This window comes from Thermomonospora cellulosilytica (genome assembly GCF_014138835.1).
GTDB classification, from domain to species: Bacteria; Actinomycetota; Actinomycetes; order Streptosporangiales; family Streptosporangiaceae; genus Thermomonospora; species Thermomonospora amylolytica.
The window spans coordinates 7,297,727-7,353,769 of record NZ_JACJII010000001.1 but is presented as its reverse complement, the minus strand read 5'-3'; the positions used below and the strand labels follow the sequence as shown (position 1 = coordinate 7,353,769).

Genomic DNA, 56,043 nt, shown 5'->3' with positions numbered 1-56,043 from the left:
ATCTACGAGCTGAACAAGGGCCGGATGCAGCCCGACGGTTCCAGGCTGACGATCGCCAGCCTGATCCGCCCCGGCTGGATCCTGGAGATGCCCGACGACGCGGTCGGCGCCGAGGTCGTCCCGGTCCAGGACCTGGACGAGTACTACCGCTACGGCGAACCCCGCCCCGACCCCGAGCCGCCCGCCGAACGCCCCGCCCCGCCCGAGACCGAACCCCCGGCGTCCTCCGCCCCGGAGCCCCCGTCGACGCAGGCCCCCGCCCCACCCCGGGAGGCCCCGCCCGGCACCCAGGCGCCCGCCCCGCCGCACGGCGAGACCCCGCCGGGAACGCAGGCGCCCGTTCCGCCGCGCGAGGAGGCTCCGCCGAGCACGCAGGCTCCCGCGCCTCCGCAGGACGAGGCTCCGTCCGGTACGCAGGCGCCCGTCCCACCGGACGCGCAGGCCCCCGCGCCGCCGCAGGACGAGGCCCCGCCGAGCACGCAGGCTCCCGCGTCGCCGCGTGAGGAGGCTCCGCCGCGGGCGCAGGAACCCGAGCGTTCCGAGCGGGCTCCCGAGTCCCCGCGTTCGCAGGAGCCCGGGGACCGGCCCGCCGCCGGGACGGAACGGCAGGAGCAGGGGGACGACGGCGGGGTCGCGCTGCCGGAGCTCGGCTGGCCGCAGGGGCTGGCGGTGGCGTCGCTGCTGGCCGCCGGGGTGCTGGCGGCGCTGGGCCGGCGGCGGCGCGAGCAGATGTGGCACCGCGGCTTCGGGACCATGATCGCCCGGCCGGAGGGGGCGGCGGCGCGCGCCGAGGAGGCGCTGCGGGTGGCCCGCGACGAGGAGGGCGCGCGGCTGCTCGACCTGGGCCTGCGGCACCTGTCCCGGTCGCTGGCCGCCGACGGCCGCACCCTGCCCACCGTGTACGGCGTCCACCTGGGGCCGGAGAGCCTGGACCTGTGGATCGCGCCCGCCGACCCCGACCCGCCCGAGCCGTGGCTGGCGTTCGACGACGGCCAGGTGTGGCGGCTGCCCGCGGGCGCGCCGGCGGGGCTGGACGCCGGGGAGCTGGGCGACGTGCTGGCCCCGTACCCGGGGCTGGTGTCGCTGGGCACCAACCGGACCGGCCGCATCCTGGTGGACCTGGAGGCCGCGCACGGGCTGATCGCGGTGCGCGGACCGGCGGAGACCCGGCGCGCCGTGCTCGCCGCCATCGCGCTGGAGCTGGCCACCAACCGCTGGTCCGACCACATGCGGATCACGCTGGTCGGGTTCGGCTCCGAGCTGGGCCGCAGCCTGGCCGAGATCGCCCCCGACCGGGTCCGGGCGGTGTCCACCCTGCACGACGCGCTGCCCGAGCTGGAGGCCCGCGGCGAGGAGGTGCGGCAGGCGCTGGCGGCCTCCGGCGTGGACTCGGTGCTGACCGGCCGGTGCCGCGGGGTGTTCGGCGAGGCCTGGATGCCGCACTACCTGATCATGGCCGACCAGCCCACCGCCGCCGAGGCCGACCGGCTGGTGGCGCTGGCCCGCACCGGACGGCGGACGGCGGCCGGCTACCTGGTCGCCGGGGAGGTCCAGGGCGCCGCCTGGACCTGGGACGTCGACGCCGAAGGCCGGCTGCACGCCGGGGTCCTCGGCTTCGACGTGGCGGCGCAGCTCATCGGCGAGGAGCAGTACGCCGCCGTGGCCGACCTGTTCCGCACCGCGGCCCGCCGGGACGGCGCCCCGCTGCCCGGTCCCGCCGCCGGGGAGGAGCCCCCGCACGCCGAGCACCGCTGCGAGGTGGACATCCGCCTGCTCGGCCCCATCGAGATCGACGCGCCCGGCCCGATGGACGACAGCCGCCGCGACCTGTGCACCGAGATCCTGGTGTACCTGGCCACCCATCCCGGCGGCGTGCACCCGACCGTGCTGGGCGGGGCGATCTGGCCGCGCGGGGTCAGCGCCGCCGTCCGCGACGCCTGCATCGCCCGGGTCTCCGACTGGCTCGGCCGGGACTCGCGCGGCCGGCCGAACCTGTACTACGACGACCGCGGCCGGATCAGGCTGGGCTCGGAGGTCCGCGTCGACTGGTCGGTGTTCCGCTGGCTGATCTGGCGTTCGGCCGCCGAGCCCGCCTCCGAGACCGCCTACATGTCGTACGCCCTGGACCTGGTCCGCGGCCCGCTGCTGGCCGGCCGCCCGCGCGGCCGGTACGGCTGGCTGGCCGCCGACCCGCTGGAGTACGAGGCCACCGCCCGGGTCATCGACGTGGCCCACCGCCTGGTGCTGGTCCGCCTGGAGGACCACGACCCCGAGGGCGCCGTCAAGGCCGCCCGCGCCGGCCTGCGGCTGGCCCCCGACGACGAGGGGCTGTGGCGAGACCTGCTGCGCGCCACGCACGCCACCGGAGACCAGACCCAGGTGCGGATGGCCATTGACGAACTCCGCGACCAGCTCGGCCGCAACCCCCTGATCGACCAGCTGCAACCGGAGACCGAGGCCCTGGTCGAGGAGCTGATGCCGCACTGGCGCCAGCCCGCCCACCGCTGACGCGGGTCAGACGACCGCCGCGGGGCTCCGCCGAGCGAGGACCGTCCGACCCGCACTCGCGGGGCTCGGGGAGCCGCCCCCGGACGAACCGGTCAGTGGCCGGACTCGTGGGCCAGGAGCCACTGCTTGCGTTCGGCGCCGTAGTAGTAGCCGCCGTACCGCTTGAGGCCCGTGCCGCCCGCGGCCGGGAGGACACGGTGGCAGGGGACGACGGGCGCGACCAGGTTCTGCGCGCAGGCCTGGCCCGCGGCCCGGGCGGCGGTGCGTTCCAGCCCGGCACGGGCCGCCAGTTCCGCGTAGGTGACGGTCTCGCCGGGGCGGACCTGGCGGAGGGCGGCGAGCAGGCGTTCCCGGCGGGGAGTGCCGGGCTGGTGGACGGCGATCGTGTCGAGGGCGGTCAGGTCGCCGTCGAAGTAGGCGATGTGCGCCTTGGTGATGTCGCCCAGATCGTCGACCTCGGTCAGGTCGTGGGCGCGCAGCGCCGGGTGCAGGCGGACGTGCAGCTCGCGGGGGTCGGCGGTGAAGCCGCCGCCGACCAGGGCCCCGTCGTGCTCCAGCAGGGCCAGGGGGCCGATGGGGGTGTCGAGGACCGTTGCGTTGATCATGAAGCCTTCTCCAGGGTCCGGGTGGACGCAGACGTCCACAGATGCATCACCGCGTACGCGCGCCACGGACGCCACGACTCGGCGCGTTCGGTCAGCTCGCGGGCGGCCGGGACAGAGCCGGTCAGCGCGTGGACGGCGTTGCGCAGGCCGAGGTCGGCGGCCGGGAACGCGTCGGGGTCGCCGAGCGCCCGCATGGACAGGTACGCCGCAGTCCACGGGCCGACGCCCGGCAGGGCCAGCAGCCTGCCGGTGGTCTCGGCCGGATCCGCGCCGCCGTCCAGGTCGAGGTCGCCGGACGCGACGGCGGCGGCCAGGGCGCGCAGGGTGCGTTCTCGGGCGCCGGTCAGGCCCAGGCCGGACAGGTCCGCGTCCGCGACCGCCGCCGCCGAGGGGAACCGGTGCGTCACCGTCCCCACCGGCTGCGGCAGCGGCTCCCCGCACCGTTCGACCAGCCGTCCCGCCAGCGTGCGGGCCGCCGCGACCGAGACCTGCTGGCCCAGCACCGCCCGCACCGCCATCTCGAACCCGTCGAACGAGCCCGGCACCCGCAGCCCCGGCCGCCGCGCCACCAGCGGGGCCAGCAGCGGGTCGCGGTCCAGCACCTCGCGCACCGCGTACGGGTCCGCGTCCAGGTCCAGCAGCCGCCGGCAGCGGGTCACCAGCCGGGCGACGTCCCGCAGGTCGGGGGCGCCGGCCCGGAGCAGCACGTGCGTGTCCCGGGGCAGCAGCTCGATCACGTACGGCCCCGGCCCCGACCGAGCGTACCGCCCCGCCGTGACCTCCTCGACCCCCGGGATCGCCCGCGCCGCCAGGAACTCCAGCAGCCTCGCCGCGTCGAACGGCGGCCGCACCGCCAGCCGCAGCTCCAGCACCGAGCCCTGCGACGGGCGCGGCCCCCGCAGCTGTGACGGCGTCTGCCCGTACACCTGCCGCATCGTCGCGTTGAACTGCCGCACGCTGCCGAACCCGGCGGCGAACGCCACGTCCGTCACCGGCATCGACGTCTCCCGCAGCAGCCGCCGCGCCAGCCGCAGCCGCCGGCTGCGCGCCACCGCCTTCGGGGACGCCCCGATCTCGGCCACGAACAGCCGGTGCAGATGCCGTTCGGTCACCGCCAGCCGCGCCGCCAGACCCCGCACGCCGTGTTCGTCGACCACGCCGTCCTCGATCAGCCGCAGCGCCCGGCGCACCAGGTCGCCCCGGAAGTCCCAGCGGGCCGACCCGGGGCACGCCTCGGGCCGGCACCGCTTGCACGGCCGGAACCCGGCCGCCTCCGCCGCCGCGGCGTCCGCGTAGAACCGCACGTTCCGCCGCGCCGGCGTCCGCGCCGGGCACACCGGCCGGCAGTAGATCCCCGTCGAGGTCACCGCCGTGAAGAACCGCCCGTCGAACCGGACGTCCCGGGCCGCGACGGCCCGATAACACGAGTCGAAGTCCAGCACGTCTCCGAGTTAACCCGAAGACCCCGGCCCGGCACCGGCGGGAATCGGACGCGACTACAGGGCTTGGGAGATGCGGGGGTCGGTGGAGGGGGTGGGGGTGCCGGTGCGGACCCAGGGGGTGCCGCCGAAGTGCTTGGTGAGGATCTTCTCGGCGGTCCGGGTGGCCAGGGCCTGGGTGGTGAGGGTGGGGTTGGGGCCGCCGAGGGCGTTGGGGAGGGCGGAGTTGTCGGCGACGTAGAGGTTCCCGACCCAGCGGCTCTCGGCGTCGGCGTTCAGGACGGAGTCGTCGGGGGAGTGGCCCATCCGCATGGACGAGTGGACGTGCAGGAGGAGCGGGGCCCAGTCGTAGCGGTAGACGCGGCGGGCGCCGGCCTTGCGGAGCAGTTCGGTGGCCTTGCGGGCGAGGAACTCGCGGTTGTCCACGGTGCGGCGGGTGCGGGCCCGGCCGTTCATGATCACCTTGGCGACGGCCCCGTGCTCGTCGGGCGGGAAGGCCGACAGCACGACGCGGTTGCGCGCCTGCACGTCGTCGCCGGTCAGGATGAGGATGTTGACCAGGTTGTCGATGCCGTTCCGCATCGCGTCCTTCAGCTCCGGGCCGAGGACGCGGCCGGCGCGGCCGTCCCAGGGGCCCTGCATGCCGCGGCCGTTGGTGTACCGGCCGCGGATGCCGCTGTCGGACAGGGCCATGGTGAACGCCTGCATGGCGGGCGGCAGGCCGAGCTGCTCGAGCGCGCCGCGGCCGGGGAAGTCGCAGCGGGCGGCCGAGGACGGTCCCTTCGACGAGCCGGTCTCCTCGTCGAACAGGCCGGTGACGCCGTCCAGGAAGTGGTCGGTGTAGCCGCGGCCGACCCAGCCGTTCGGGTTGGGCAGCCCGCTGCCCAGCCACAGCCGGGGCGTCTCGGTCGCGCCGCCGGCCAGCACGACCACCTCGGCGTCCTCGCGGTGCCGCTCACCGGTGCGGGTGTCGCGCCAGGTGACGCCGGTGGCGACGGTCCGGCTGCCGCGCCGCTCGGTGTGCACCTTGAGCACGAACGCGTCGGGGATCAGCGTCACGTCCCTGCCCTCGCGCGACCAGGCGGAGGCGGTCAGCGCCATCGGCACGTAGCTGTTGTCGGTGGACCGCTTGGCGAACTGGTTGCGCGGTGCCTTGATCGGCTCCATGCACCCCTCCAGGCAGAACCCGCAGTACGTGCATCCGGTGGCCTGCGGATAGCGCAGCCTGGCCGGGTCGGTGGTGAGCCCCGCCGTGCCGCCCGGCTGGAGGATGGCGTTCTCCTGCGGACGGTAGGAGTCCCGCAGCGTGTCCTTGGTGGTCTGGACGGGGATGCCGAGCTGCTCGGCGCCCCGGAAGAACACCGTCTCCTTGGTCCCCATGGCGGCGGTCTGCACCGGCAGCGTCGCCTCCACCCACTCGTAGTACGGCACCAGCTCCTCGTACGGGAAGGGGAACGCGTGCTCGGTGTCGTAGGCGTCCTTGTCCGGCCCGTCGTACCCGGCGAACAGCCCCCGGTAGGCGCGCGGCGAGTTGCCGTAGTAGTGCTGGGTGGTGCCGCCGACACCGGCGAGCTGCAGCACGTACGAGTTCTGCGGCTCCTCCCGCAGCCAGGCCGGCTTGTCACGGTCGGACGGCCCGAACCGCAGGAACCCGGTCAGCGGGTTGTTGGCGTCGTTCTCGTAGTGCGTCCACGAGGCCCGCGGATCGGTGTAGTGCGGCCCCGCCTCCAGCAACAGCACGTCCAGCCCGAACGCCGCCAGCTCCTTGGCCACCACGGGACCGCCGCCGCCGGCCCCGACCACGATCACGTCGCGCATCAGCCCGTCACCTGCTTCCGACCCTGGTAGTAGCCCTTGTGCTCGTCCCATCCGTCGATCGACGGCGTGTAACCGGAGACCTGCCAGCCCACCGGACGCCCGCGCAGCCGCCTGGTGTCGGGGTCGAACACCGCCCACTCCGAGTACGCCCCCAGCGCCGTCAGCTCCAGCAGCGCCCCGGCCAGGAACTTCAGCAGCCCCGACACCGACCCCTTGAACGGCTCCGGCAGATGCCGGTCGAAGAGCGACACCAGCGTGGGGTCCGGCCCTTCCAGCAGCTCGAACACCCGCGCCTTGCGCGCGTACCGCAGCCGGGCGAACGGCGACAGGAACGGCCCCGCGACCGCCGGCGGATCGACCCGTACCGCCTCCAGGTTGAGCAGCAGCGCCACCACCGGGGCCAGCGGCACCGTCGCGTCGTTCTCCAGCAGCCGCCGCAGCCCCGCGTCGACCCGCCCGAGCACCCCGCCGGGCGCGTCGTCCCGCGGCGACGGCAGCGCCAGCCCCCCGGCCCCCTGCATCAGCGCCCGCATGATCGGCACCGCGAGCCGGTCGGGGAACGGCAGGTACCGGTTGAGATGCTCGACCAGGAACTGCGGCGTCCTGGCCTCGATGCCCCCCGGCTCCGGCCGCGGCGTCCCCTGCACCCGCGAGTACAGGTCCGGCCCCGGCATCACGAACACCGCCAGCCCGCTGAACGTGTCCACCGCCAGCCGCGACAGCGCCTGCCGCACCAGCCCCGCATCATCCGGCTCGGCGGCCCCCGCCACCCCGGGCACGGCCAGCGCCGCCCCCGCCAACCCGCTCGAGACCAGGAACGCCCGACGTTCCATCGGCATCACCTCTCAACGTCCACCAGACGACGATTAGAGGTGATGTCCAATAAAGCTCACTTCAAGTGATCGGAGCGTGGCCACAAGTGTCCACCCCGGCGGGGTTTGACGCGCCGGGTCCGGGTGATGACGACCGGTTACGCCCTGATCCCGAACTCGCGGTACACCCGGTCCCAGAAGCCGTCGCGGAGCCAGGTGCGGGCCTCCTGGTAGGGGCGCAGCGAGCGGCCCAGCTCCTTCTCGGCCTCGATCAGCAGTTCCTTGTCGATGACCGGGGGGAGGATGGGTCCGGGCAGCAGGTCGCGGATGTTGTCGCGGCCCCGTTCGAACAGCCACTTCTGGGCGACGTGCTCGCCGATCTCCAGCATCTGGTGGCGGTCCGGGCCGAGCTTGCCGTCGGTGTGCGGGATCGCCAGCGGGCTCCCGGTGGGCCGGCCGCCCGCGGTGGGAACGGGCCTGGTCGCCGGGACCCGGCCGGCGAACACCTGGGACGGCGAGGGCACCGGGGCGGCCTTGACCGGGGCCGGCTCGCGCGGCGCCGGGGCCGGCGGCACCGGCAGGACCTTGGCCTTGGTGAAGTAGGGGCGCAGGAAGTCCGCCGTGAGCACCTCCACGGTGTCGGACTCCCACACCAGCCATTCGGCCTGGTTGGAGCCGTGCGTGGGCTCCACCCCCCACAGATGAACCCGCACCCCGTACGACTGGGCGGCCTCCACGGCGGGCAGCATGTCCTCGTCCCCGGCCAGCAGCACCGCGTCGGTGATGGCGCGGTGCCGGGCCAGCGACTCCAGGTCGGCGCGGAGCTGGGCGTCCACGCCCTTCTGCTGGCCCTGGGCGTTCAGGTTGCCCAGCCGCAGCTTCACCAGCGGCAGGTTGGCGATCACCCGCTGGTCCACGGTCGGCTGGCGGCGCGGCGCGGCGTCGAACCAGTACACCCGCAGCAGCTCGCCCCGCAGCCCCTCGGCGGCATGGCTGGTCAGCGCCAGGATCAGCTTCTCGGCAGCCACCCGGTACTCGCGGCGCGAGGTGGCGTCCAGGAGCAGCGCCCCCGAGGCAGCGTAGAGGTATCCCGCGTCCACGAAGACGGCGTAGCGGGCGGGCTGGGGAACGAGCTCCGAGGTAGCCATGGGCTTTCTACCTTATTCGCGGACGGGTCCCGGCGGAGGGGAACCGCCCGGCGCACCGCGTGGCACGCCCGGAGACATGCCCGGCGACCAGGGGCGAACACCCCGTTCCCGGGCGCCCGGGAACGGGGTGCGAGGTCGTCAGCGCGGCAGCATCGACGCCCGCCAGGCGCCCGGCCCGTGCGGCAGCGGCCGGCGCACCATCGCCGACCGGTCCGCCCACGCCGACACCGGCCGCGGTCCGTCGTCGCCGCCTGTCGCGGCGGCCGCGGCGGCCGCCCGCGCGGTCAGCACCGCCACCAGCGCGGCGATCTCCTCGGGTGTGGCGTCCCCTCGGACGACCTGCAGGAACGGCCTGTCCTGAGCGCTCACCGGGGCCTCCTCACAGCGGACGGGTCACAGCGGGATGTTGCCGTGCTTCTTGGGCGGCAGCGCGGCCCGCTTGTCGCGCAGCGCCCGCAGCGCCCGGATCACCTGGGCGCGGGTCTCCGACGGCTTGATCACCGCGTCGACGTAGCCGCGCTCGGCCGCGATGTACGGGTTGGCCAGCGTGTCCTCGTACTCGGTGATCAGCTCGGCGCGCCGGGCGTCGGGGTCCTCGGCGGCGGCCAGCTCCCGCCGGTACAGGATGTTCACCGCGCCCTGCGCCCCCATCACCGCGATCTGCGCGGTCGGCCAGGCCAGGTTGATGTCGGCGCCCAGGTGCTTGGAGCCCATGACGTCGTACGCGCCGCCGTACGCCTTGCGGGTGATCACGGTGACCAGCGGCACGGTGGCCTCGGCGTAGGCGTACAGCAGCTTGGCGCCGCGCCGGATGATCCCGCCGTACTCCTGGTCGGTGCCGGGCAGGAAGCCGGGCACGTCCACGAAGGTCAGCACCGGGACGTTGAACGCGTCGCAGGTCCGCACGAACCGGGCGGCCTTCTCCGAGGCGTCGATGTCCAGCGTCCCGGCGAGCTGCATCGGCTGGTTGGCCACCACGCCCACCGAGCGGCCCTCGACCCGCCCGAACCCGCAGATGATGTTGGGCGCGAACATCGGGTGGACCTCGAGGAACTCCCCGTCGTCCAGCACGTGCTCGATCACCGTGTGCATGTCGTACGGCTGGTTCGGCGAGTCGGGGATCAGGGCGTCCAGCGCCGCGCACTCGGCGACCGCCTCGTCCAGGTCCACCGGCACGTCGAAGGCCGGCGGGTCGGACAGGTTGTTGGACGGCAGGTACGACAGCAGCGCCTTGACGTACTCGAACGCGTCGTTCTCGTCGGACGCCTGGTAGTGCGCCACCCCCGACCTGGTGTTGTGCGTGTGCGCGCCGCCCAGCTCCTCCATCGTCACCGTCTCGCCGGTGACCGTCTTGATCACGTCCGGCCCGGTGATGAACATGTGCGAGGTCCGGTCGACCATCACGATGAAGTCGGTGATCGCCGGCGAGTACACCGCGCCGCCCGCGCACGGCCCCATGACCAGCGAGATCTGCGGGATCACCCCGGAGGCGTGCACGTTGCGCTTGAAGATCTCCGCGTACAGGCCGAGCGCCACCACGCCCTCCTGGATGCGGGCGCCGCCGGAGTCGTTGATCCCGATGACCGGGCAGCCGGTCTTGAGGGCGTGGTCCATGACCTTGCAGATCTTCTCGCCGAAGACCTCGCCCAGGGAGCCGCCCATCACGGTGGCGTCCTGGCTGAACACCGCCACGTGCCGGCCGTCGATGGTGCCGTACCCGGTGACCACCCCGTCGCCGTAGGGACGGTTCTTGTCCATCCCGAAGTTGGTCGACCGGTGCCGGGCCAGCTCGTCGAACTCCACGAACGAGCCGGGGTCCAGCAGGGCGTCGATCCGCTCCCGGGCGGTCATCTTGCCCTTGGCATGCTGCTTCTCGACGGCCTTGGCCGAGCCCGCGTGGACCGCTTCGTACCTGCGGCGCTCCAGCTCGGCGATCTTGCCGGCGGTGGTGTGGATGTCGATATCGCCCGTGGGCTCGGGAGCATGCATCGCCATAGGCAGCACTGTAACCAGGCGCTTGCGGTGCTCGGCGGGCAGGTCCCCGATGACGGCGGACCGCCCGATTTCCGCTGGAGGCGGCTGGCTAGGCTGGGGCCGTGGCCACTGAAACGGACGCACCCACCGAGACCGCTCCCGAGCGCCGCAGGGCGCTGCGCGAGGAGATGCCCGAGCCGCTGCGCCGGGACGTCCGGCTGCTCGGCGCCATGCTGGGCGACAGCCTGGTCGAGTACGGCGGCCGGGAACTGCTGGACGACGTGGAACGGCTCCGCCGGGCGGTGATCGACGCCCGCCGCGGCCTGGTCCCCGTCGACGAGGTCGCCGCCATCGTGAACGGCTGGTCGCTGGAACGGGCCGAGCAGGTGGCGCGGGCGTTCACCGTCTACTTCCACCTGACCAACCTGGCCGAGGAGCACCACCGCATCCGCACCCTGCGCGAACGGGACACCGACCCGGCCGTCCCGGTCAAGGGCTCGCTGGCGGCGGCGGTGCAGCGGGTCCGCGAGATGGGCGAGCACCGGCTGGCCGAGGTGCTGGAGGGGCTGGAGTTCCGGCCGGTGTTCACCGCGCACCCGACCGAGGCCCGCCGCCGCGCCGTGGTCACCGCGATCATGCGGATCAGCGGTCTGCTGGAGGCGTTCAACGACCCCCGGCTGGGCGCGGCCGAACGGGTGGAGCTGGAACGCCGGCTGCGCGAGGAGGTCGACCGGCTGTGGCGGACCGCGCTGCGCCGGCGCACCCAGATGGACCCGCTCGACGAGGTCCGCACCGCGATGGCGGCGTTCGACGAGACGATCTTCCGGGTGCTGCCGCAGGTCTACCGCACCCTGGACGCGGCGCTGGACGTGCCCGGCGAGCCCGGCCCGGCCACCGGCGCGCGGCCCCCGCGCGCCCGCGCCTACGTGCGGTTCGGCAGCTGGATCGGCGGCGACCGGGACGGCAACCCGTACGTGACCGCGCAGGTCACCCGGGAGGCGATGCTGATCCAGGCCGAGCACGTGCTGCGCGCCCTGGAGAACGCCTGCACCCGGATCGGCCGGGAGCTGACCGTCGCCGAGGACACCACCCCGGCGTCGGCGGAGCTGCGCAACGCGCTGGCCGCCGCGCGCACCGCCCAGCCGAGGCGGATCGCCGAGATCGCCCAGCGCTCCCCGGGCGAGCCGCACCGGCAGTACCTGCTGTTCACCGCCGAGCGGATCGCCGCGACCCGGCTGCGGGACGCCGACCTGGCCTACGGCTCCCCCGACGAGCTGCTGGAGGACCTGCGGCTGGTGCAGCGGTCGCTGGCCGCCGCCGGGGCGGCCCGGCAGGCGTACGGGGAGCTGCAGCACCTGATCTGGCAGACCGAGACGTTCGGCTTCCACCTGGCCGAGCTGGAGATCCGCCAGCACTCGGAGATCCACGAGAAGGCGCTGGCCGAGGTCCGCGCGGGCGGGCCGTACTCGGAGATGACCGAGGAGGTGCTGGAGACCCTCCGGGTGGTCGCCTGGATCCAGCGGCGGTTCGGGGTCCGCGCCTGCCGCCGGTACGTGGTGTCGTTCACCCGTTCCGCCGACGACATCGCCGCCGTCCACGAGCTGGCCGCCTCGCTCGGCGACCGCGCCCCGGTCCTGGACGTGGTGCCGCTGTTCGAGACCGGCGAGGACCTGGAGCGCGCCCCGTCCGTGCTGGAGGGGATGCTGAAGATCCCCGCCGTGCAGAGGCGGCTGGAGGAGACCGGCCGCCGGCTGGAGGTCATGCTCGGCTACTCCGACTCGGCCAAGCAGCTCGGCCCCACCAGCGCCACCCTGCGGCTGTACGACACGCAGGAGGCGCTGGCGGCGTGGGCGGCCCGCAACGACGTCAAGCTGACCCTGTTCCACGGGCGCGGCGGCTCGCTGGGCCGCGGCGGCGGCCCGGCCAACCGGGCGATCCTGGCGCAGGCCCCCGGCTCGGTGGCGGGCCGGTTCAAGGTCACCGAGCAGGGCGAGGTGATCTTCGCCCGGTACGGCCAGCAGCAGATCGCCAAGCGGCACGTCGAGCAGGTCACCAACGCGGTCATGCTGGCCTCCACCCCCGACGTGGAGGCGCGTGCCCGCCAGGCCGCCGACCGGTTCCGCCCGCTGGCCGACCGGATCGGCGCGGCCGCCAAGGACGCGTTCCGCTCGCTGATCGAGACCGAGGGCTTCGCCGAGTGGTTCGCCCGGATCAGCCCGCTGGAGGAGATCTCCGAGCTGCGGATCGGGTCCCGCCCGTCCCGCCGCAAGGCCGCCAAGGGACTGGAGGACCTGCGCGCCATCCCGTGGGTGTTCGCCTGGACGCAGACCCGGATCAACCTGCCCGGCTGGTACGGGCTCGGCTCGGGCCTGGCGGCCGTCTCCCAGGAGGGGCTTGCGGAGCTGAAGGAGGCGTACGCGGCCTGGCCGCTGTTCGCCGCCATGCTCGACAACGCCGAGATGAGCCTGGCCAAGACCGACCGGGCCATCGCCGAGCGCTACCTGGCCCTCGGCGGCCGTCCCGAGATGACCGAGACGGTGCTCGCCGAGTACGACCGGACCCGTTCCCTGGTGCTCGCGGTCACCGGCCACGAACGGCTGCTGGAGAACCGCCGTGTGCTGTCCCGCGCCGTCGAGCTGCGCAACCCGTACGTGGACGCGCTGTCGCACCTGCAACTGCGGGCGCTGACCGCGCTGCGGGCGGGCGTCACCGACGACGCCGAACGCGAACGGCTGCAGGAACTGCTGCTGCTGTCGGTCAACGGCGTCGCCGCCGGGCTGCAGAACACCGGCTGACCAGGTTGTATGGAAAGGTGAACAGCTCACCTTTCACCGACCTGGAACGGCCGCCGCTCAGCGAGCGGGCGCTGGAGCGGATGCTGGTCCGGCCCGAGGGGCTGTGGCGGCGGATCCAGGTGGTGACCGAGACCGGATCCACCAACGCCGACCTGGCCGAGGCGGTCAGGGCGGGCGCGGACGAGGGGCGGGTGCTGGTCGCCGAGTCCCAGACCGCGGGACGCGGGCGGCTCGGCCGGTCCTGGACGGCGCCGCCGCGGTCGGGGCTGATGTTCTCGGTGCTGCTGCGGCCGGCCGTGGGGGCGCAGGCGCTGGGCTGGCTGCCGCTGCTGACCGGGCTGTCGGTCGCCACCGCGGTGCGCCGGATCACCGGCCGCGCCACCCGCGGCGACTTCGGGCAGGCCACCGGCACCCGGGCGGTGGACGTCCGGCTCAAGTGGCCCAACGACCTGCTAGTCGGGGACCGCAAGCTGGCCGGGATCCTGGCCGAGCGGGTCGCCGACGCCGTGGTCGTCGGGGTGGGGCTGAACGTGAGCCTGCGCGCCGACGAGCTGCCGGTGCCCACCGCGACCTCGCTGGCCTGCGAGAACGCTGCGTTCCAGGACCGGGAGGCGCTGCTGCGGGCGGTGCTGCGGGAGCTGGAGACCTGGTACCGGGAGTGGACCGCGCTGGGCGGCGACCCGGAGACCAGCGGCCTGCGCACCGCCTACAAGGAGTTGTGCGCCACCCTCGACCGGCGGGTGCGGGTGATGCTGCCGGGGGACCGCGAGCTGACCGGCGTCGCGGTGGACGTGGACCCGGCGGGCGGCCTGGTGGTCCGCGGCGACGACGGCGCGGGCCACGTGGTCCATGCCGGCGACGTGGTCCACGTGCGATGACCGGAACCGGGTTGTTTGCCCGCCGGAACACCCATCCGGCCCGGTTTCTGTCACGATAATCTGCGATGGGCCCGCCCAAGCGCGAACGGGGGCTGCTGGTGCTGAACGACGGACCGTACCCGCTGATCGAGGATGGCCGGCATGGCGCCCTCGGCTGAGCCGCCGGGCGACCCCGTGGGCGACTCCGTGGGCGACGGCGTTCCCGATCCCAGGCAGATCGAGGAGCTGCTGCTCGGCGGGGAGCTGAAGTACACCCGGGTGGACGCCGTGCGGCTCGGCGGCGTGACCAAGGACTTCTCCCAGCGGCTGTGGCGGGCGTTCGGCTATCCGCACCTCAGCGACGACGCGGTGGCCTTCACCGAACGCGACATCGAGACGCTGTGCCGACTGCGCCGCCTGATGGACGACGGGATCCTCGACGAGGACGGCGTGATCCGGCTGGTGCGGGCGTTCGGGCAGACCATGACCCGGCTCGCCGAGTGGCAGGTGGACCTGCTGACCAGCATGCTCGGCCAGGAGCGCGACCCGGCCGAGCCGCCCAGCCCGGAGTCCATGCGGCTGCTGGCCGAGCTGGCCGAAAAGCACATCGAGGACTTCGAGCCGCTGGTGGTGCACGCCTGGCGGCGCCAGCTCGCCGCCGCCGGCACCCGCGCGATGGCGAGCGCCGCCACCACCGACGAGGCGCCCGCCCCGGCCCGCGCCACCGTGGGCTTCGCGGACATGGTGTCGTTCACCCAGATGAGCCGGGAGCTGGACGAGCCGGAGCTGGCCCGGGTGGTCGAGCGGTTCGAGGAGACCGCCGCCGACGTGGTCGCCTCCGGCGGCGGCCGCCTGGTCAAGACCCTCGGCGACGAGGTGCTGTTCTCCGCCGACGCCCCCGAGCTGGGCGGGGAGATCGCCCTGCGGATCGCCGAGGCGATCAAGGACGAGACCGAGATGCCCGACGTCCGCGTCGGCGTCGCCTACGGTCCCGTGCTGCCCATGCGCGGCGACGTCTTCGGCACCACCGTCAACCTGGCCGCCCGCCTCACCTCGATCGCCCGCCCCGGCTCGGTCCTCATCGACGCCGAGCTGGCCGCCAAGCTCGAGAAGAACGACGACTACACCATCACCCGCATCGTCCGCCGCCCCGCCCGCGGCCTGGGCATCATCCAGCCCTACGTCCTGCGCCGCGCCACCGCCTACTCCCCCCGCTACCGCCGCTGAACACGAACGAGGCGGGGCGTCCGCCCCGCCTCGTTCACCTTCCCGGCCCGTTCAGAACCACCGGGACCGGAACCCGCCCCGCCGTTCGCGGTGGGCGACCCCCAGCCCGTACCCGGACAGCAGCCCGGCCACGAGCCAGGCGAGGCCGTACACGATGACCGTGAGGGCGATGGAGCCCAGGTCTTCGGGGACCGTCCTGATCGCCGAGTGAACGCCGGTCATGCCCGCAGCCTCGCCCACACGACCTTGCCCCCGTCGCGCAGCCGGGTGACGCCGCAGGCGGCGGCCAGCGCGGTGACGATGGTCAGCCCCCATCCGCCGTTGTCGTCGAAGTGCTCCGGCCGCAGGTCGAGATCTTCGGGCCGCACTTCGGCGACCGGCGGCGGCTGCCGGGGAACGACCGGATTGCCGTCGGCGATCCCCAGCACGATCCCGTCGCCGTCGCGACGGCAGTACACGGTGACGCACCCGGCCGGTGGAGTGACCGCGATCGCGTTGGCCATCAGCTCGGCCAGGATCAGCCGCGCGTCATAGCGGGCGTCCTCACCCAGCCCCCAGCGCAACAGCCGCTGTTCCACCAGGCTCCAGGCCAGCCCCACACTGGCGGGCGAGGCCGCCATCGGCATCCGCAGCTCGTCGGCCCCGGCCTCCACGACGGTCACCGGACCGCCCCACCGCAGGGAACGAGCGGGCACGCGGCCACCCACGCACCCGACACCAGTACTCTCATCGGTACCTCCTAGTAGGGGGAAGCCGCGCGACCGGGCCAGGCAGCCAACCGAACCCCGGTCGCGCGGCGGCTTTTCGCCGGAACTCTGCTTCGTCACCACCCTGACGAGTGGATTGTCCGTTACTCCCCGCACAGATCCAGCTACTTGCTAGGATGCATGTGGCTGCACGGAAGTGCAAGGGATTGTTTGCAACCTGTCATCTGATGGGTTGCAGAAAGTGGTGATCATGGCGCGAGGCAGGCACATACCGACCGTGGCGAGCAGTCGGCTCGCCGCCGAGCTGCGGGCGCTGCGCGAACGCGCGGGGTTCACCTGGGAGGCCGTGGCCGAGGAGATGGGCTGGTCCGAGAGCAAGGTCTACCGGATCGAGAACGACAAGAGCCGCATCCTGGCCCGCGACGTCAAGCGGCTGATCAAGCTCTACGAGGTCGATGACGCCAAAGCCGAGGCCCTGCTCGAACTCGCCCGCCGCGCCCGCGAGCCCGACTGGTGGCACCGCTACTCCGGCGCCATCCCCGAGTGGTTCCAGGTCTACGTCGTCCTGGAGGCGTCCGCGTCCGAGATCCGCGGGTACGAGTCAGAACTCGTCCCCGGCATCATGCAGACCGAGGACTACGCCAGAGCCATCCTGTCCACCGCGCCGATCCTCGACTCCGACGAGGAGATCGAGAACAAGGTCGCCGTACGAGTGAACCGCCAGGCACGGTTGACCGGCGACAATCCGCTCAACATCTGGATGGTCATCAACGAAGCGGTCATTCGCCGTGTGGTCGGCGGCCCCAAGGTCATGCGCGGACAGCTCGAACGTCTGGTAGAGCTGGCCAAGTTGCGCAACGTCACGCTCCAGGTGCTGCCGTTCGAGTCCGGTGCGCATCCGGGAATGCATGGGGCGTTCAAACTCATGCGTTTCCCGGCGGATGGAAACCCCGACAAGGTGTACATGGAGCTCGAGGTTGGCGGTCTATACACCCAGAAGACGCATGAGGTGGAGCGGTATAGCCTGATATTCGACCACTTGCGTGCCCGGGCGCTCGGACCGGAGCAGACGATCAAGCTGATCCGTCAGGTGGCCGCCGAGTTGAACTCATGAGCATCCGAGAAGGAGACCTCGTCATGGCCCCTACCCACGTCGATTGGCGCAAGAGCAGCCACAGCGGTCACAACGGCGGTGACTGTGTCGAGGTCGCCCGGCTGGACGCTGGCGTCGGCCTGCGCGATTCCAAGAACCCCGCCGCCGGTCACCTTACCGTCCCGCCCGCCGCCTTCGCCGCCCTCCTGGCCCGCGTCAAGCGCGACGAGCCGACCGCCTGACCGTCTCTCACCCCTCAAGCCCCGGCGACCCTCGACGGGCTTGGGGGGTGACGCCTGCCGAGGGTTCCCGCACACTGGGCATGACCGCGCTCGACCGCCCCTTGCAGGAGCCGACATGCCCCGTACGACCGTCACCTGGCGCAAGAGCACCCACAGCGGCAACACCGGCGGCGACTGCGTCGAGGTCGCCCGCCTGACGGTCCCCTCACCCCAAGGGAAGTGGCGCAAGAGCACCCACAGCGGCGCGAACGGTGACTGTGTCGAGGTTGCTCGCTTGGCAGCCGCCATCGGCCTGCGCGACTCCAAGAACCCCGCCGCCGGTCACCTCACCGTCCCGCCCGCCGCCTTCGCCGCCCTCCTCACCCACCTCAAGCGCGACGCCCCCAGCGCCTGATCGAGCGACCTTGTCAGGCGGTCGGGCCGGACAAGCCGTTCTGACTGAGTGTTCTCCGGCCGATCAGTGCGGAGGCGGCTCTTCCGCCGCTCCGGGCATCACACTGCGAGGGCATCCGGCCGTTCCTCTCCCGTATCCGCCAAGGCATGGGACTCTTCCTTGACGTTGCGAAGTGTTGCGTTCAATCCTGCCGTCAGATGGCGCAACATCCGGCAACACCTGGATGGAGGGTGGGCGATGCGTCTGACGTTCCTGGGCATTGACACGGGCAAGGACGGATGCCCGACGCTCTACAGCACCGATCGCGAGTCCTATGTGGTGCAGGGATGGCGGGTGGGCGATGCCGCCGTCATCGCCGAGCTGGGGCTCGAGGCGGGTGAAACGTGTGTGGAGGTGCCGGCCCGGCTGATGACCTTCCTGGAGGACCCCGGGGATCTGGTCGGCACGGGACGGCGGCCCTATCTGAGGACGGCGAAGGGGACCTACGTGGTGAAGGGGCCGGAGGTGACGGACGCCGAGGCGCTGGCGCAGATGGACGTCCCCGGGCACGAGACCGCGGTGGAGGTGCCCAAGCAGGCCATGGCCGACCTGGCGAGGAACACGACATGGAGTGGCTGACCGACGAGGAACGGCAGGGGCTGTTCGACACCTTCGAGCGGGATGCCTTCCACCTGGAGATGCGGGACGTGTACCGCGTCGAGGACGAGGTGGAGCCGCTGCGCAAATGGCGCCAGGGCGTGTGGACCGAGGAGGAGGCCGCCCAGTGGTGGGAGCCGTGGCTGGTCAAGATGAGGAAGGCCACGGGCGAGGGCAGGACGGTGCGCAGGCTTCGTATCGTCACCGAGCCGATCACCGACTACACCCGGTTCCTGTGGGAGGGGACGAGGTTCAACGTCTCGGCCGGTGAGGACGTCCGCTGGCTTCCCCGGCACCTGGTGCCAGAGGGAACGGTGCTCCCGCCCGAGGACGTGTGGCTCTTCGACGACTCCCGGCTGATCTTCAACCACTTCGACGAGCGGGCGTTGTCCATGCGCATGGAGCGGGTGCGCGATCCGGAGATGATCGCGCTGGTCGTCCAGGTGCGGGACGCACTGTGGCCGCTGGCGATTCCGCACGAGGAGTACCGGCCCGTCTAGACTCCTGCGATGTCGAGTCAGGTTCAGCAGGCTCGGGAGGCCCTGGGGGCACGCCTACGGGAGCTCCGCAGGGACGCGCGGCTGACCGGGCGGGCGCTCGCGCAGGCGGCCGGATGGCACCCCGCCAAGGTCAGCCGCCTTGAGCACGGCAAGCAGTCGCCGTCCGAAGATGACCTTCGCGAATGGTGCCGACTATGTGGTGCACCCGACGAGGCCGCGGATCTCATCGCGACCCACCGCAACATCGAGGCCGCGTATCTGGAATGGAAGCAGCAGCTCCGGACCGGGTTGAGGGTCAGGCAGAAGGCGTCCTATCCGCTGTACGAGAAGGCGTCCGTGATCCGGGCGTACGAGCCGGCCCTGATCCCCGGGCTGCTTCAGACGGCCGCCTACGCGCACGCGATCATGGGGCCGTACATCGAGGTGCTCCAGATTCCCGACGACCGGGAGCATGCCGTCCCGGCCCGGATGGAACGGCAACGGGTGCTGTACGAGGGCGACCGCCGGTTCCTGTTCGTGCTGGAGGAGGCGGCGCTCCGGACGCTCGTCGGCGACACGGAGGTGATGCTGGGCCAACTGGACCGGGTGCTGGCCGTCATGTCCCTGCCCCGGGTCAGCGTGGGGATCGTTCCCGCGCTGCGGGAACGCCGGATATGGCCCGCCGAGGGCTTCCTGATGTTCGACCGGACCGCCATCCAGATCGAGACGATCTCGGCCCAGCTCACCGTCACGCAACCCCGCGAGATCGCCCTGTACGCCGAGACGTTCGAACGGCTCCAACGGTCGGCCGTGTACGGGGAGCAGGCGCGAAAGCTCATCGCCGCAACCATCGAGGAGCTGCGCGCAATCTGACGCAATCTCCTGGACCGGTCTCCACGGCCGTCCTTACCTTCGCTTCGAAGGCCATCGAACCCCGCCGGGCCACGCGATCCGCGGACCGGACGGCCGGAGATGGCGTCCCCGGCCTCGTGCCCGAACCGGCCGGGGCCACGCGCGGCACCGGCCGCGCCCCGAGGCTCACAGGAGGAGCCGGATGAACGACCCGACGACCTTCGAGACGATCAGCGTCGAACTGCCCGAGGCGTTCGACCCGCGGTGGAACCGGATCCCCGGCATCACGGTGGACGGCCACCGTGTGACGCTCGACCCCGGCGCGTACTTCTTCAAGTTCACCGATCACACCTGGCTCGTGATCCCGTGGGAGCAGGTGGCGCGGGACATGCTCGGCGCGGTCGAGACGCCCGACAAGTCGCTGGAGCAGATCGCGCTGGAGTACATCCGGGCCAACGCCACCCCCACCGGCGACGCCGCGACCGTGCTGGCGACCGGCTACGAGGTGTACCGGTACGTCTTCCGCGAAGAGCACCTGGCCGACCTGGGGATGCCCCAGATCACCCCCGGCCACCTGACGATGCTCCGGCAGGCCGGTACGTTCATGGCCCTGAACAAGGTCGAGCTGACCGGCGAGATCTCCAACATCGGCCCGGCCTGGTTCTTCAACTCCACCACCCGCGCCGTGTTCGACCTGACCGACGAGCAGGGCGACATGCTCGACGAGCTGTACCACGGGGGCTGGTTCAACGAGACCCGCCGGCTGGAACTCGTGCGCGCGCACACCGCGCTCGGCGGGCGGCTCGTCCACGGCTGCCAGTCGGTGCCCGACCAGACCGGCGGCGCGGTCGTCCCGTACGGCGCTCCGCTGGGGGCGTTCCGTGCCGAGCTCGCCCGGATGAAGGACGGCTGGATCGCCGCGGTCGAAGCCTGCCGCGTCACCGCTTAGAGAAGGGGTTCCGCACTTGGACACCACCGAGGTCGACACCGTCCTGGACCGGCTGCTGGCTCAGCATGGGGCGTCGCTCGCCGAACGGCTGCCCATCCGGGTCTGGGAGCGGTCCGGGGTCGAGCGCCTGCGGCTGGGCGACGGGACCACGGTGGTGTTCAAGTACGCCGAAGGCCCGTTCGCCGACGAACACATCGCCTTGGACATCGCCCAGGGCGCCGGGCTCCCCGTCCCGCGTCGCCTGGCCGTCGTCCGCAGGCCGGACCTGCTCGGCATGTTCCTGGAAGACCTCGGTCCCGCCCTCCGCGAGGCCACCGACGACGACGGGGCCGGGCTCGCCGTCGCCGTTCACCAGGTCACCGCCACCGGCGTGCTCCCGGTTCTGAACGCGCGGCGCCTGGCCGCCATGCCCCGGGCGATCGTCGCCCGCCTCAGCCGGATCAACGGCGACGCCACGGGCCTGGAAGCCGCCCGCGCGCTCGATGAGGCCGCCACGGGCCGGGCGGCGGGAACCGGCCTGCCACCGTTCGGGCTGTGCCACTCCGAATGGCATCCCACCTCGGTCCACGTCGGCGAGACCGGCGTTCACCTGCTCGATCTCGCGCGGGCGTTCCACGGCCCCGGGCTGCTGGATCTCGCCTCCTGGCAGGGCACCGTCACCGTCCCCGACCCCGACCGGCTCACCGGACTGATCGAGGCGTACATCGCCGCGGGCGGCCCCGAGACCGCCCGCACTGATCGAGGTGGACTGCCCGCGGCCCGCTGGGCGCTCGGCTGGCACCGCGTCTGGGCGGCCGACTGGTTCACCCATCAGATGGCCATCGGCTGGGCCGCCGGAGCGGAGGAGACATGGATGAACGCGATCACCCGTCACCTCACCGACGCCGCCGACCTCCTGGACGCCTGACCCGGATCCGCGACCGATTCGAATGGACCCGCGCGCCCGGTGTCGGCCCGCCTTTCTCCCTCCTGGGAGACCTGCGTGGAGTACACGTGCTCGAACTCGGCTGCGGAGGCGGCCATAACCTCGCCCACCTCGCAGCACATCACGGTGCGCGAGCCACCGGCATCGACCACGACCCCACCAAGATAGAACGCGCCCGCGCGAGCTACGGGACGATCCCGGACCTGACGTTCATCCAGGCCGACGCCGCCCCCTACCTGGCGGCCCGGCCCTCGGCGTCCCTCGACCTCTGCCTGTCCATCTTCGGCGCCTACTCCTTCACCGACCCCGTCCCCCTCCTGGTGGAAACCGCCCGCGTGCTCCGCCCCGGAGGGCTGCTCGCCGCCACCTTCCGCGCGACCGACACCACCGACCTTGTTCTCGTCCTCCAGCGGAGATGAACATGCGCCCCTTCCCGCGCGTGTGCGCCTAGGGTGATCTCTGCGGTCGATCGGGAGGACGGTGAGGACCCGGTGCGTCGACGCGAACTGCTCGCCGGTGCCACAGGACTGGCCGGCGCCGCCGCTCTCGGCCTGCCCGCACGCGTCTCCGCTCGGAGCCTCAGCCCGGCCGGCGGGCTCGATGCGGTGCTGTACGGCGCACCGCCCGGCGCCGCTCCCGTGGCACTGCCCGCTCTGCGGGCCGCCGTCACCAAGGCTCGCGCCTGTTTCCAGGCCGCCCGCTACGACCACCTGCATCGCGGTCTGGCCGGGTTGCTCGCCACCGCCGCGGCCACCCGCGACCACGCCGACGGGCCTGATGCGCACATCGCCGGGGCGTTGCTGGCCGACGCCTACATCACCGCCAGCCATTTCATGATCAAGCTGAACGACGACCAGCTTGCCTGGGCCACCGCCGACCGCGCCGTCCAGGCCGCCGAGGCCGCCGGCGACCCGCTCGTGCTGGCCGACGCCCGCCGCGCCGTCGCGACCGTGCTGCGCCGCACCGGCCGGCCCGGCATGGCCCGCGACCTGCTCCTGGCCACAGCAGGCCAGATCGAACCGGGCGGCGACGCCACCGCCGAGCGACTGTCGATGTACGGCACCCTGCTCCAGGTCGCCGCCTACACCGCCGCCGTCGACGGCGACCGCCACGCCGCCCGCGAGTACATCACCGAAGCCAAGGCGGCGGCCGACCGACTCGGCCACGACGCCAACCACCGCTTCACCGCGTTCGGTCCCACCAACGTCGCCCTGTACCAGGTCAGCATCGCCCAGGTCCTCGGTGACAGCGGCACCGCCATCGAACATGCCAAGGCCCTTGACCCCGCCGCGATCCCCACCGCGGAGCGGCGCGGCCGGTACTGGATCGACGTCGCCCGCGCCTATCACCAGTGGGGCAGGCCCGAGGCCTGCTACAAGGCACTGCGCACGGCCGAACGTGCCGCCCCTGCCGAAGTCCGCTATCGGCCCCCGGTCCACCGCATGACCGAAGACCTCCTACGCGCCGACAACCGCAACGCCCTACCGGGCCTGCGCGCCTTCGCCGCCCGCGTCGGCGTCCCGGCCTGACCGCCCGAGCACCGATTCACGGGGAACTCCCGAGAATCCGGCCCTGTCCGGGAGGGGGGCGAGCCGGGTGATAGGTCGGCGTGACGGCCGTCCATGTGTTCGAACGCCAGCAGCAGCCACCCGGCGACCTCCGTATGCCACAGCAGCCGGGGCGCGATCTCGGGCAGGTGGGGTTGCACCCGGCACTCGATGCGCCGCACGTCGGTGCGAGGCCCGTCCAGACGGACACCCTTGAGGAACACCGGCCTGGGCATCGTCCAGCCCTGCGTTCTGCGCCGCGCCGCCGCCCGCACCCCCGCTACCGCCGCTGGAAAGCGAACGAGGCGGGGCGATCGCCCCGCCTCGGAAGTCTCCGTTCCCCCGAACCGTCGCCGCGTCGTGGGCGCGGCGGTGGTGTCATGCGTGGCCTTCGCCGCCCTCGCCGGGGTAGTCGGTGAGGCGCTGGAGGTAGTTCTGCTCGCCGAGGGACTGGACCAGGCTGAGCTCGGTCTCCAGGAAGTCGATGTGCTTCTCCTCGTCCTCGAGGATGTACTCGAAGATCCGGGCGGAGGTGACGTCGCCGCGGGAGCGCATGAGCTCGATGCCGGGACGCAGGCGGGCGACGGCCTCCTTCTCGATGGCCAGGTCGGCCTCCAGCTGCTCGACGACGGTCTGGCCGATGCGCAGCGGGTTGAGCTTCTGGTAGTTCGGCAGGCCCTCGAGGAAGAGGATGCGGTCGGTCAGCCGCTCGGCGTGCCGCATCTCGTCGAAGGATTCGTCGCGGGTGTATCGGGCGAGCCGCGTGTAGCCCCAGTTCTGCTGCATCTTGGCGTGCAGGAAGTACTGGTTGATGGCGGTCAGCTCGGCGGTGAGCTGCTCGTTCAGCAGCGCGATGATGTCCTTGTCGCCTTCCATGGATGTCCATGCTTCCACGCGATGGCCGACTTAGGACAGCATAAAAACCCCGGTCGCGGACGTGCCGCGGGACACATCGGGGCGGGTCCGGAGGTTCTAGGCGGCGGTTCCCTGGCGGACGGCGGGCATGCCGAGGGGCACGGGGATCTCCGGGCCGGGGGTCGCCGGATGCGCCGGGGGCATCGTCTCCAGCGGGAGGGACACGTCGGTCTCGCGGGCGCGGCGGTGCTCGGCGACCATGCCGCACAGCCGGCGGGTGCAGACGCCGCAGCCGGGCTTCCACCCGCAGGCGGCCTTGACCTCGCGGGTGGTCCCGGCGCCGGCGGCCAGGCTGGCCAGCACGTCTTCCTCGGTGACACCGTTGCAGATGCAGACGTACATCCGGACGGGACCTCTCCGGGCGGGCGCCGCGGCGCAGGGGTTGGTTAGGTCAGCCTTACCTAGGTAAGGCTCCCCTAACGTAGCGCAGAGATGTCCGTTTTGGCCAGTCCTGTTCTCCCGGTGTGATCGCCTCTGGGCGGGGAAGGCACTTGTTGGCATCGAGGAGGGCGGGCACGTGGGTGATTTCTGGCCCGGGCAGGCATATCCGCTGGGCGCGCACTTCGACGGGGCGGGCACCAACTTCGCGGTGTTCTCCGAGGCGGCCGAGCGGGTCGAGCTGTGCCTGTTCGACGGGCCCGGGCCGGACGCCCGGGAGACCCGGCTGACGCTGCCGGAGGTCGACGGGTTCGTCTGGCACGGCTACCTGCCGGGGATCATGCCCGGCCAGCGGTACGGGTTCCGGGTGCACGGGCCGTATGAGCCCGAACGCGGCCTGCGCTGCAATCCCAGCAAGCTGCTGCTGGACCCGTACGCGCAGGCGATCGAGGGGCAGATCGACTGGGACCAGGCGTGCTTCGGCTACACGTTCGGCGACCCGTGGTCCCGCAACGACGCCGACTCCGCGCCGCACATGATGCGGTCGGTGGTGGTCAACCCGTACTTCGACTGGGGCGACGACCGCTCGCCGCGCACCCCGTACCACGAGACGGTGATCTACGAGGCGCACGTCAAGGGCCTGACGATCAGCCACCCCGACATCCCCGAACGGCTCCGCGGCACCTACGCGGGCCTGGCCCACCCGGTGATGATCGAGTACCTGCGGGAGCTGGGGATCACCGCCGTCGAGCTGATGCCGGTGCACCAGTTCGTGCACGACGACCACCTGATCAAGCGGGGGCTGCGCAACTACTGGGGCTACAACACCATCGGCTTCTTCGCCCCGCACAACGAGTACTCCGCCTCCGGCCAGACCGGCGAGCAGGTCCTGGAGTTCAAGTCCATGGTCAAGGCCCTGCACGAGGCGGGGATCGAGGTGATCCTCGACGTGGTCTACAACCACACCGCCGAGGGCAACCACCTGGGGCCGACGCTGTCGTTCCGTGGCCTGGACAACCAGCAGTACTACCGGCTGGTGGACGACGACCCCCGCTACTACATGGACACCACCGGCACCGGCAACAGCCTGCTGATGCGCTCACCGCACGTACTGCAACTGATCATGGACTCGCTGCGGTACTGGATCACCGAGATGCACGTGGACGGGTTCCGCTTCGACCTGGCCGCCACGCTGGCCCGCGAACTGCACGAGGTGGACCGGCTGAGCGCGTTCTTCGACCTGGTCCAGCAGGACCCGGTGGTCTCCCAGGTCAAGCTGATCGCCGAGCCGTGGGACGTGGGCGAGGGCGGCTACCAGGTCGGCAACTTCCCGCCGCTGTGGACCGAGTGGAACGGCAAGTACCGCGACACCGTCCGCGACTACTGGCGGGGACGGCCGGCGACCATGCCCGACTTCGCCTCCCGGCTGACCGGCTCCTCGGACCTGTACGCCGACGACGGCCGCCGCCCGCTGGCCTCGATCAACTTCGTCACCTGCCACGACGGGTTCACCCTGCACGACCTGGTGTCGTACAACACCAAGCACAACGACGCCAACGGCGAGGGCAACCGGGACGGCAGCGACGACAACCGGTCGTGGAACTGCGGCTACGAGGGGCCGACCGAGGACCTGGAGGTGCTGGCGCTGCGCGAGCAGCAGAAGCGCAACTTCCTCACCACGCTGTTCCTGTCGCAGGGCGTGCCGATGCTGTCGCACGGCGACGAGCTGGGCCGCACCCAGCGCGGCAACAACAACGTCTACTGCCAGGACAACGAGCTGGCCTGGATGGACTGGGCGCGGCTGCGCGACAACTTCCCGCTGCTGGACTTCGTGCAGAAGCTGGCGCGGCTGCGCCGCGACCATCCGGTGTTCCGCCGCCGCCGGTTCTTCAAGGGCCGCCCGCCCGCCGACCCGGACACCTCGCGGCTGTCGGACATCGCCTGGTTCACCCCCGACGGGCGGGAGATGAACGAGGCCGACTGGCTGGCCGGGTTCGCCAAGTCGCTGCAGGTCTTCCTGAACGGGGAGGCGATCAGCGAGCCGGGCCGGCACGGCGAGCGGATCCGCGACGACTCGTTCCTGCTGATCTTCAACGCCCACCACGGGGGACTGCGGTTCACCATCCCGCCCGCCCGGTACGGCGACACCTGGCTGCGGGTGATCGACACCGCCGACCCGCTGCTGGTGGAGGAGACCAGCGGGCGCAGCTACAAGGCCGGGGAGACCATCGCGGTGGACGCCCGCTCGATGCAGGTGCTGCGCCGTGTCTGAGGCCCCCGTCTCGACCTACCGGGTGCAGCTGCGCAGGGAGTTCGGGTTCGCCGACGTGGCGGGCATCGCCGGCTACCTGGCCGACCTCGGCGTCACCCACGTCTACCTGTCGCCGATCCTGCAGGCCGCGCCCGGGTCCGCGCACGGGTACGACGTCGTCGACCACACCCGGATCTCCGAGGAACTGGGCGGGGAGGACGGCTTCCGCGCCATGGCCGCCAGGCTGCACGAGGCCGGGCTGCGGATCGTGGTGGACATCGTCCCGAACCACATGGCCCTCCCGGCGCCCGAGGACCTGAGCCCCGTCCTGTGGCCGGTGCTGTCGGAGGGGCGCGGCTCCCCGTACGCGCGGTGGCTGGACGTCGACTGGGAGGCGGGCGACGGGCGGATCGTGCTGCCGGTGCTGGGCGGCCCACCGGAGGAGGTGCGGGACGAACTGGTCGAGGACGGGGACGTGCTGCGCTACCACGACCACGTGTTCCCGCTGCCCGGCGACCACTACCGGCTGGCGTACTGGCGGGAGGGCCCCAACTACCGGCGGTTCTTCGAGATCTCCACGCTGGCGGGGCTGCGGGTCGAGGACCCGGAGGTGTTCGACCGGACCCACGAGGTGATCCTCCGGCTGGTCCGCGAGGGCCTGATCGACGGGCTGCGCGTCGACCATCCCGACGGGCTGGCCGCGCCCCGCGCGTACCTGAGCCGGCTGACCGACGAGACCCGCGGCATGTGGACGGTGGTGGAGAAGATCCTCACCGGGCCGGAGGAGCTGGCCCCCGACTGGCCGTGCGCGGGGACCACCGGCTACGACGCGCTCAACATGGTCGGCGGGGTCTTCGTCGACCCGGCGGCGGAGGGGCCGCTGACCGAGGCGTACCTGGCGTTCACCGGAGGCCCCGGCGACTTCGCGGAGGTCGCCCACCAGGCCAAGCGCCAGATGGCCGAGCACGGCCTGCGACCCGAGGTGGACCGGCTGCACCGGGCGCTGCAGGCGGCCCTGCCCTCGCACGACCCGGACCAGATGCGGCGGGCGCTGGTCGAGCTGCTGGTCGCCATGCCGGTCTACCGGGTGTACGTGGAGCCCGGCGAGGAGATGCTGCCGCACACCAGGCGGGTCGTCGCCGAGGCCGTGCAGGCGGCGCGGCGCAGGCTGCCCGAGGACCTGCACCCGGTGCTGGACACGATCGCCCCGGTGGTGTCGGGCGAGGCGGGCTGCTCGGACCTGGCGGCGGAGGTCGCGGTGCGGTTCCAGCAGACCGCCGCGCCGCTGATGGCCAAGGGCGTCGAGGACACCGCGTTCTACCGCTGGTCCCGGCTGGCGGCGCGCAACGAGGTCGGCGGGGAGCCGGAACGGTTCGCGGTGACCCCGGCGGAGTTCCACGAGTTCTGCGCCCGGCTGGCGCGCGACTGGCCGTTCACGATGACGACGCTGTCGACGCACGACACCAAGCGGCAGGAGGACGTGCGGGCGCGGCTGGCGGCGCTGGCCGAGCTGGACGAGGAGTGGACGGCGGCGGTGGGGCGCTGGCGCGCGCCCGACTCGCCGCTGGAACCGGACCTGGAGTACCTGCTCTGGCAGACGGTCGTGGGGGCCTGGCCGCTGGCCCCGGAACGGCTCGCCGAGTACCTGACCAAGGCGATGCGGGAGGCCAAGACCCGCACCTCCTGGACCGATCCGGACCCCGCCTACGAGGAGGCCGTGCTCGCCTATGCCCGCGAGTGCGTGCCGGAGGAGGACGTCACCGCGTTCGTGGCGCTGATGGAGCCGTACGCCCGCGCCAACATGCTCGGCCAGAAGCTCGTGCAGCTCGCCATGCCCGGGGTCGCCGACGTCTACCAGGGCTGCGAGCTGGTGGGCCTGTCGCTGGTCGACCCCGACAACCGCCGCCCCGTCGACTACGGCGAACGGCGCCGCCGCCTGGCCCGGCTGGACGCCGGCGAGTCCCCCCGCGACCTCGACGACGAGAAACTGCTGGTCACCTCGCGGACACTGCGGCTGCGACGGCGGCACCCCGAATGGTTCGGCCCCGACCTGTACGAGCCGGTCGAGGCCACCGGCCCGGCGGCCGGCCACGCCCTGGCGTTCCGCCGGGGCGGCGCCGTCGCCGTCGCCACCCGCCTCCCCGCGGGCCTGGAGGCCCACGGCGGCTGGCGCGACACCGCGCTGGACCTGCCGAAGGGGCCGTGGCGCGACGTGATCACCGGCGCGGTCCACGAGGACACGGCACTGGAACGAGTCCTGTCCCACCTGCCGGTGGCCCTGCTCGTCCAGGGAGACGCGTGACGAGGCCCCCGCTGCGCAAGGACGCGAACGGGCCCTGCTCGCGCGGGGGACACCTGACGAGGTGCAGATCGCAGGAGGCCGCCCGGCCGGGTGGCACCGCTCGTTCGGAGAGATGGGTGACGAGGTGTGAGAGCTGGGCACTGGAGGCCGGGCGGGTCTGAGGCGAGGACGAGCGACGGGATGCGGGCGCCGGGGACGCGGCTGGTTCGGGGGGATGCGTGACGAGGTTCGAGGTGTGGGCGCCGAAGGCCGGGCGGGTCGAGGTGGAGGCAGCCGGGTCGCTGCACGCGATGGAGCCGATCCCCGGTCGGCCGGGCTGGTGGGCGGCGGAGGTGCCGGACGCCGGGCACGGCACCGACTACGGGTTCCGGCTGGACGGCGGGGACGTGCTGCCCGACCCTCGCTCCCGCCGCCAGCCGTACGGTGTGCACGGCCGCAGCCAGGTCTACGAGCACCACCGTCACCAGTGGCACGACCAGGGCTGGCACGGCCGTCCGCTGGCCGGGAGCGTGCTGTACGAGCTGCACGTCGGCACGTTCACGCCGGAGGGGACGTTCGACGCGGCGATCGGACGGCTGGACCACCTGGTGGAGCTGGGGATCGACATCGTGGAACTGCTGCCGGTGGCGGCGTTCTCCGGCCACCACGGGTGGGGCTACGACGGCGTCGACCTGTGGGCGGTGCACGAGCCCTACGGCGGCCCGGACGGGCTGAAACGCTTCGTGGACGCCTGCCACGGCAGGGGGCTGGCGGTGGTCCTGGACGTCGTCTACAACCACCTCGGCCCCAGCGGGAACTACCTCGGCCCGTACGGCCCGTACTTCACCTCGGCGCACCAGACCCCCTGGGGGCCCGCGGTCAACTTCGACCAGGCGGACTCCGACGAGGTGCGGGCGTTCGTCATCGAGAACGCGCTGAGCTGGCTGCGGGACTTCCACATCGACGGGCTGCGGCTGGACGCCGTGCACGCCATCCGCGACGACCGGGCCGTGCACGTCCTGGAGGAGCTGTCGGCGGAGGTCGAGGCGCTGTCGGCGCACCTCGGCCGGGAACTGGTCCTGATCGCCGAGTCCGACCTGAACGACCCCCGGCTGGTGACCTCCCGCGACGCCGGGGGCCTGGGGCTGGACGCCCAGTGGAGCGACGACTTCCACCACGCCCTGCACGCGGCGCTGACCGGGGAACGGCAGGGCTACTACTGCGACTTCGGGTCGATGGCGGTGCTGGCCAAGACGCTGACCGAGGTGTTCCGGCACGACGGGGGCTGGTCGCGGTTCCGGGGGCGGCGCCACGGCCGTCCGGTGGACCGGCTCCGCACGCCCGCCCACCGGTTCCTGGGCTACCTGCAGAACCACGACCAGGTCGGCAACCGGGCCGCCGGCGACCGGCAGTCCGCCGTCCTCGACGCGGGCCTGCTCAAGGTCGGTGCGGCGCTGGTGCTGACCGCGCCGTTCACCCCGATGCTGTTCATGGGGGAGGAGTGGGGCGCGGGCACGCCGTGGTGCTACTTCACCGACCATCCCGAGCCGGAACTGGCCCGCGCGGTGACCGAGGGCCGCCGCCGCGAGTTCTCCCGCCACGGCTGGGCGGGCGAGGTCCCCGATCCACAGGCCGAGCAGACCTACCGGCGTTCGATCCTGGACTGGTCCGAGCCCGGCCGCGAACCCCACCGCGAACTGCTGGACTGGCACCGTGCGCTGATCGCGCTGCGCCGCCGGACGCCCGAGCTGACCGACCCCCGGCTCACCCGGGTCTCGGTCTCCTACGACGAGGACGCCCGGTGGCTGGTCATGCGGCGCGGAGCGGTGACCGTGGCCGCCGCGTTCGGGCCGGGGGAGGCGGTGGTGCCGGAGTGCGGGGAGCCGCTGCTGGTCTCCGACCCGGGGGTACGGGCCGAATCCGGCACGACCCGGCTCCCAGGGGCCTCGGTCGCGGTGTTCCGGCGCAAATGATCATTTCCATGGGAAATGGGCGGAGTATCCCGAATTGGCCACGCGGGCCTATCACGGGAGTATCACGGAGACCTGGTCGGCCGGCCGGGCCCGCGGGCGGCGACACCTCCACGGAATTCCCGCGTGCACCGGTTCATCCGTGTTCGCGGATGTACTATACGTGGCAAACCGCAGGTCAAGAGGCCCGCACCGGCCGGGAAACCTTCATGAATGGTCATACGATGCCCACATGACGTCTGTACTGCTCGCCGAGGACGACACGTCCATCTCCGAGCCTCTCGCCCGCGCGCTGCGGCGCGAGGGGTACACCGTTGAGGTCAGCCCCGATGGTCCGCAGGCCCTGGAACGGGCGCTGGGCGGCGGCGTCGACCTCATCGTGCTCGATCTCGGGCTGCCCGAGCTCGACGGCCTCGAGGTGGCCCGCCGGGTACGTTCCGAGGGGCACGGGGTGCCCATCCTGATCCTGACCGCCCGCGCCGACGAGGTCGACACCGTCGTCGGGCTCGACGCCGGGGCCGACGACTACGTCACCAAGCCGTTCCGGCTGGCCGAACTGCTGGCGCGGGTGCGCGCGCTGCTGCGGCGGGGCTCCACCGAGACCCCGATCGTGCAGGGCGTGCGCATCGACGCCGAGTCGCGCCGGGCCTGGATGGGCGACCAGGAACTGCAGCTGACCACCAAGGAGTTCGACCTGCTGCGGGTCCTGGTCCGCGACGCCGGCAAGGTGGTCACCAGGGAACAGATCATGCGCGAGGTCTGGGACACCAACTGGTGGGGATCGACCAAGACGCTCGACATGCACATCTCCTGGCTGCGCCGCAAGCTGGGCGACGACGCCGCCAATCCGCGCTACATCACCACCGTGCGCGGCGTCGGCTTCCGGTTCGAACGCGGCGACTGAACCCGCCCGGCGGGTTCACCGAGAAGGTCTGCCGCACAGAGCACGGGCGGTGTCCCGAGCACCGGCCCGGCCGCGGCATGACCGCGTTCCCCTACGGAAGGAGACGCGATGAGGCGTCGGCTGTTGCTGTCGACGCTCGCGGTGGCGCTGGTCGCCATCCTGCTGCTCGGCATCCCCCTCGCGTACGCCACGCACCGCCTCATCTACGAGGAGGCCCGGCAGTCGCTGGAACGCGAGACCGCCACCATCCTCGGCGGGGTCCAGCTCAGCCTCAGCACCGGCCGGATGGTCACCGCCGACCGGATCGCCCAGGGCTATCCGGGCCGCTACATCGTCATCACCCTGCCCGATGAGACCGTGCTGACCGCCGGCGAACGCCCGCCCAGGGGCGCCGAGCTGCTCACCGACTCCCGCAGCGCCGGCGGCATCGGCGTCCAGGTCTCCCAGCCCGCCGCCCAGGTCCGCGAGGAGGCGCTGCGGCAGCTGCTGCTGATCGGCTCGCTGGCGCTGCTGGGGGTGGCGGTCACCGTCGGGCTGGCCATGTTCCAGGCCCGCAAGTTCACCCTGCCGCTCAGCGACCTGGCCGAGACCGCCGACCGGCTCGGCTCCGGCAACGCCCGCCCGCGCCGCCGCCGCTACGGCATCCCCGAGGTCGACCGGGTCGCCGAGGTGCTGGACCGCAGCGCCGTGCGGATCGCCGACCTGCTGGCCGCCAGCCGCGAGTTCGCCGCCGACGCCAGCCACCAGCTCCGCACCCCGCTCACCGCGCTGTCGATGCGGCTGGAGGAGATGGTCGAGGCCGCCGACTACCCCGACATCGTCCGCGAGGAGGGGGCCGCCGCCCTCTCCCAGGCCGAACGCCTCGTCGCCGTGGTCGAGCAGCTGCTGGCCCGCGCCCGCCACGACCGCACCGGCGCCGCCGCGCCCGTCGCGCTCGACGACGTGGTCGCCCAGCAGGTGGAGGAGTGGCGCCCGATCTTCCACCGGGCCGGCCGCGACATCCGGCTCACCGGCGAACGCGGCCTGGTCGGCCTGGTCACTCCCGCCGGCCTGTCCCAGATCCTGGCGACCCTGCTGGACAACTCCCTGGTGCACGGCGCCGGCACCGTCACCATCACCACCAAGAACAGCACCGGCTCCGTCGTGGTCGAGGTCGGCGACGAGGGCGAGGGGGTGCCCCCCGAACTGGAACGCCGCGTCTTCGAACGCAGCGTCACCGGCGGCGACGGCACCGGCCTCGGCCTCTACCTGGCCCGCTCCCTGGCCGTCGTCGACGGCGGTCGCCTGGAACTCCTCCAGGCCCGCCCCGCCGTCTTCGCCGTCTTCCTCCGCCAGGCCGCCGACATCCACCTCGCCGAAGAACCCGTAGTCGTCGGCCCTGCCTAGTGCCTGCACATACTCGTTCCAGGTGATCGCCCGGGGGTCTGGGGGCGGAGCCCCCAGAACTTCCACAGCAACCCCAGACCAACCCGACCCTCAGTCGGCCGAAGCGGAGCCCCCAGGGCGGAGCTTCGGACGACTGAGCGCGGTCCGGGCACCGCAGCGGCGCCCGGCTGGAGCGAGCCGCCAGGCGAGCGGAAGCCGGGTGACGCGAGGATGCCCGGATCCGCATGCGGGGGGTGTGGGGGGTCGTCCCCCCACAAAGCTAACGCCGGGCGGGGGTGCGCTTGCGGTGGGCGCCCCCGGTGGGGTGGGGGTGGGGGCGGCCGTTGGTCGTGGGGGTGGCGTCGTTCGGGGCGGTGCCGTTCGCGGTGGTGGGGCCGGGCTCGGGGAGGGCGGAGGCCGGGTCGACGGGGGGCGCCTCGGCGGGGAGGAAGACCCACTTCTTGTAGGACCAGAAGCGGAAGAGGGTCGCCACGCCGGTGCCGACGATCAGGGCGGAGTTGTAGGCGATCGGGCTCTCCAGGTGCAGGCCGTAGTGGACGAAGCCGATGAAGAGCTCGGTGATCACCAGGCCGATGCCGTTCAGGGTGAAGAACAGCACGTACTCGCGGCCCAGGCCGGTGCGGTCGCGGTGGCGGAACGTCCAGTAGCGGTTGGCCAGGTAGGAGAACGTGGTGGCGACCACGGTGGCGGCCATGAACGACTTCAGCGGGCCGACGTGCAGGCCGAACTGCAGCGCGTTGGCGACCCCGATGGTGATCACGAAGGCCACGGCGCCGACGCTGCCGAACTTCGCGAGCTCGCGCACCAGGTGCTCGAACCGCCGGTACAGGGTGGCGACGAAACTCACGAAGAACGACCGTCCTTCCGGACCGCGGGGTTGTCACGGCACAACGAAGACGAGAATAGAGGCACGTTGCTCCAGTGGTGTCGTGAGTGCGAAGTTCCCCACCGTGGCTCTGCCCACTGGGAACGCCCCCATGCCGGATGAGACGCCCGGCCCGCCCGCTTCGTTCACTCCGGCCTGCCGATAACCTTTGGCGATGTGAGCATTCCAGGTCAGATGCCCGTCGTGGGCATGGTGGGGGGCGGGCAGCTGGCCCGGATGACCCAGCAGGCGGCGATCGGGCTCGGTGTGACGTTGCGGGTGCTGGCGCGCTCTCCGCAGGAGTCGGCGGCGCGGGTCTGCGCGGACGTGCGGATCGGCGAGCACACCTCGCTGGAGGACCTGCGGGCGTTCGCCAAGGGCTGTGACGTGGTGACCTGGGACCACGAGCACGTGCCCTCCGAGCACATCCGGGCGCTGGAGGCCGAGGGGGTGGCCTGCCTGCCGGGGTCGGCGGCGCTGCTGCACGCCCAGGACAAGTTCGTGATGCGGGAACGGCTCAGCGCCGCCGGCGCGCCCTGCCCGCCGTACGCCAAGGTCCCCGCGGACGCGCCGCTGGCCGCGCTGGAGGAGTTCGCCGAGCGGGCCGGATGGCCGCTGGTGGTCAAGGCCACACGCGGCGGGTACGACGGCAAGGGCCTGTGGATCGTCAAGGACCTGGGGCCGGAGTCCGTCGAGCTGATCGGGCGGCTGGTGGACCAGGGCGTGGACCTGATGGTCGAGCAGCACGTTCCGTTCCGGCGGGAGCTGGCGGCGCTGGTCGCCCGGTCCCCGTACGGGCAGGGGGCCGCCTACCCGGTGGTGGAGACGGTGCAGCGGGACGGCATCTGCCACGAGGTGATCGCCCCCGCGCCCGACCTGGACGACGACCTGGCCGCCGAGGCGCAGCGGCTGGCCCTCGACATCGCCGAACGCCTCGGCGTGGTCGGGCTGCTGGCCGTCGAGATGTTCGAGGTCGACGGCGGCGTCGTGGTGAACGAGCTGGCGATGCGCCCGCACAACTCCGGGCACTGGACGATCGAGGGGGCGCGGACCTCCCAGTTCGAGCAGCATCTGCGGGCCGTGCTGAACCTGCCGCTGGGCTCCACCGAGCCGACCGCCCGCTACACGGTGATGGCGAACCTGCTGGGCGGCGACGACCCCGACATCTACCCCCGCTACATCCACGTGATGGCCCACGACCCGGCCGTGAAGGTGCACTTCTACGGCAAGGAGGTCCGTCCGGGCCGCAAGATCGGCCATGTCACCGCGCTCGGCGACGACCTGGACGAGGTCCGCGAACGCGCCCGCCACGCCGCCGACTACCTGCGGTGGGGCCCGGAGACGAAGGAGCGGTCATGACGGCGCCCGTGGTCGGCGTGGTGATGGGCAGCGACTCCGACTGGCCCGTCATGAGGCTCGCCGCCGAGGCCCTCGAGGAGTTCGGGGTGCCGTACGAGGCGGACGTGGTCTCCGCGCACCGGATGCCGCACGACATGATCGCCTACGGCTCGCAGGCCGCCGACCGTGGCCTGCGGGTGATCATCGCGGGCGCGGGCGGGGCCGCCCATCTGCCCGGCATGCTGGCTTCGGTCACCCCGCTCCCGGTCATCGGCGTTCCGGTGCCGCTCAAGCACCTGGACGGCATGGACTCGCTGCTGTCCATCGTGCAGATGCCGGCCGGCGTCCCGGTCGCGACCGTCGCGGTCGGCGCCGCCCGCAACGCGGGGCTGCTGGCGGTCCGCATCCTGGCCGCCTCCGACGAGGGGCTGCGGGCCAGGATGCGCGACTTCCAGCGGGACCTGTACGAGCAGGCCAAGGCCAAGGGCGCCCGCCTGCGCGAGAACCTGTCCTAGGTCCCGCCGGGGCTCAGTGCCGCAGCGACCACTCGATCGCCGGGCACCGGTCCATCACCACGTCCAGGCCCGCCGCCAGCGCCCGCTCGGCGGCGGCCTCGTCGATCACGTCCAGCGGCAGCCACACCGCCCCGGCCCCGCGCGCGATGGCCTCGTCGATCACGCCCCCGGCGAACTCCGACCGCCGGTAGACCCCCACGACGTCGATCCGCACGTCCTCGGGGATCTCCGCCAGCGACCCGTACGCCTCCTCGCCCAGCACCGGCCTGCGGTCCGGATGCACCGGGATGATCCGCTTGCCCCGCGCCTGCAACCGCCGGGCCTGGTCGTACACGGTCTTGTGCGGATGGTCCGCCAGCCCCACGAACGCCCACGTCCTCGACTCGTCCAGCAACCGCGTGATCACGTCCGGATCGGCATACCGCTCGTTCATGCCCACCCCAACGCCCGTGATCGCCCCCGGCTTCCCGCCCCCCGGCGGCCAGGACGACGGGCCGCCGGGGAACCCGGGAGGACGAGCGGGGCGGGTCAGGGGCGGCCGAGGGCTCGGTAGGTCCAGCCGGCGGTGCGCCAGCGCTCGGGGTCGAGGGCGTTGCGGCCGTCGACGATGTTCTTCTCGGCGACGACCGCACCGAGGGCGTCGGGGTCCATGTCGCGGAACTCGGCCCACTCGGTGAGCAGGAGGACGACGTGGGCGTCGCGGGCCGCGTCCAGGGCGGAGGAGCCGTAGTCGAGGTTGGGGTGGGCGCGGCGGGCGTTCTCCAGGGCCTGCGGGTCGTAGACGGTGACCCGGGCGCCCTGGGAGCGGATGTTGGCGGCGACGTCGAGGGCGGGGGAGTCGCGCACGTCGTCGGAGTTGGGTTTGAAGGCGGCGCCCAGCACCCCCACCGTACGGCCGATGAACGAGCCGCCCAGCAGTTCGCGGGCCAGGTCCACCATGCGGATGCGGCGGCGCTGGTTGATGGCGTCGACCTCGCGCAGGAACGACAGGGCCTGGTCGACGCCCAGCTCGCCGGCGCGGGCCATGAACGCCCGGATGTCCTTGGGCAGGCAGCCGCCGCCGAAGCCGAGACCGGGGCCGAGGAACTTGCCGCCGATCCGGTCGTCGTAGCTCAGCGCCTCCGAGAGCTTGGTCACGTCGGCGTGGGCGGCCTCGCAGACCTCGGCCATCGCGTTGATGAACGAGATCTTGGTGGCCAGGAACGCGTTCGCCGACACCTTGACCAGTTCGGCGGTGGGGTAGTCGGCCACCACGAACGGGCAGCCCTCGGCGATCATCGGCGCGTACACCTCGCGCAGCACCTGCTCGGCCCAGGCGGCGTCGTCGGGGTCGTCGGGCACGCCGATCACGATCCGGTCGGGGTGCATGGTGTCCTGGACGGCGAAGCCCTCGCGCAGGAACTCCGGGTTCCAGGCCAGCACCGCGTCCCCGTCGGCGGGGGCCAGCCGTGCCAGCCGCTCGGCCAGGTGCCGGGCGGTGCCGACCGGGACGGTGGACTTGCCGACCACCAGGCAGCGGCGGTCCAGCCGGGGCGCCAGCGCGCCGATCGTCTCGTCGACGTAGCTGAGGTCGGCGGCGTACTCGCCCTGCTTCTGCGGGGTGCCCACGCAGATGAAGTGGACGTCGCCGAAGTCGGCGGCCTCGTCGTAGGAGGTGGTGAAGCGCAGCCGGCCGGCCTCCAGGTTGCGCTGCAGCACCGCCTCCAGGCCCGGCTCGTAGACCGGCAGGTCCCCGGCCTGGAGCCGGTCGACCTTGTCCTTGTCGACGTCCAGGCCGAGCACCTCGAAGCCCAGGTCGGCCATGCAGGCGGCGTGCGTGGCGCCCAGGTAGCCGGTGCCGATGACGGTGAGCCGGTGGGCCAAGGCAACTCCCTCCATCGGGGGCCGCCGGAGGCGGCCCCTCGCCTGACCGGCGCATCCTACTGGCCGGTACGCTCAACTGTATGAGTTCCGACATTCCCGCGTACGCCCCGTCCGAGGAGCACGAGCTGCTGCGTCAGACGGTCCGCGAGCTCGCCGAAGCCAAGATCGCCCCCAAGGCCGCGGAGGTCGACGAGACCGGCGAGTTCCCGCAGGACGCGTTGGACGCGCTCGTGCAGAACGAGCTGCACGCCGTGCACATCCCCGAGTCCTACGGCGGCGCCGGCGCCGACGCGCTCGCCACCGTGATCGTGATCGAGGAGGTCGCCCGGGTGTGCGCCTCCTCCTCGCTGATCCCGGCGGTGAACAAGCTCGGCACCGTGCCGGTGCTGCTGTCGGGCTCGGAGGAGCTGAAGAAAAAGTATCTGACCCCGGTGGCGCGCGGCGAGGCCATGTTCTCCTACGCGCTGAGCGAGCCCGAGGCCGGCTCGGACGCCGCCTCGATGAAGACCCGGGCGGTCCGCGACGGCGACCACTGGGTGCTCAACGGCGTCAAGATGTGGATCACCAACGCCGGGGTGTCGGAGTACTACACGGTGATGGCGGTCACCGACCCCGACAAGGGCGCCCGCGGCATCTCCGCGTTCGTGGTGGAGAAGTCCGACGAGGGCGTGTCGTTCGGGCCCAAGGAGCGCAAGCTCGGCATCAAGGGCTCGCCGACCCGCCAGGTCATCCTGGAGAACGTGCGGATCCCCGCCGACCGGATCATCGGCGAGGAGGGCACCGGCTTCAAGACCGCCCTGGCCACCCTGGACCACACCCGGATCACCATCGCCGCCCAGGCGCTGGGCATCGCCCAGGGCGCGCTGGACTACGCGATCGGGTACGTCAAGGAGCGCAGGCAGTTCGGCAAGCCGATCGCCGACTTCCAGGGCGTGCAGTTCATGATCTCCGACATGGCGATGAAGATCGAGGCCGCCCGCCAGCTCACCTACCACGCCGCGATCAAGTCCGAGCGCGCCTTCCACGGCGCGAAGGTGCCGGACCTGACCTTCGTGTCCTCGGCGTGCAAGTGCCTGGCCTCGGACGTGGCGATGGAGGTCACCACCGACGCCGTGCAGCTGCTCGGCGGCTACGGCTACACCCGCGACTTCCCGGTCGAGCGGATGATGCGGGACGCCAAGATCACCCAGATCTACGAAGGGACGAACCAGATCCAGCGGATGGTGATGGCGCGTCAGCTCCTCAAGTAACGGCCTGTCCGCGCACGCCCCGGTTCGGCCGCCGAGCCGGGGCGTCGCCGTTCCCGCCTCCCGCGGCCCCGGTCACTTGCAGAGCTTCTGCGAGGCCGTGCTGGTCTGCGGGCCGGACGGCTGGGACGGGACGGCGCCGGGGAGGCCCTGGACGGAGACCTCCTCGGCGCCGTTCCAGTCGGCGCCGACGATGACCTGGATGCCGTCGCCGACGGAGGCGTCCTCCCTGACCTTGGCGCCGGGGATGGCGGCGGCGAGGGTCCTGGCGGCGTCGGCGTGCGCCGGGCCGTAGCGGATCTGGGTGATCTTCAGCCCGGTGCGGGCCACGCCCGGCGGGACGACGGTGCGGAAGCCGACCTCGCGCAGGTCGCCGGCGGCGCGGGCGGCCAGGCCGCGGGTGCCGACCCCGTTGCGGACCGTCACGGTGATGTCGCCCGGCTGGACGGTGGGCGCGTTCGGGTCGCGGGTGGGCGCGGCGGTGGTCGGCTTGGGCCTGGGCTTGGCCAACGGCTCGTCCCGCCGGATCCTGCCGAACAGCTCCCGCGCGCCCCGGTCGTCCCACAGCACGGTGGACTGCGGCGCCGACCCGTTGATCGGGGTCATGTGGTTCTCGCTGCGCAGCGGGATCTTGGCGAACGTGATGTCGTCGGTGGACAGGTCGCTCATCTGGGCGGCCAGCTCGTCCAGGTCGTCGGCCAGTTCCTCGTCCACCCGCAGCGACTTGAGCGTCGCGTCCAGCACCCGCTTGGCCTTGACCGGGTCGCTCAGCGTCCGGGTGCTGATCGCCTGCTTCATCAGCGAGGCCATCAGCTGCTGCTGCCGGTCGATGCGGCCCAGGTCGCTGCCGCCGGTGAGGGTGTAGCGGGCCCGGCTGAACGCCAGCGCCTGCAGGCCGTTGACGTGGGTGGTGCCGGCGGGCAGCCGCAGCCCGCTCTTGCGGTCGTTGACCGGCTGCTCCACGCACACGTCCACACCGCCGAGCGCGTCCACGATGTTGACGAACCCGTAGAAGTTGACCTCGACGTAGTGGTCGATCGACACCCCGGTCGCCCGCTTGACGGTGGCCACCGTCAGGTTGGGGCCGCCGAACTGGTACGCCCAGGTCAGCTTGCCCTGGCGGGCCGGGACGGGGGTGCCCTTGGGGCCCTCGGAGCCGTTCGAGCGGTGCGCCGGGATGGTGACCAGCGAGTCGCGCGGCAGGCTCACCACCGCGATCCGGTCGTGGTCGCGCGACACGTGCACCAGCATCATCGTGTCCGAGCGCTCCCCGGCCTCGCGGCCGAGCCGGGCGGCCTTCTGCTGCTCGCGGGTCAGTCCCTCGCGCCGGTCCACGCCGGCCACCAGGATCGTCATCGCGCCCTTCGGCCCGCCGTCGTCGTCGCCGAGCCCCTCCACCAGCAGGGGCTCGACCAGGCTGGTGGCGTAGTTGTTGAACGCCCAGGCGCCGCCCGAGGTGAGCAGCACCAGCGCCGACATCGCCCCGGTCGCCATGAGGAACCGGCGCTGCCGCCGGGCGCCGACCGCGGCCCGCGGGCTGAGCTGGGGCCGGGGGCGGCGCGGGCCGCGCCCTGCGCCGACCGCCACCCGCGGGGCGGGCACCCCGTCGACGGTCACGCCCTCGCCGGGCTGCTCGGGGACCGCGTCCTCCGCCCCGTCCGGACGGCGCGGGCGAGGGCGGAAGTACCGCTCGATCGGATCGGAGTCCCCCACGTCCGGCATGGCTGCTGCCCCTTCGTCCGTGCGTTTCCTGCCGCGGATGTCCCCACCCTAAAGTGGTCCGCACCGCTGCGTTCGCTACCTGCGTTCCGTGTCGTTGGAGTAACGTGGCGCCGAGTTGACCTCTCCCGGCGGAAGGCGGAGCGATCCGGGCGCCCTGGCCCGGCCTCCGGCGCGACCGCCGGGCACCCCGCGCAGGAGGCACCGATCGAGGCCTTACACCCGATACGGCCGACACGGCCGGCGGCCGTCCCCGGGCCGCCCCGCCCCCTGGCGCACAGAAAAGCAGAGAGGTAGCGGCTTGACCCGGTCCGCAGTGCCGGGTTCGTCCCCGAGAGTCCAGATGAATCCGTCACCCCACGCACGCAGTGCCGAAACCGCCACCGAGGGCCGTACCTGGCCGGCCGTCTCGGTGGTGATGCCGGTGCTGAACGAAGAGCGGCACCTGGCCGACGCCGTCCGCGCGATCCTCACCCAGGACTATCCCGGCGAGATGGAACTGGTGCTGGCCGTCGGCCCGTCCCGGGACCGCACCCAGGAGATCGCCGAGAAGCTGGCCGCCGAGGATCCCCGGATCATCGTGGTGCCCAACCCCACCGGCCGCACCCCCCAGGGCCTCAACATCGCCATCAGGGCCTCGCAGTACTCCATCGTCGTCCGGGTCGACGGGCACTCGCTGCTGCCGTCGGACTACGTCCGGGCCGCGGTGGAGACCATGGAGGAGACCGGGGCCGACAACGTCGGCGGGCTGATGGCCGCCGAGGGGATCACCCCGTTCGAGAAGGCCGTCGCCCGCGCCATGACCTCCAAGATCGGCGTCGGCTCCGCCCGCTTCCACACCGGCGGCGAGGCCGGCGAGGTGGAGACCGTCTATCTGGGCACGTTCCGGCGCAGCGCGCTGGAACGGGTCGGCGGCTACGACGAGACCTTCGTGCGCGCCCAGGACTGGGAGATGAACCACCGGATCCGGCAGACCGGCGGCAAGATCTGGTTCACCCCCCGGATGCGCGTCACCTACCGGCCCCGCCCCGACCTGCGCTCGCTGGCCAAGCAGTACTTCCACACCGGCCGCTGGCGCCGGGTGGTGGGCCGCGAGCACGCCGGCACCCTCAACCTGCGCTACCTGGCGCCGCCGATCGCGGTGGTGGGGATGCTGGTCGGCACGGTGGCCGGGGCGCTGGGCTTCTGGCCCGGCTGGCTGATCCCCGGCGGCTACGTCGCGGTGGTCATGATCGGCGGGAGCCTGGTCACCGGGCGCGGCCTGCCGTTGTCGGCCTGGATCCGGCTGCCGCTGGTGTACGCGACCATGCACATCTCCTGGGGGGTGGGCTTCCTGACCAGCCCGCCCGGTCTGGGCCAGCCCTCCCCGCCCAAACGCTGAGCCACGGGGCACCGCAGGACACGGCGGGGTGAATCCCGCTAGCCTGCTCGGACCGGACACGGGAGGAGCGGGCTCATGTCCACAGGCGGAGCAGGCATGTCCAACGGCGCCCGGCACGGTCTGGGGTTCCTGCTCGGGCTGGTGGCGGCACCGGTGATCTTCGGGTTGCTGCTGTTCGGCACCGAGCGGCTGATCCGGGCCAACCAGCAGTTCCAGGACGGCCCCGAACGCTGGATCGGCGCGGTGTTCGTCCTCCTGGCGGCGGCCGTGGTCGGGCTGCTCATCGGCTCGCGGGTGTCACCGCTGGCCTCGCTGGTCTGCGGGGGGATCCTGGCGCTGGTCAACCTGCCGTGGCTGCAGCTGAGCAGCGACCTGGCCAAGCAGGTCTTCGAGCTCGTGCCGAACGGCTACGGCAACTCGTTCATCACGCTCATGACGCTGGGCGTGAGCGGCATGATCGGCGGCGCGCTGATGATCGGCTCCCTGCCGCCGTCGCGCTGGCGGGCGGCCACGCGGCGCCCGGCCGCCGGTCCGCAGCCGCCCGCCTGGACGCCGCCGCCCGGCGCTCCGGCGGGGCAGGGCGCTCCTCCCGTGCCTCCCGTGATGCACGGCGGCGCTCCCGGCGGGCCGCCTCCGGCGGGCGTTCCGGTCGGGCCGGGGGCGCAGCCCTCGTTCGGGCCCGGCGCGCCCTACGTTCCGCCGCAGCCGGTGGACGACGCGCCCCCGCCGCCGCAGTACGGGCCGCCGGCGTCCCAGCCCCGGCAGGATCAGGACGACGACGAGCCCGGCGAGTGGACCCGCATGTACGGCGGCAGGAGCGCGCGCAAGGACGACGGCGCTCAGTCCTGAACGGCGTCCTCCGCCGGGTCCGGCACGTCCGGATCCGGCGAGGACAGCGCCGCGATCACCCCGGGCACGTCGTTGACCACCATCGCGTCCACCCCGGCGGCGGCGTAGCGGGGGGCGTCGGCGGGCGCCGGGCACCAGGCCAGCACCTCCAGCCCGGCCTTGTGCGCCACGTCCACGTTGTGGTCCAGCGGGCGCAGCCGGGCGTCCGGCGGGTCGATCCCGCACGACCCGGTGTGCAGGCCCACCGCGTTCATCCCCAGGCCCGCGGCCGCCGCCACCGCGTGCCACAGCGGGAACCGCACCCAGGTCAGCAGGCCCAGCGGCACCGCGTTCCCCAGCTCCTCGCGCAGCCCGAGCAGCAGCGACGGGTCGAACGAGGTGACCAGCAACGGCCGCCGCCGGGCCTCGGCCCTCAGCAGCGGGACCAGCAGCGCCCCGGTGCGCCGGGCCGGCGGGTCGACGGCGTCCTCCAGGATCGTCTTGACGTCGACGTCCAGCGCCACCTCCGGCGGCAGCGCCTCGAACACGTCCGCCAGCCGGGGCAGCCCGGACTCCACCGCCGTGCGGTCCACCAGGAAGGCCCCGTCCACGCCGGTCGGGTCGTGCCGCAGCACCAGCTCGTCGTCGGCGGTGCGGGTCACGTCGATCTCCACCCAGGACGCCCCGGCGCGCACCGCGCCCAGGATCGACTCCACGGTGTTCTCCACGACCGGGTCCTCGGCCCCGGGCAGATGAACGGCGCCGGACCCGGCGCCGCGATGGCCGATCACCACCGGCCGGTCCCCGTCGAAGATCACGGCGCCTCCCCGTCGGCCGCCCGGCCGGCCAGATGCTCGGCGATCACGATGTCCAGCGGATGGGTGACCTTGAGGTTGCGCTCGTCGCCCTCGACCACCCGGATCGGCACGTCCGGCAGGTACCGGTGCACCACCCCGCAGTCGTCGGTGGCGGCGAACCCCGGGTCGGCGGCGGCCAGCTCGTACGCCTTGCGCAGCGTCCCGATCCGGAAGCCCTGCGGGGTCTGGAACCGGCTCAGCGTGTCGCGCGGCGGCATCGCCTTCACCAGCCCGTCCTCGACCGCCACCACCGTGTCGGTGGTCGGCAGGCCGACCGCGACCGCCTCGAACGACTCCAGCGCCGCCAGGCACCGGTCGACGATCCCGGCCGTCACGAACGGCCGGGCCGCGTCGTGCAGCAGCACCCGGGTGTCGTCGGGCTCGCCGGCCAGGTCGCGCAGCGCCGCCAGGGTCGACTCGCTGCGGGTGGCCCCGCCCTCGATCACCCGGGACACCCGCCCCGCTCCGTAACGATCTGCTATCTCCCTGGCCACGCTCGTATGCCCGCGTGCCATGACCACCCGTACGTCGTCGATGGCCGGATGGGCGGCGAACGTCGCCACCGAGTACCCGAGGATTGGCCGTCCTCCCACGTCGAGCAGCTGTTTCGGGGTGGCCGCCCCGATCCGCCGCCCGGTGCCGCCGGCCAGGATCACCGCAACCGTTCTCAATGTTCCCCTACGTCTCCGTTCGACCGCTGTGGTGTGTCCGACCCGCTACGCTGACGTTCCCGTGATCCCCGACCCGACGCTACTGGAAGGTGCGCATGACTGTGGCGTTGGTGCTCGCGGCCGATGAGACCGCGGACATCCCCTACGGCAACGGGCCCCACGCCCCGACCCTCCTGCACCGGTGGCTCGACCGGCTCGCCACGCTCAACGTACCGGACGTCCATATCGTCGCCCGGCCGGAGAACGCCGCGCGGCTGCGCAAGGAGATCGACGCCGCCGCGACCGGCGCGGTGAACGTCCAGGTCGTCGAGTCCGACTCGCCCGCCGAGGACCTGCGGGTCCTGGCCCGGGTGGTGCGCGACCTCACCGAGCCGCTGCTGGTGGTCCCCGCCGGGACCGTCGCCTCCGACGAACTGGTGAACCGGCTGGTCTGGCACCGCGCCGAGGTCACCGCGGTGGTCGCCCGGGAGGGCGACGGCGCCCCGATCCGGCAGGGCGCCGTCCGCGTGGTGTCGGTGGGGACCGGGTTCCACCAGGTGACCGAGCCCAACGGGGTGTTCCGCGGGCTGCTGCGGATCACCCCCGCCAAGCGGGTGACCTGCGCCAAGGCCGCCGAGAAGATGGCCGCCCTGCTGGAGACCCCGGACGCGCTGCCGGGGGTGACCGACGACGTCGCGGCGCTGCTGCTGGTGGCGCTGGTCCGGTCGGGCGTGCGGGTGCAGAAGCTGCGGGAGCAGCCGCTGGTGTGCCGGCCGGTCCGCGACGCCGCCGAGGCCGCCGAGGCGCGCGCCGCGGTCGAGGCGATCGACGAGGACCGGGTCCGGCTGGACGCGGCGGTCAAGAGCAACGACGGCTTCTTCACCACGTTCGCGGTCAGCACCTACTCCCGGTACATCGCGCGGCTGGCGGCCCGGATCGGGGCCACCCCCAACATGGTGACCTCGCTGTCGATGTCCATCGCGGTCGGCGCGGCGATCGCGTTCGCCTCCGGCACCCGGGCCGGGATGATCGCCGGCGCGGTGCTGTACTACTTCTCGTTCGTCTTCGACTGCGTGGACGGGCAGCTGGCCCGCTACGCCCGCAAGTTCAGCACGTTCGGGGCCTGGCTGGACGCCACCTTCGACCGCGCCAAGGAGTACACCGTGTTCGCCGGGCTGGCGGTCGGCGCGACCGCGGCCGCGGCCGACAGCTCGGTGCACGCCGGGGACGTGTGGGTGCTGGCGGTGGCCGCGATGGTCGCGCAGACCGTCCGCCACATGATCGACTTCTCCTTCGGCGCCGCCCGGGGCGCCCGCCCGGTCGCCCCGCTGCCGGTGGTCCCGCTCACCGCCGCCGAGGACGGCCGCACCCCGGCCCCGGCCGTCCCCGCCCCCGGCCCCGGCGGCCTGCGCGGGCTGATCGGCCGGGTGATGGCGCGGACCCGCACGGGCCCGGCGTTCTGGGCCAAGAAGATGATCGTGTTCCCGATCGGCGAGCGGTTCGCGGTCGTGTCGATCACCGCCGCGATCTGGAACGCCCGGGTGACCTTCATCGCGCTGCTGTGCTGGGGCGCGGTGGCGGCCGCCTACACCCTGTCCGGACGGATGCTGAGGTCGCTGAATCGATGACCATCACGTTGACCGCCGCCCCGTCGAGCCGGCCCGCCCGCCCGCAGCCCACCCGGCTGCAGGCCTACCGCGACGACGGGCCGCTGGCCGCCGCGTTCGGCAAGCTCACCCAGGGCCGGCTGATCCCGCTGCCCGGCACGGTGCTGGCCGCCGCCACCACCGCGGCGCTGCTGGTGGTGGCCGGGGGAGAAGAGCGCACCATCCCGCTGCTGTACGCGCCGCTGCTGGCGCTGCTGCTGATGGGGCCCTCGGCGCAGCATCCGCACCTGGGCCGGCTGGACTGGCTCGTCCCTCCCCTGATGCGCGGCATCGAGTATGGTTACCTGGCCGTTCTGGGGTTCGCGCAGGACGTGTCGGCACCGGTGATCTACGTGCTGCTGGCCGTTCTCGCCTACCACCACTACGACACCGTCTACCGTACGCGCCAGCGGCTGTGGCCGCGCGAGTGGGTCTTCGCGGCCGGGCTCGGCTGGGAGGGCCGGATGTTCATCGCGGCCTTCGCCGGGCTGTTCGGGCAGCTCGCGACGGCCTACGCGGTGCTGGCCGTCTACCTGGGTCTGCTGTTCGGCGTGGAGAGCGTCACGGCGTGGGTAAAGGCGGGACGCGGAAACGGCGCACAGGTGAATCTGGAAGAAGAGACCGACGACGAGACCGACCAGGCCGGCCGGGAGGCCGGTTGAACGGTGATGGAGGCACAGCGTGATCGGGATGGTGCTGGCCGCAGGAGCCGGCCGCAGACTACGGCCCTACACCGACACCCTGCCCAAGGCCCTGGTGCCGGTGGATGGTGAGACCACCATCCTCGACATCGCGCTGGGCAATCTCGCCCAGGTCGGCCTCACCGAGGTCGTGGTCGTCGTCGGCTACTGCGCCGACGCCGTCGAACGGCGCAAGGCCGCCCTCGAGGACCGGTACGGCGTCTCCCTGACCCTGGTCCACAACGACAAGGCCGAGGAGTGGAACAACGCCTACTCCATGTGGCTGGCCCGCGAGCACTTCGCCAAGGGCGTCCTCATGGTCAACGGCGACACCGTCCACCCGGTGAGCGTCGAGAAGACCCTACTCGCGGCCCGGGGTCCGGAGATCGTCCTCGCGGTGGACGATGTGAAAACTCTGGCCGACGAGGAGATGAAGGTGATCCTGGACGATTCCGGGCACCTGGCGCGCATCACCAAGCTGATGGACCCGGCCACCGCGCACGGCGAGTACATCGGCGCCACCCTGATCGAGCCGTCGGCCGCCGGCCGGCTCGCCGACGCCCTCAAGGCCACCTGGGAGAACGACCCGGACCTGTACTACGAGGACGGCTACCAGGAGTTCGTGAACCGGGGCGGGCGGATCGCCGTCGCCCCGATCGGCGCGGTCGAGTGGGTCGAGGTCGACAACCACGACGACCTGGAGAAGGCACGGCGGATCGCCAAGGGGTACTGACGCATGCCACAGCTCATGCGGTCGCTGCCGGCCCCGCTGTCGGTGGAGATCCGGCGCGGGGCGGTGGCGGCGCTCGGTGAACTCCTGGCCGACCGGCGGATCGCCACCGAGGGCCGGGTCGCCATCGCGGTCGGCCCCGGCCAGGGCGACGCCATCGCCGAGCAGGTCAGGCCGTCGCTGACCGAGTGCGACGTCTTCCACGTCCCGGGCGGCACCGTGGACGCCGCCGTGTCGCTGTCGTCCCGGCTGCGCTCGGGCTGGTACGAGGCGGTGGTGGGGATCGGCGGCGGCCGGACCATCGACGCCACCAAGTACGCCGCCACGCTGGCCGGCATCCCCATGGTCTCGGTCGCCACCAACCTGTCGCACGACGGCATCTGCTCCCCGGTCGCCTCGCTGGAGCACGACAAGGGCAAGGGCTCGTTCGGGGTGGCGATGCCGCTGGCGATGATCGTCGACCTGGACTACGTGCACGCCGCCCCGGAGCGGCTGGTGCGCGCCGGGATCGGCGACGTGATCAGCAACCTGTCGGCGGTGGACGACTGGCTGCTGGCCGCCGAGGACTGCGGCGAGCCGGTGGACCGGCTGGCGCTGACGCTGGCCCGCACCGCCGCCGAGGCCCTGCTCTACCAGCCGGAGTCGATCGAGTCCGACCACTTCCTGACGGTGCTGGCCGAGGGGCTGGTGCTGTCGGGCATGGCGATGTCGTTCGCCGGCTCCTCCCGGCCGTCCAGCGGCGGTGACCACGAGATCCTGCACGCCGTCGACCAGCTCTTCCCGGGCACCGCCAACCACGGGGAGCTGGCCGGGCTGGGCGCCGCGTTCTGCTACTTCCTGCGCGACCGCTTCCTGGGCGCCGGCGGGGAGCGGCTCAAGGAGATCGTGACCTGCCTGGAGCGGCACCGGCTGCCCTGGCTGCCCGGCGAGGTCGGGCTGAGCGAGGAGCAGTTCGCCGAGGCGGTGGTGTACGCCCCGCAGACCAGGCCCGGCCGCTACACCGTCCTGGAGCGGCTGGCCCTCGACCACGACGCCGTCCTGACCGCGGTGAGGGATTATGTCCGCTCCTACGGAGACTGAGGCCGCGGTGCGTTCCCGGCGGGGCGCGCGGGTCGCCGACGTGCGCGCCCTCGGCCAGCCCCCCGGGCTCAAGGAGCGCCGCAACGAGGAGCACTGGGCGGGCCGGCTCTACATGCGGTCGCTGTCGCCGTACGTGTCCTGGGCGCTGCTGCGGCTGGGGCTGTCGCCCAACCAGGTCACCTACCTGATGATCGCGGCGGGCGTCGCGGCGGCGGCGGTGCTGTCGCTGCCGGGGGCCGCGCTGTGGCCCGCGCTGGCGGCCGCGGTGCTGGTGCAGGTGTACCTGCTGCTGGACTGCGTCGACGGGGAGATGGCCCGCTATCTGCGGCGGACCTCGGTGACCGGCGTCTACCTGGACCGCATCGGCCACTACCTGGTCGAGGTGGCGCTGCTGGCGGCGCTGGGCGTGCGCGCCCAGGGCGCCTGGGAGACCGGCGGCTACGTCGAGCTGGGGCTGGTCGCCGCGCTGGGCGCCGCGCTGATCAAGGCCGAGACCGACAACGTGGTGGTGGCGCGCGCCAAGTCGGGGCTGCCGGTCGATCCCGAGGTCGGCGACCGGGCGCTGCGGCCGCGGTCCACCCGGCTGGCGCTGGCCCGCCAGCTGGCCGCCGCGCTGCGGGTGCACCGGATCATCGGCGCGGTGGAGCTGTCCCTGATGATCGCGGCGGCCGCGGCGGCGGACGCGCTGGTCGGCGGGCACACCCCGGCGGCGACCCGGGCGCTGACCGTCCTGGTGGCGGCCGTGGCCGTCGTGCAGACCGCGGCGCACCTGGTCAGCATCGTCGCCTCACGCAGACTGCAGTAAACGGGATGAACGACACCTTTCCTCAAGTTGCATGTTCGCTGACCGTGAGGTGAAAGACTGCTGCGGGAGTGTGACCTGGGAGGGGTGTTGTGCGCTCTGGTGAGCCGTTCTCGGAGGGGGGCGTGGTGACTTCGCGCGAAGCCGATCCCATCCCCCGGCAGGGTGGAGACGTGCTGCTTTCGGTCGTCGTCCTGACGATGGGCAATCGTCCTGCGGAACTGGCCCGCGCCGTGCGCAGCGCCCTCGCCCAGGAGGACGTCGACATCGAGGTGATCCTGGTCGGCAACGGGGTGCCCGGGGACTGGTGGCCCGGCGACGACGAGGTCTTCGAGGACAAGCGCGTCAAGCTGGTGCACCTGCCGCGCAACCTGGGGATCCCCGCGGGGCGCAACCGGGGCGTGGCCGAGTCCGCCGGGGAGATCCTGGTCTTCCTCGACGACGACGGCTGGTACGAGTCCACCCGGCTCGGCGCCCACCTGCGGGACCGGTTCGCCGCGGACCCGTCGCTGGGGATCATCTCGTTCCGGGTCCGCGACCCGGAGGGCGGTCCGGGCGAGCGCCGGCACGTGCCGCGGCTGCGGGTGGGCGACCCGGGGCGCTCGTCGGAGGTGACGACGTTCCTGGGCGGGGCCTGCGCGATGCGCCGGGCGGCGTTCGACGCGGCCGGCGGCCTGCCGGAGGACTTCTTCTACGCCCACGAGGAGATCGACCTGGGCTGGCAGGCCATCAACGCCGGCTACCGGATCATGTACGACGCCGAGGCGGTGATGATGCACCCGGCGGTGCTGCCGACCCGGCACGAGATGTTCTACCGCTTCAACGCCCGCAACCGGGTGTGGCTGGCCCGCCGGAACCTGCCGTGGCCGCTGGGGCTGGTCTACTGCGCGGTGTGGGTGGCGCTGACGGTGCTGCGGGTGCGCCGCCCGGCCGCCCTCAAGCCATGGTTCAAGGGCTTCGCCGAGGGCTGGCGCAGGCCCGCCGGCCCGCGCCGCCCCATCTCCTGGCGCGCCGCCTGGCGGATGACCCTGGCGGGACGGCCCCCGATCATCTGACGCGCCGCCCCCGCCCCGCCCCGCCAGACGACCGCAGCGGAGCGAGGATCGTCTGGCGGGGTTGCGGGGGTCTGGGGGTCGTCCTCCAGGAGGTCAGCGGGTCATGACAGCAGGCGTTCCCAGGTGGGGTCGGTGGTGAGGACGGTCAGCCGCTGGGTGGCGCGGGACACCGCGACGTAGAGGACCCGCAGGCCGCGCGGCGACTGGGCGGCCACCACCTCGGGGGCGCAGATCACCGCCGCGTCGAACTCCAGGCCCTTGGCGTCCAGCACGTCGAGCACCTGGACCCGCTCCGGGAGGCCGGCGGCCAGCGTCGCGTGGTCGCGGGCGGACCAGTCGCCGTCCGGCAGCGGGACGATGACCCCGATGGTGCCCTCCACCTGCGTCAGCAGGGTCTGGACCGCCTCGCGCGCCGCGCCGCGCACCGTGCCCTCGGGCACCAGCCGGATCACCGGGTGCACCCCCGAGCCGCGGACCGCGCGGGCGGGGCGGGCGCCGGGCAGCGCCAGTTCCAGCACCCGCGCCGACACCGCGGCGATCTCGGTGGTGTTGCGGTAGTTGGTGGTCAGCTCGTACTCGTACCGGGGCCGGCGCTCCGGCGGGCGCTTGGACCGGCCGCGCCGCCGGGACGGCGGGCCGCCGATCGCGGCCTCCATCGCCGCCCGCGCCTCGTCCAGGTCCTCCCACGCGCTCTGCGCCGGGTCCTCCACGATCGTCCAGGTGGCCTGGCGGCCCCGGCGGCCCAGCATGCGCCACTGCATGGGGGACAGGTCCTGCGCCTCGTCCACCACGATGTGGGCGTACTCGGGGCGGGTGTCGGTGACCTCGTCGTCGACCCGGCGGGCCCGTTCCAGCCGTTCGATGGAGCTGGTCACCTCGCGCAGCTCCGGTTCCCAGTCCTCGTCGGCGACGGCCTCGCCGGTGAGGATGTTGATCCCGTCCACCACGTACGGGTCCTCCTCGGCGGGCGGCCTGCGGGAGGGGCGCGGCGGCGGGCCGAGCAGCGCGTCGATCTCGTCCAGCAGCGCGATGTCCTGGTAGCCGAGCACCGGGCGTTCCCCGCCCAGCGCCTCGGCCCAGGCGGCGGCCAGCCGGTCGGCGTCGGGCCGGGCCAGGTCACGGCCCGCGGCGCGGCGCATCCGGGCCTGGTCGCCGAGGGAGCGCAGCACGTCCAGCGGGGTGCGGATCGGCCACCAGGCGGCCAGGAAGTCGGCGAACGCCCGCTGTTCGCGCACGTTCGCCTCGAACGCCTCGCGGCCGGTGCGGGCCTTGGGGGCGTGCTGCTGCCCGTCGAGGGCGCCCAGCCCGCTCTCGGCGAGGATGCCCTCCCACAGCGCCAGCTCGCCCTGCCCGGGCGCGGCGGGCTCGGGCTCGGTGCCGCCGCCCTCGACGTACCGCTCCCACAGCGCGTGCAGCAGCGCCTCGGCCACCCGGCGGCGGGCGGCGTTGACACTGCCGGCGCTGCGCCGGTGGAGCTGCTGCCGGATCCTGTCGAGCCGCCTGCGGTCCAGCCGGACGACCACCCCGGCGTGCACCACCCGCAACTCGTCGGGGGCCCCCGGGGGATGGTCGGCGACGGCCCGCTTGAGGATCGGGACCATCGCCCCGGAGCCCTTGAGCCGGGCCAGGTCCGGCGGGTCGTGGACGGTCGCCGACACCCCGGGCACCAGGTCGCCGAGGGAGCGCAGCACCGCCGAGCCCTCGCCCAGCGACGGCAGGACCCGTTCGATGTAGGCGGTGAACCGGCGGTTGGGGCCGACGACCAGCACGCCCCGGGAGCCGAACCGGCGGCGGTGCCGGAACAGCAGGTACGCCACCCGGTGCAGGGCCACCGCGGTCTTGCCGGTGCCGGGGGCGCCGCGCACCAGCACCGTCCCGTCGGCGGGCGCGCGGATCACCTCGTCCTGCTCGCGCTGGATGGTGGCGACGATGTCGCGCATCGCGCCCTCGCGGGTGCGCGCCAGCGACGCCAGGAACGCCCCGTCGCCGACGATCGTCAGGGAGTCGGCGGCGGACGGGTCGAGCAGGTCGTCCTCCAGGTCCACCACCGTGTGGCCGCGGGTGTGCAGCACCCGGCGGCGGACCACGCCGCGCGGGTCCTCGGGGGTGGCGCGGTAGAACGGCTCGGCGGCCGGCGCCCGCCAGTCGATGACCATCGACTCGTGCTCGCGGGTGCGCACCCCGATCCGGCCGATGTAGCGGGTCTCGCCGGTGGTCAGGTCCAGGCGGCCGAACACCAGCCCGTCGTCGGCCACGTCGAGGGCCCGGGCGCGCAGCGCGGCCTGGTGCACCATGGCGTCCCGGTCGACCAGCGACCCCTTGGTGCCGGCCAGCGCCTGCCGGTACCCCTCCTTGATCATCTCCTGTGCCTCGGCGCGCATCTCGGCGAGCCGGGCGTACGCGGAGTCGACACGGCGCTGCTCGGCGGCGATCTCGGCGTCCTTGACCGTGGCGGGCCGTCCGGTGACCGGGGACGACGACATGCAGGCGGCTCCCTCAACACTGGCAGGCGAAGGAACAAGCCTACGCGGGCCGCGGAGGGGGTGAGACCGGGCGTTCAGGGCGCGACGGGGACGCCCTCGTGGAAGGTCATCCGCAGGCGGGGGACGGTGGCGCTGCTCAGCGAGACGGCCCGGTGCAGTCCCAGCCGGCGCAGTTCCTCGGCCACCGTGTGGTCGCCCAGCCGGACCACGGTGCCGCCCGGCCTGGCCCGTACCGCGCCGGGCTCGACGGTCCAGGGGATCCGGCGGGTGACGCCGTCCAGGCAGGAGAACGCGACGACCTCGGGGGCGGTGCGGACGGCGGGCAGCGGCAGGCCGGACCGCACCGACATGGCGACCACCGTGCGGCCGTCGATCCGCACCGCGCAGCGGGTGCCCCGCGGGGTGGTCTCCGCCGGGATCTCGGTCATCAGCTTGGGGAACCCCCAGATCGACCGGCCCGCCTCCAGGGTGAACGGCTGGTCCACCGGCAGCCAGTGCACGAACGCCCCCACCCCGCGCCCCGCCGGGTCGCGGACCAGGAACGTCACCGCGAACTCGTGGTAGGGCCCCAGGTCCCCGTCGACGTAGCGGGCGAACGCCAGCGCGCACACGGCCCGGCCGGGCAGCGGCCGCACGACCTCCAGCCCCGAGTAGCCGATGACCGACTGCGCGGTGGCGGCCGGTACGGCGAACATGGCCGAGGCCACCGACGCCTCCCGGATCCGCACCGGCATGGTGACCCGTTCGCCCTGGATCAGGTACGTGCCCACGGCCTCAGTAGAACAGGTTTCAGTCCCGCTTGTCACGGGGCGGGTCCTGCGGAGCGGGACGGCGGCGGACCCGCCACAGCGCCCGCAGCAGCGCCCGCGCCACGGTCAGCGGGAAGAACGAGGGCCCCATGTCAGCCGCGCTCACCCGTTCTCGAGGGCGGCCTTGACGCGTTCCAGCGTGGCGCGCATGCCCCGCCTGTTGAGCGCCGCCCGCTCCCCGGCGGGGACCCCGGTGAACACCCTGCCCAGCAGCGAGACGAACGCCGCCCGGCGGCCCTGGCGGCGCAGGTCCTCCCAGTACTCGGTGAGCCTGGTGCGGCCCCCGCCGATGTCCTCCATCCGGTAGCCCCACACCGCCACCGGGATGCCGAAGCTCGACACCCGGAACGCGAACACCTCGCCCGGCACCGCCGCCGTCACCCGCCCGGTGGTGAACCACACCCGCCACCGGATCCGGTTGAACCCGACGAACCCGGTGCCCGGCCCCACCGGTTTCGCCGGCCGGCCGCGCACCCACACCGCGAAGCACTCCGGGCTCCACTCGCCCATCCGCCGCAGATCCGCCACCGCCTCGTACACCCGGGCGGGTTCGGCGGCCACGACGACGCTCTCCTCGGCGACCCACTCGCGTTCCATGCCGCCGATCATCCCAGGTGCGCGAAGCGCCTCCGCCAGTCCGCGTACCAGCCGGCGAACCAGCGGCCCCGCTCCCCGCCGACCTGCTCGGCCAGCGGGACGATGTAGGTCACCGTCTCGGTGAAGTAGCGGCGCTGGAAGTCCGGCGGCATCCGGTCCAGCGTCTGCACGTTGCTGACCCGGTCGGCCAGCTTCACGGTGATCGCCTCCGGCGGGGCCTCCCGCAGCCGCCGCAGGTAGGCGGTCTTGGCGGCGCGCTTGGCCTGCCGTCCCCGCCCGCCCGCCGGGGGCTTGGTCACCCAGTCCACCAGTTCGGCCACCACCGGCCCGAACTCGGCCTCCACGTCGTTCACCGTGGCGTCGGTGTCCTCCACCACGTCGTGCAGCACCGCCGCGGCCAGCGTCTCCGGGTCGGTCACCCCCGCGCCGCGCACCAGCACCTCCGCGGCCTCCAGCAGATGCTCCAGATAGGGCGCGCCGGTGGGACGCCGCTGCGGGCCGTGCCAGCGCCGCGCCGCCTCCACCGCGCGTTCCAGGACGGCCACGTCGGCGGGCGGGAACGCGCGGGCCTCCAGGTCGGCCCGCGCGCGCTCCCAGGTCCGCCACTCGGTGAACAACTGCATGTGGATCGTTCCTCCCGGTCGCGTCGGGCCGCGTCAGGCGGCAAGGTAGGCGGGGCGGAGTCCGGACATGCGGGCCATGCCCCCAATAGGACCGTACGGGAAGGAGGCCGGGTGCCGTGACCGCGCGCGGGCAGCGCAGAGCGCTCGGTCTCCTCGCCGGGGCGCTGGCGGTCGCCGCCGCCGTCGCGCTCACCGGCCGGTACGCCCTGCGCGCCGAATGGTGGCAGGTGGAGCACCGGGTCGCCGCCGCCCCCTCCGTCCCGCTGTCGGACCTGGGCCCGTCGCCGGGGCCGCTGACGGTGACCTGGAGCCGCGCCACCCCCGTTCACCGGGGGCGGCTCCCGGGCTACAGCCGGGTCGCCTACGGGCTGGTGCACGGCCAGGTGGTGACGGTGTCGGGACACGGCCTGGACGTGCGGGACGCCCGGACCGGCGCGGCCCGGTGGAGCTACCGGCGCTCCGGCTGGGTGCTGCTGGGCTGGGCGGCGACCGGCGACCGGCTGGCCGCCTACTTCGAACCGGACGAGGGCCGCGACCGCCGGCTGATGATCGGGTTCGACGCGCGCACCGGGCGCAGGCTGTGGCAGCGGGAGGGGGACGAGCCCGCCGCGCTGGCCCGCGCCACCCTGCGCTGGCCCGCCGGGTCCGGCGTGGTGGTGACGACCGGCGGCGACCGGCGCACCCTGCGCGGCCGTTCCGCCGCCACGGGGGAGCGGCTGTGGCGGATCCCGCTGCGGGACGGGTGCGTCCTGTCCGACAGCGCCGCGCACGCCTCCGCCGCCGACGAGACCCTGGTCGTGGTGACGCTAGCCTGCCCCGGGGAGGGCCGCGAGCAGCGCCACCGGCTGCTGGCCGTCGACCCCGGCGACGGGCGGGTCCGCTGGGAGCGCCCGCTGGGCTCCTCGGGTCCCCGGGAGGTCGCCGTGCACGGGTCGGTGACCCTGGTGTCCGACGACACGACCCTGTACGCCTACACCCGGGACGGCCACCGCCTGCTCGCCCGGCACGGCGAGGACGTGTGCGGGGACGACGTGTGCCCGGCCGCCGTGGCGGGGGACCGGCTCGTGGTGGTGTGGGACCACGGCCGCCGCATCGAGGCCGTGGAGATCCCCACCGGCCGCACCCGCTGGGACCGCGCCGCCCCGGGCTATCTGGCGCTGACCGCCGCGGGCGGCCGGGTGTT

Annotated in this window: 53 protein-coding genes (2 of these 53 only partly in view); 31 read left to right on the top strand and 22 right to left on the bottom strand. The window is 73.0% G+C overall.

Going from position 1 to position 56,043, the window contains the following annotated elements:
• On the top strand, window positions 1-2,508 hold the 3' portion of the coding sequence (locus HNR21_RS34430) for a bacterial transcriptional activator domain-containing protein (RefSeq protein ID WP_182708391.1). Its footprint begins 672 nt before the window's first position; the window shows 2,508 of its 3,180 coding nt (coding positions 673-3,180); its start codon lies off the left edge, out of view; it ends in the stop codon at window positions 2,506-2,508.
• A 92-nt stretch (window positions 2,509-2,600) separates the two neighbouring features.
• Here the strand turns inward: HNR21_RS34430 and HNR21_RS34425 are convergent, their stop codons facing one another.
• The 7 genes from HNR21_RS34425 to HNR21_RS34395 all read right to left on the bottom strand — a co-directional run bounded on the left by HNR21_RS34425 (window position 2,601) and on the right by HNR21_RS34395 (window position 10,325).
• Window positions 2,601-3,113, bottom strand: coding sequence for a methylated-DNA--[protein]-cysteine S-methyltransferase (locus HNR21_RS34425; protein WP_119728592.1), 513 nt, complete (start codon window positions 3,111-3,113; stop codon window positions 2,601-2,603).
• The gene (locus HNR21_RS34420) at window positions 3,110-4,555 is read right to left on the bottom strand and encodes a DNA-3-methyladenine glycosylase 2 family protein (RefSeq protein WP_182708390.1); all 1,446 of its coding nucleotides are present in this window, start codon (window positions 4,553-4,555) and stop codon (window positions 3,110-3,112) included. The genes HNR21_RS34425 and HNR21_RS34420 overlap by 4 nt, the downstream gene beginning before the upstream one ends.
• 54 nt (window positions 4,556-4,609) lie before the next feature.
• On the bottom strand, window positions 4,610-6,370 hold the full coding sequence (locus tag HNR21_RS34415; RefSeq protein ID WP_182708389.1) for a GMC family oxidoreductase N-terminal domain-containing protein: 1,761 nt from the start codon (window positions 6,368-6,370) through the stop codon (window positions 4,610-4,612).
• A complete protein-coding gene (locus HNR21_RS34410; RefSeq protein WP_220500408.1) occupies window positions 6,370-7,203 on the bottom strand; it encodes a hypothetical protein in 834 nt (277 codons plus the stop codon). The genes HNR21_RS34415 and HNR21_RS34410 overlap by 1 nt, the downstream gene beginning before the upstream one ends.
• Window positions 7,204-7,340: 137 nt before the next feature.
• Window positions 7,341-8,330 (bottom strand): NYN domain-containing protein, encoded by a 990-nt coding sequence (locus tag HNR21_RS34405; RefSeq protein ID WP_119728596.1) that lies wholly within the window; start codon window positions 8,328-8,330, stop codon window positions 7,341-7,343.
• Window positions 8,331-8,468: 138 nt separating this feature from the next.
• Window positions 8,469-8,699, bottom strand: a complete 231-nt coding sequence (locus HNR21_RS34400; RefSeq protein ID WP_182708387.1) for an acyl-CoA carboxylase subunit epsilon — start codon at window positions 8,697-8,699, stop codon at window positions 8,469-8,471.
• A gap of 24 nt (window positions 8,700-8,723) precedes the next feature.
• The gene (locus tag HNR21_RS34395; protein WP_198679492.1) at window positions 8,724-10,325 is read right to left on the bottom strand and encodes an acyl-CoA carboxylase subunit beta; all 1,602 of its coding nucleotides are present in this window, start codon (window positions 10,323-10,325) and stop codon (window positions 8,724-8,726) included.
• A 167-nt stretch (window positions 10,326-10,492) separates the two neighbouring features.
• Here HNR21_RS34395 and HNR21_RS34390 point away from each other — a divergent pair, with 167 nt between their 5' ends.
• The 3 genes from HNR21_RS34390 to HNR21_RS34380 all read left to right on the top strand — a co-directional run bounded on the left by HNR21_RS34390 (window position 10,493) and on the right by HNR21_RS34380 (window position 15,183).
• A complete protein-coding gene (locus HNR21_RS34390) occupies window positions 10,493-13,099 on the top strand; it encodes a phosphoenolpyruvate carboxylase (RefSeq protein WP_182708992.1) in 2,607 nt (868 codons plus the stop codon).
• Between the two features lie 17 nt (window positions 13,100-13,116).
• Complete coding sequence (locus HNR21_RS34385) at window positions 13,117-13,977, top strand: biotin--[acetyl-CoA-carboxylase] ligase (protein WP_182708386.1); 861 nt, start codon at window positions 13,117-13,119, stop codon at window positions 13,975-13,977.
• 141 nt (window positions 13,978-14,118) lie between these two features.
• Window positions 14,119-15,183 carry an adenylate/guanylate cyclase domain-containing protein gene (locus tag HNR21_RS34380; RefSeq protein WP_119728599.1) on the top strand — a complete coding sequence of 355 codons (1,065 nt, stop codon included), beginning with the start codon at window positions 14,119-14,121 and terminating at the stop codon, window positions 15,181-15,183.
• 51 nt (window positions 15,184-15,234) lie between these two features.
• On the opposite strand, the gene HNR21_RS34375 is transcribed toward HNR21_RS34380, so the two are convergent.
• A complete protein-coding gene (locus HNR21_RS34375; RefSeq protein ID WP_182708385.1) occupies window positions 15,235-15,405 on the bottom strand; it encodes a hypothetical protein in 171 nt (56 codons plus the stop codon).
• Entirely contained in the window at window positions 15,402-15,878 is a 477-nt protein-coding gene (locus tag HNR21_RS34370; protein ID WP_157995898.1) for an ATP-binding protein, read from the bottom strand. The genes HNR21_RS34375 and HNR21_RS34370 overlap by 4 nt, the downstream gene beginning before the upstream one ends.
• 262 nt (window positions 15,879-16,140) lie before the next feature.
• Between HNR21_RS34370 and HNR21_RS34365 the strand changes: the two genes are divergently transcribed.
• From HNR21_RS34365 to HNR21_RS34320, 10 genes are all read left to right on the top strand, one after another.
• Entirely contained in the window at window positions 16,141-17,004 is an 864-nt protein-coding gene (locus HNR21_RS34365; RefSeq protein ID WP_182708384.1) for a helix-turn-helix domain-containing protein, read from the top strand.
• A 23-nt stretch (window positions 17,005-17,027) separates the two neighbouring features.
• Window positions 17,028-17,225 carry a DUF397 domain-containing protein gene (locus HNR21_RS34360; protein WP_119728602.1) on the top strand — a complete coding sequence of 66 codons (198 nt, stop codon included), beginning with the start codon at window positions 17,028-17,030 and terminating at the stop codon, window positions 17,223-17,225.
• A gap of 115 nt (window positions 17,226-17,340) precedes the next feature.
• Complete coding sequence (locus tag HNR21_RS34355; protein ID WP_119728603.1) at window positions 17,341-17,619, top strand: DUF397 domain-containing protein; 279 nt, start codon at window positions 17,341-17,343, stop codon at window positions 17,617-17,619.
• Between the two features lie 237 nt (window positions 17,620-17,856).
• Entirely contained in the window at window positions 17,857-18,237 is a 381-nt protein-coding gene (locus HNR21_RS35780) for a hypothetical protein (RefSeq protein WP_182708383.1), read from the top strand.
• A complete protein-coding gene (locus HNR21_RS34345; RefSeq protein WP_182708382.1) occupies window positions 18,225-18,755 on the top strand; it encodes a DUF6879 family protein in 531 nt (176 codons plus the stop codon). The genes HNR21_RS35780 and HNR21_RS34345 overlap by 13 nt, the downstream gene beginning before the upstream one ends.
• Window positions 18,756-18,764: 9 nt before the next feature.
• Window positions 18,765-19,607, top strand: coding sequence for a helix-turn-helix domain-containing protein (locus HNR21_RS34340; protein ID WP_119728606.1), 843 nt, complete (start codon window positions 18,765-18,767; stop codon window positions 19,605-19,607).
• Window positions 19,608-19,788: 181 nt separating this feature from the next.
• A complete protein-coding gene (locus HNR21_RS34335; protein ID WP_119728607.1) occupies window positions 19,789-20,535 on the top strand; it encodes a hypothetical protein in 747 nt (248 codons plus the stop codon).
• 16 nt (window positions 20,536-20,551) lie between these two features.
• A complete protein-coding gene (locus tag HNR21_RS34330; protein ID WP_182708381.1) occupies window positions 20,552-21,442 on the top strand; it encodes an aminoglycoside phosphotransferase/kinase family protein in 891 nt (296 codons plus the stop codon).
• Window positions 21,385-21,879, top strand: coding sequence for a class I SAM-dependent methyltransferase (locus HNR21_RS34325; protein WP_119728609.1), 495 nt, complete (start codon window positions 21,385-21,387; stop codon window positions 21,877-21,879). The genes HNR21_RS34330 and HNR21_RS34325 overlap by 58 nt, the downstream gene beginning before the upstream one ends.
• Window positions 21,880-21,951: 72 nt before the next feature.
• On the top strand, window positions 21,952-22,989 hold the full coding sequence (locus tag HNR21_RS34320) for a hypothetical protein (RefSeq protein ID WP_182708380.1): 1,038 nt from the start codon (window positions 21,952-21,954) through the stop codon (window positions 22,987-22,989).
• A 396-nt stretch (window positions 22,990-23,385) separates the two neighbouring features.
• Here the strand turns inward: HNR21_RS34320 and bfr are convergent, their stop codons facing one another.
• Complete coding sequence (gene bfr / locus HNR21_RS34315) at window positions 23,386-23,883, bottom strand: bacterioferritin (RefSeq protein ID WP_182708379.1); 498 nt, start codon at window positions 23,881-23,883, stop codon at window positions 23,386-23,388.
• Window positions 23,884-23,979: 96 nt separating this feature from the next.
• Window positions 23,980-24,264 carry a (2Fe-2S)-binding protein gene (locus HNR21_RS34310; protein ID WP_119728612.1) on the bottom strand — a complete coding sequence of 95 codons (285 nt, stop codon included), beginning with the start codon at window positions 24,262-24,264 and terminating at the stop codon, window positions 23,980-23,982.
• A gap of 175 nt (window positions 24,265-24,439) precedes the next feature.
• On the opposite strand from HNR21_RS34310, the gene glgX reads away from it, so the two are divergent.
• From glgX to HNR21_RS34285, 5 genes are all read left to right on the top strand, one after another.
• Entirely contained in the window at window positions 24,440-26,572 is a 2,133-nt protein-coding gene (gene glgX / locus HNR21_RS34305) for a glycogen debranching protein GlgX (RefSeq protein ID WP_182708378.1), read from the top strand.
• The gene (gene treY, locus HNR21_RS34300) at window positions 26,565-28,853 is read left to right on the top strand and encodes a malto-oligosyltrehalose synthase (protein ID WP_182708377.1); all 2,289 of its coding nucleotides are present in this window, start codon (window positions 26,565-26,567) and stop codon (window positions 28,851-28,853) included. Before glgX ends, treY begins: the two co-directional genes overlap by 8 nt.
• A 218-nt stretch (window positions 28,854-29,071) precedes the next feature.
• Window positions 29,072-30,805 carry a malto-oligosyltrehalose trehalohydrolase gene (treZ, locus tag HNR21_RS34295; RefSeq protein WP_182708376.1) on the top strand — a complete coding sequence of 578 codons (1,734 nt, stop codon included), beginning with the start codon at window positions 29,072-29,074 and terminating at the stop codon, window positions 30,803-30,805.
• 229 nt (window positions 30,806-31,034) lie between these two features.
• Window positions 31,035-31,706: a response regulator transcription factor gene (locus tag HNR21_RS34290; RefSeq protein WP_012854433.1), complete on the top strand. Its 672-nt coding sequence runs from the start codon at window positions 31,035-31,037 to the stop codon at window positions 31,704-31,706.
• A 108-nt stretch (window positions 31,707-31,814) separates the two neighbouring features.
• Window positions 31,815-33,092 (top strand): sensor histidine kinase, encoded by a 1,278-nt coding sequence (locus HNR21_RS34285; RefSeq protein ID WP_119728616.1) that lies wholly within the window; start codon window positions 31,815-31,817, stop codon window positions 33,090-33,092.
• Between the two features lie 259 nt (window positions 33,093-33,351).
• On the opposite strand, the gene HNR21_RS34280 is transcribed toward HNR21_RS34285, so the two are convergent.
• On the bottom strand, window positions 33,352-33,939 hold the full coding sequence (locus tag HNR21_RS34280; RefSeq protein ID WP_119728617.1) for a GtrA family protein: 588 nt from the start codon (window positions 33,937-33,939) through the stop codon (window positions 33,352-33,354).
• A gap of 228 nt (window positions 33,940-34,167) precedes the next feature.
• On the opposite strand from HNR21_RS34280, the gene HNR21_RS34275 reads away from it, so the two are divergent.
• Together HNR21_RS34275 and purE are read left to right on the top strand one after the other, a co-directional pair.
• Window positions 34,168-35,316: a 5-(carboxyamino)imidazole ribonucleotide synthase gene (locus HNR21_RS34275; protein ID WP_246446597.1), complete on the top strand. Its 1,149-nt coding sequence runs from the start codon at window positions 34,168-34,170 to the stop codon at window positions 35,314-35,316.
• Window positions 35,313-35,810: a 5-(carboxyamino)imidazole ribonucleotide mutase gene (gene purE, locus HNR21_RS34270; protein WP_119728619.1), complete on the top strand. Its 498-nt coding sequence runs from the start codon at window positions 35,313-35,315 to the stop codon at window positions 35,808-35,810. The genes HNR21_RS34275 and purE overlap by 4 nt, the downstream gene beginning before the upstream one ends.
• 13 nt (window positions 35,811-35,823) lie before the next feature.
• Here purE and HNR21_RS34265 read toward each other — a convergent pair whose 3' ends face one another.
• The gene (locus HNR21_RS34265; protein WP_182708375.1) at window positions 35,824-36,243 is read right to left on the bottom strand and encodes a CoA-binding protein; all 420 of its coding nucleotides are present in this window, start codon (window positions 36,241-36,243) and stop codon (window positions 35,824-35,826) included.
• A gap of 95 nt (window positions 36,244-36,338) precedes the next feature.
• Window positions 36,339-37,688 (bottom strand): UDP-glucose dehydrogenase family protein, encoded by a 1,350-nt coding sequence (locus HNR21_RS34260; protein WP_220500407.1) that lies wholly within the window; start codon window positions 37,686-37,688, stop codon window positions 36,339-36,341.
• Window positions 37,689-37,753: 65 nt separating this feature from the next.
• On the opposite strand from HNR21_RS34260, the gene HNR21_RS34255 reads away from it, so the two are divergent.
• Window positions 37,754-38,923 (top strand): acyl-CoA dehydrogenase, encoded by a 1,170-nt coding sequence (locus HNR21_RS34255; protein WP_182708373.1) that lies wholly within the window; start codon window positions 37,754-37,756, stop codon window positions 38,921-38,923.
• 72 nt (window positions 38,924-38,995) lie between these two features.
• On the opposite strand, the gene HNR21_RS34250 is transcribed toward HNR21_RS34255, so the two are convergent.
• Complete coding sequence (locus HNR21_RS34250; RefSeq protein ID WP_182708372.1) at window positions 38,996-40,642, bottom strand: LCP family protein; 1,647 nt, start codon at window positions 40,640-40,642, stop codon at window positions 38,996-38,998.
• Window positions 40,643-40,982: 340 nt separating this feature from the next.
• Here HNR21_RS34250 and HNR21_RS34245 point away from each other — a divergent pair, with 340 nt between their 5' ends.
• On the top strand, window positions 40,983-42,020 hold the full coding sequence (locus HNR21_RS34245; protein WP_119728624.1) for a glycosyltransferase family 2 protein: 1,038 nt from the start codon (window positions 40,983-40,985) through the stop codon (window positions 42,018-42,020).
• A gap of 75 nt (window positions 42,021-42,095) precedes the next feature.
• Window positions 42,096-42,869 carry a hypothetical protein gene (locus HNR21_RS34240; RefSeq protein WP_182708371.1) on the top strand — a complete coding sequence of 258 codons (774 nt, stop codon included), beginning with the start codon at window positions 42,096-42,098 and terminating at the stop codon, window positions 42,867-42,869.
• On the opposite strand, the gene HNR21_RS34235 is transcribed toward HNR21_RS34240, so the two are convergent.
• The gene (locus tag HNR21_RS34235) at window positions 42,860-43,666 is read right to left on the bottom strand and encodes a glycerophosphodiester phosphodiesterase (RefSeq protein ID WP_182708370.1); all 807 of its coding nucleotides are present in this window, start codon (window positions 43,664-43,666) and stop codon (window positions 42,860-42,862) included. The genes HNR21_RS34240 and HNR21_RS34235 overlap by 10 nt on opposite strands.
• A complete protein-coding gene (ispD, locus tag HNR21_RS34230; RefSeq protein WP_182708369.1) occupies window positions 43,663-44,376 on the bottom strand; it encodes a 2-C-methyl-D-erythritol 4-phosphate cytidylyltransferase in 714 nt (237 codons plus the stop codon). Before ispD ends, HNR21_RS34235 begins: the two co-directional genes overlap by 4 nt.
• A gap of 95 nt (window positions 44,377-44,471) precedes the next feature.
• On the opposite strand from ispD, the gene HNR21_RS36265 reads away from it, so the two are divergent.
• From HNR21_RS36265 to HNR21_RS34200, 6 genes are all read left to right on the top strand, one after another.
• On the top strand, window positions 44,472-45,983 hold the full coding sequence (locus HNR21_RS36265; protein WP_182708368.1) for a CDP-alcohol phosphatidyltransferase family protein: 1,512 nt from the start codon (window positions 44,472-44,474) through the stop codon (window positions 45,981-45,983).
• On the top strand, window positions 45,980-46,663 hold the full coding sequence (locus tag HNR21_RS36260) for a DUF5941 domain-containing protein (protein WP_182708367.1): 684 nt from the start codon (window positions 45,980-45,982) through the stop codon (window positions 46,661-46,663). Before HNR21_RS36265 ends, HNR21_RS36260 begins: the two co-directional genes overlap by 4 nt.
• 19 nt (window positions 46,664-46,682) lie before the next feature.
• The gene (locus HNR21_RS34215; protein ID WP_182708366.1) at window positions 46,683-47,414 is read left to right on the top strand and encodes a phosphocholine cytidylyltransferase family protein; all 732 of its coding nucleotides are present in this window, start codon (window positions 46,683-46,685) and stop codon (window positions 47,412-47,414) included.
• 3 nt (window positions 47,415-47,417) lie between these two features.
• Window positions 47,418-48,491 carry an iron-containing alcohol dehydrogenase family protein gene (locus HNR21_RS34210; protein ID WP_119728631.1) on the top strand — a complete coding sequence of 358 codons (1,074 nt, stop codon included), beginning with the start codon at window positions 47,418-47,420 and terminating at the stop codon, window positions 48,489-48,491.
• Window positions 48,469-49,296 carry a CDP-alcohol phosphatidyltransferase family protein gene (locus HNR21_RS34205; RefSeq protein ID WP_182708365.1) on the top strand — a complete coding sequence of 276 codons (828 nt, stop codon included), beginning with the start codon at window positions 48,469-48,471 and terminating at the stop codon, window positions 49,294-49,296. Before HNR21_RS34210 ends, HNR21_RS34205 begins: the two co-directional genes overlap by 23 nt.
• A gap of 197 nt (window positions 49,297-49,493) precedes the next feature.
• On the top strand, window positions 49,494-50,348 hold the full coding sequence (locus HNR21_RS34200; protein ID WP_182708990.1) for a glycosyltransferase family 2 protein: 855 nt from the start codon (window positions 49,494-49,496) through the stop codon (window positions 50,346-50,348).
• Between the two features lie 101 nt (window positions 50,349-50,449).
• Here HNR21_RS34200 and HNR21_RS34195 read toward each other — a convergent pair whose 3' ends face one another.
• From HNR21_RS34195 to HNR21_RS34180, 5 genes are all read right to left on the bottom strand, one after another.
• Window positions 50,450-52,831 carry a HelD family protein gene (locus HNR21_RS34195; protein WP_182708364.1) on the bottom strand — a complete coding sequence of 794 codons (2,382 nt, stop codon included), beginning with the start codon at window positions 52,829-52,831 and terminating at the stop codon, window positions 50,450-50,452.
• Window positions 52,832-52,905: 74 nt separating this feature from the next.
• Window positions 52,906-53,601, bottom strand: a complete 696-nt coding sequence (locus HNR21_RS34190) for an acetoacetate decarboxylase family protein (RefSeq protein ID WP_182708363.1) — start codon at window positions 53,599-53,601, stop codon at window positions 52,906-52,908.
• A gap of 19 nt (window positions 53,602-53,620) precedes the next feature.
• Window positions 53,621-53,746: a hypothetical protein gene (locus HNR21_RS36255; protein WP_281402072.1), complete on the bottom strand. Its 126-nt coding sequence runs from the start codon at window positions 53,744-53,746 to the stop codon at window positions 53,621-53,623.
• A complete protein-coding gene (locus HNR21_RS34185; RefSeq protein ID WP_182708362.1) occupies window positions 53,743-54,237 on the bottom strand; it encodes an SRPBCC family protein in 495 nt (164 codons plus the stop codon). The genes HNR21_RS36255 and HNR21_RS34185 overlap by 4 nt, the downstream gene beginning before the upstream one ends.
• Window positions 54,238-54,245: 8 nt before the next feature.
• Complete coding sequence (locus HNR21_RS34180) at window positions 54,246-54,860, bottom strand: HD domain-containing protein (RefSeq protein ID WP_182708361.1); 615 nt, start codon at window positions 54,858-54,860, stop codon at window positions 54,246-54,248.
• 116 nt (window positions 54,861-54,976) lie between these two features.
• On the opposite strand from HNR21_RS34180, the gene HNR21_RS34175 reads away from it, so the two are divergent.
• Window positions 54,977-56,043, top strand: the 5' portion of a protein-coding gene (locus tag HNR21_RS34175; RefSeq protein WP_182708360.1) for an outer membrane protein assembly factor BamB family protein. It continues 736 nt past the right edge of the window; 1,067 of the gene's 1,803 nt are visible here — the first part of the coding sequence; it begins with the start codon at window positions 54,977-54,979; its stop codon lies beyond the right edge, outside the window.

What these genes read in the sequence shown, in the direction of transcription:
- HNR21_RS34425 (WP_119728592.1), bottom strand. Translation starts at nt 3,113, where the DNA reads ATGATCAACGCAACGGTCCTCGACACCCCCATCGGCCCCCTGGCCCTG.
- HNR21_RS34415 (WP_182708389.1), bottom strand. Translation starts at nt 6,370, where the DNA reads ATGCGCGACGTGATCGTGGTCGGGGCCGGCGGCGGCGGTCCCGTGGTG.
- HNR21_RS34410 (WP_220500408.1), bottom strand. Translation starts at nt 7,203, where the DNA reads ATGGAACGTCGGGCGTTCCTGGTCTCGAGCGGGTTGGCGGGGGCGGCG.
- HNR21_RS34405 (WP_119728596.1), bottom strand. Translation starts at nt 8,330, where the DNA reads ATGGCTACCTCGGAGCTCGTTCCCCAGCCCGCCCGCTACGCCGTCTTC.
- HNR21_RS34395 (WP_198679492.1), bottom strand. Translation starts at nt 10,325, where the DNA reads ATGGCGATGCATGCTCCCGAGCCCACGGGCGATATCGACATCCACACC.
- HNR21_RS34390 (WP_182708992.1), top strand. Translation starts at nt 10,493, where the DNA reads ATGCCCGAGCCGCTGCGCCGGGACGTCCGGCTGCTCGGCGCCATGCTG.
- HNR21_RS34380 (WP_119728599.1), top strand. Translation starts at nt 14,119, where the DNA reads ATGGCGCCCTCGGCTGAGCCGCCGGGCGACCCCGTGGGCGACTCCGTG.
- HNR21_RS34375 (WP_182708385.1), bottom strand. Translation starts at nt 15,405, where the DNA reads ATGACCGGCGTTCACTCGGCGATCAGGACGGTCCCCGAAGACCTGGGC.
- HNR21_RS34365 (WP_182708384.1), top strand. Translation starts at nt 16,141, where the DNA reads ATGGCGCGAGGCAGGCACATACCGACCGTGGCGAGCAGTCGGCTCGCC.
- HNR21_RS34360 (WP_119728602.1), top strand. Translation starts at nt 17,028, where the DNA reads ATGGCCCCTACCCACGTCGATTGGCGCAAGAGCAGCCACAGCGGTCAC.
- HNR21_RS34355 (WP_119728603.1), top strand. Translation starts at nt 17,341, where the DNA reads ATGCCCCGTACGACCGTCACCTGGCGCAAGAGCACCCACAGCGGCAAC.
- HNR21_RS35780 (WP_182708383.1), top strand. Translation starts at nt 17,857, where the DNA reads ATGCGTCTGACGTTCCTGGGCATTGACACGGGCAAGGACGGATGCCCG.
- HNR21_RS34345 (WP_182708382.1), top strand. Translation starts at nt 18,225, where the DNA reads ATGGAGTGGCTGACCGACGAGGAACGGCAGGGGCTGTTCGACACCTTC.
- HNR21_RS34340 (WP_119728606.1), top strand. Translation starts at nt 18,765, where the DNA reads ATGTCGAGTCAGGTTCAGCAGGCTCGGGAGGCCCTGGGGGCACGCCTA.
- HNR21_RS34335 (WP_119728607.1), top strand. Translation starts at nt 19,789, where the DNA reads ATGAACGACCCGACGACCTTCGAGACGATCAGCGTCGAACTGCCCGAG.
- HNR21_RS34325 (WP_119728609.1), top strand. Translation starts at nt 21,385, where the DNA reads ATGGATGAACGCGATCACCCGTCACCTCACCGACGCCGCCGACCTCCT.
- bfr (WP_182708379.1), bottom strand. Translation starts at nt 23,883, where the DNA reads ATGGAAGGCGACAAGGACATCATCGCGCTGCTGAACGAGCAGCTCACC.
- HNR21_RS34310 (WP_119728612.1), bottom strand. Translation starts at nt 24,264, where the DNA reads ATGTACGTCTGCATCTGCAACGGTGTCACCGAGGAAGACGTGCTGGCC.
- HNR21_RS34290 (WP_012854433.1), top strand. Translation starts at nt 31,035, where the DNA reads ATGACGTCTGTACTGCTCGCCGAGGACGACACGTCCATCTCCGAGCCT.
- HNR21_RS34285 (WP_119728616.1), top strand. Translation starts at nt 31,815, where the DNA reads ATGAGGCGTCGGCTGTTGCTGTCGACGCTCGCGGTGGCGCTGGTCGCC.
- HNR21_RS34275 (WP_246446597.1), top strand. Translation starts at nt 34,168, where the DNA reads ATGGTGGGGGGCGGGCAGCTGGCCCGGATGACCCAGCAGGCGGCGATC.
- purE (WP_119728619.1), top strand. Translation starts at nt 35,313, where the DNA reads ATGACGGCGCCCGTGGTCGGCGTGGTGATGGGCAGCGACTCCGACTGG.
- HNR21_RS34265 (WP_182708375.1), bottom strand. Translation starts at nt 36,243, where the DNA reads ATGAACGAGCGGTATGCCGATCCGGACGTGATCACGCGGTTGCTGGAC.
- HNR21_RS34260 (WP_220500407.1), bottom strand. Translation starts at nt 37,688, where the DNA reads ATGGAGGGAGTTGCCTTGGCCCACCGGCTCACCGTCATCGGCACCGGC.
- HNR21_RS34255 (WP_182708373.1), top strand. Translation starts at nt 37,754, where the DNA reads ATGAGTTCCGACATTCCCGCGTACGCCCCGTCCGAGGAGCACGAGCTG.
- HNR21_RS34250 (WP_182708372.1), bottom strand. Translation starts at nt 40,642, where the DNA reads ATGCCGGACGTGGGGGACTCCGATCCGATCGAGCGGTACTTCCGCCCT.
- HNR21_RS34245 (WP_119728624.1), top strand. Translation starts at nt 40,983, where the DNA reads ATGAATCCGTCACCCCACGCACGCAGTGCCGAAACCGCCACCGAGGGC.
- HNR21_RS34240 (WP_182708371.1), top strand. Translation starts at nt 42,096, where the DNA reads ATGTCCACAGGCGGAGCAGGCATGTCCAACGGCGCCCGGCACGGTCTG.
- HNR21_RS36265 (WP_182708368.1), top strand. Translation starts at nt 44,472, where the DNA reads ATGACTGTGGCGTTGGTGCTCGCGGCCGATGAGACCGCGGACATCCCC.
- HNR21_RS36260 (WP_182708367.1), top strand. Translation starts at nt 45,980, where the DNA reads ATGACCATCACGTTGACCGCCGCCCCGTCGAGCCGGCCCGCCCGCCCG.
- HNR21_RS34210 (WP_119728631.1), top strand. Translation starts at nt 47,418, where the DNA reads ATGCCACAGCTCATGCGGTCGCTGCCGGCCCCGCTGTCGGTGGAGATC.
- HNR21_RS34205 (WP_182708365.1), top strand. Translation starts at nt 48,469, where the DNA reads ATGTCCGCTCCTACGGAGACTGAGGCCGCGGTGCGTTCCCGGCGGGGC.
- HNR21_RS34200 (WP_182708990.1), top strand. Translation starts at nt 49,494, where the DNA reads ATGGGCAATCGTCCTGCGGAACTGGCCCGCGCCGTGCGCAGCGCCCTC.
- HNR21_RS34195 (WP_182708364.1), bottom strand. Translation starts at nt 52,831, where the DNA reads ATGTCGTCGTCCCCGGTCACCGGACGGCCCGCCACGGTCAAGGACGCC.
- HNR21_RS34185 (WP_182708362.1), bottom strand. Translation starts at nt 54,237, where the DNA reads ATGGAACGCGAGTGGGTCGCCGAGGAGAGCGTCGTCGTGGCCGCCGAA.
- HNR21_RS34180 (WP_182708361.1), bottom strand. Translation starts at nt 54,860, where the DNA reads ATGCAGTTGTTCACCGAGTGGCGGACCTGGGAGCGCGCGCGGGCCGAC.